52 protein-coding genes (1 of these 52 running past the window's edge) are annotated in these 57671 nt (G+C 63.3%); 29 read left to right on the top strand and 23 right to left on the bottom strand.

Annotated elements, in window-relative coordinates; genetic code table 11:
* The 5 genes in view from Q0O40_RS01300 to Q0O40_RS01280 are tightly spaced (at most 38 nt apart) and all read left to right on the top strand, a layout consistent with a single transcriptional unit that may run on beyond the window.
* A protein-coding gene (locus Q0O40_RS01300) for a Rieske 2Fe-2S domain-containing protein (RefSeq protein WP_295525200.1) crosses the window boundary here: on the top strand, window positions 1-1026 show its 3' portion. Its footprint begins 324 nt before the window's first position; the window shows 1026 of its 1350 coding nt (coding positions 325-1350); its start codon lies off the left edge, out of view; its stop codon occupies window positions 1024-1026.
* The gene (locus Q0O40_RS01295; RefSeq protein WP_295525198.1) at window positions 1010-2065 is read left to right on the top strand and encodes a 2Fe-2S iron-sulfur cluster binding domain-containing protein; all 1056 of its coding nucleotides are present in this window, start codon (window positions 1010-1012) and stop codon (window positions 2063-2065) included. The genes Q0O40_RS01300 and Q0O40_RS01295 overlap by 17 nt, the downstream gene beginning before the upstream one ends.
* Window positions 2066-2087: 22 nt before the next feature.
* Entirely contained in the window at window positions 2088-2954 is an 867-nt protein-coding gene (locus tag Q0O40_RS01290; RefSeq protein ID WP_295525196.1) for a VOC family protein, read from the top strand.
* A 4-nt stretch (window positions 2955-2958) separates the two neighbouring features.
* Complete coding sequence (locus tag Q0O40_RS01285) at window positions 2959-4140, top strand: amidase (protein ID WP_295525194.1); 1182 nt, start codon at window positions 2959-2961, stop codon at window positions 4138-4140.
* 38 nt (window positions 4141-4178) lie between these two features.
* Window positions 4179-5468, top strand: a complete 1290-nt coding sequence (locus Q0O40_RS01280; protein ID WP_295525192.1) for an acetylornithine deacetylase — start codon at window positions 4179-4181, stop codon at window positions 5466-5468.
* 14 nt (window positions 5469-5482) lie between these two features.
* Here Q0O40_RS01280 and Q0O40_RS01275 read toward each other — a convergent pair whose 3' ends face one another.
* The 3 genes from Q0O40_RS01275 to Q0O40_RS01265 all read right to left on the bottom strand — a co-directional run bounded on the left by Q0O40_RS01275 (window position 5483) and on the right by Q0O40_RS01265 (window position 9427).
* On the bottom strand, window positions 5483-6016 hold the full coding sequence (locus Q0O40_RS01275; protein WP_295525190.1) for a winged helix DNA-binding protein: 534 nt from the start codon (window positions 6014-6016) through the stop codon (window positions 5483-5485).
* 114 nt (window positions 6017-6130) lie between these two features.
* On the bottom strand, window positions 6131-6892 hold the full coding sequence (locus Q0O40_RS01270; protein WP_295525188.1) for an aspartate/glutamate racemase family protein: 762 nt from the start codon (window positions 6890-6892) through the stop codon (window positions 6131-6133).
* Between the two features lie 75 nt (window positions 6893-6967).
* Window positions 6968-9427 (bottom strand): TonB-dependent receptor, encoded by a 2460-nt coding sequence (locus Q0O40_RS01265; protein WP_295525185.1) that lies wholly within the window; start codon window positions 9425-9427, stop codon window positions 6968-6970.
* Window positions 9428-9726: 299 nt separating this feature from the next.
* Here Q0O40_RS01265 and Q0O40_RS01260 point away from each other — a divergent pair, with 299 nt between their 5' ends.
* Window positions 9727-10551 carry an alpha/beta hydrolase gene (locus Q0O40_RS01260; RefSeq protein WP_295525183.1) on the top strand — a complete coding sequence of 275 codons (825 nt, stop codon included), beginning with the start codon at window positions 9727-9729 and terminating at the stop codon, window positions 10549-10551.
* Window positions 10552-10557: 6 nt separating this feature from the next.
* Here the strand turns inward: Q0O40_RS01260 and Q0O40_RS01255 are convergent, their stop codons facing one another.
* The 3 genes from Q0O40_RS01255 to Q0O40_RS01245 are packed head-to-tail and all read right to left on the bottom strand — an operon-like array spanning window position 10558 to window position 13701.
* Window positions 10558-12099, bottom strand: coding sequence for an AMP-binding protein (locus Q0O40_RS01255; protein WP_295525181.1), 1542 nt, complete (start codon window positions 12097-12099; stop codon window positions 10558-10560).
* Entirely contained in the window at window positions 12096-12713 is a 618-nt protein-coding gene (locus Q0O40_RS01250; RefSeq protein WP_295525178.1) for a flavin reductase family protein, read from the bottom strand. Before Q0O40_RS01250 ends, Q0O40_RS01255 begins: the two co-directional genes overlap by 4 nt.
* A gap of 4 nt (window positions 12714-12717) precedes the next feature.
* Window positions 12718-13701, bottom strand: a complete 984-nt coding sequence (locus Q0O40_RS01245) for a carbon-nitrogen hydrolase family protein (RefSeq protein ID WP_295525175.1) — start codon at window positions 13699-13701, stop codon at window positions 12718-12720.
* 272 nt (window positions 13702-13973) lie between these two features.
* Between Q0O40_RS01245 and dxs the strand changes: the two genes are divergently transcribed.
* The 3 genes from dxs to Q0O40_RS01230 are packed head-to-tail and all read left to right on the top strand — an operon-like array spanning window position 13974 to window position 19044.
* A complete protein-coding gene (gene dxs, locus Q0O40_RS01240; protein WP_295525172.1) occupies window positions 13974-15944 on the top strand; it encodes a 1-deoxy-D-xylulose-5-phosphate synthase in 1971 nt (656 codons plus the stop codon).
* An 11-nt stretch (window positions 15945-15955) separates the two neighbouring features.
* A complete protein-coding gene (locus Q0O40_RS01235; RefSeq protein ID WP_295525170.1) occupies window positions 15956-16402 on the top strand; it encodes a DUF2141 domain-containing protein in 447 nt (148 codons plus the stop codon).
* A complete protein-coding gene (locus Q0O40_RS01230; protein WP_295525168.1) occupies window positions 16399-19044 on the top strand; it encodes an MMPL family transporter in 2646 nt (881 codons plus the stop codon). The genes Q0O40_RS01235 and Q0O40_RS01230 overlap by 4 nt, the downstream gene beginning before the upstream one ends.
* On the opposite strand, the gene Q0O40_RS01225 is transcribed toward Q0O40_RS01230, so the two are convergent.
* The gene (locus Q0O40_RS01225) at window positions 19011-19952 is read right to left on the bottom strand and encodes a VacJ family lipoprotein (protein ID WP_295525165.1); all 942 of its coding nucleotides are present in this window, start codon (window positions 19950-19952) and stop codon (window positions 19011-19013) included. The two genes, Q0O40_RS01230 and Q0O40_RS01225, sit on opposite strands and share 34 nt — an antisense overlap.
* 24 nt (window positions 19953-19976) lie before the next feature.
* Complete coding sequence (locus tag Q0O40_RS01220) at window positions 19977-20612, bottom strand: ABC transporter substrate-binding protein (protein ID WP_295525163.1); 636 nt, start codon at window positions 20610-20612, stop codon at window positions 19977-19979.
* A 321-nt stretch (window positions 20613-20933) separates the two neighbouring features.
* Here Q0O40_RS01220 and ispH point away from each other — a divergent pair, with 321 nt between their 5' ends.
* Genes ispH through arsH form a run of 5 tightly spaced genes read left to right on the top strand, consistent with a single transcriptional unit; the run spans window position 20934 to window position 25009 of the window.
* Window positions 20934-21890 (top strand): 4-hydroxy-3-methylbut-2-enyl diphosphate reductase, encoded by a 957-nt coding sequence (ispH, locus tag Q0O40_RS01215; RefSeq protein ID WP_295525160.1) that lies wholly within the window; start codon window positions 20934-20936, stop codon window positions 21888-21890.
* Window positions 21891-21900: 10 nt separating this feature from the next.
* Entirely contained in the window at window positions 21901-23046 is a 1146-nt protein-coding gene (gene hpnH / locus Q0O40_RS01210; RefSeq protein WP_295525158.1) for an adenosyl-hopene transferase HpnH, read from the top strand.
* Window positions 23047-23106: 60 nt separating this feature from the next.
* The gene (locus Q0O40_RS01205; protein WP_295525156.1) at window positions 23107-23613 is read left to right on the top strand and encodes an arsenate reductase ArsC; all 507 of its coding nucleotides are present in this window, start codon (window positions 23107-23109) and stop codon (window positions 23611-23613) included.
* The gene (locus Q0O40_RS01200) at window positions 23610-24269 is read left to right on the top strand and encodes an aquaporin (protein WP_295525154.1); all 660 of its coding nucleotides are present in this window, start codon (window positions 23610-23612) and stop codon (window positions 24267-24269) included. The genes Q0O40_RS01205 and Q0O40_RS01200 overlap by 4 nt, the downstream gene beginning before the upstream one ends.
* Window positions 24266-25009: an arsenical resistance protein ArsH gene (arsH, locus tag Q0O40_RS01195; protein WP_295525152.1), complete on the top strand. Its 744-nt coding sequence runs from the start codon at window positions 24266-24268 to the stop codon at window positions 25007-25009. Before Q0O40_RS01200 ends, arsH begins: the two co-directional genes overlap by 4 nt.
* On the opposite strand, the gene Q0O40_RS01190 is transcribed toward arsH, so the two are convergent.
* The 7 genes from Q0O40_RS01190 to hpnA are packed head-to-tail and all read right to left on the bottom strand — an operon-like array spanning window position 24996 to window position 32712.
* A complete protein-coding gene (locus tag Q0O40_RS01190) occupies window positions 24996-25649 on the bottom strand; it encodes a phosphorylase (RefSeq protein ID WP_295525149.1) in 654 nt (217 codons plus the stop codon). The two genes, arsH and Q0O40_RS01190, sit on opposite strands and share 14 nt — an antisense overlap.
* On the bottom strand, window positions 25637-27577 hold the full coding sequence (gene shc / locus Q0O40_RS01185; protein WP_295525145.1) for a squalene--hopene cyclase: 1941 nt from the start codon (window positions 27575-27577) through the stop codon (window positions 25637-25639). The genes Q0O40_RS01190 and shc overlap by 13 nt, the downstream gene beginning before the upstream one ends.
* A 21-nt stretch (window positions 27578-27598) precedes the next feature.
* Window positions 27599-28846, bottom strand: coding sequence for a hydroxysqualene dehydroxylase HpnE (hpnE, locus tag Q0O40_RS01180; protein ID WP_295525142.1), 1248 nt, complete (start codon window positions 28844-28846; stop codon window positions 27599-27601).
* Between the two features lie 26 nt (window positions 28847-28872).
* A complete protein-coding gene (gene hpnD / locus Q0O40_RS01175; protein ID WP_295525140.1) occupies window positions 28873-29712 on the bottom strand; it encodes a presqualene diphosphate synthase HpnD in 840 nt (279 codons plus the stop codon).
* A complete protein-coding gene (gene hpnC, locus Q0O40_RS01170; protein ID WP_295525137.1) occupies window positions 29709-30581 on the bottom strand; it encodes a squalene synthase HpnC in 873 nt (290 codons plus the stop codon). Before hpnC ends, hpnD begins: the two co-directional genes overlap by 4 nt.
* The gene (locus Q0O40_RS01165; RefSeq protein ID WP_295525134.1) at window positions 30578-31714 is read right to left on the bottom strand and encodes a glycosyltransferase; all 1137 of its coding nucleotides are present in this window, start codon (window positions 31712-31714) and stop codon (window positions 30578-30580) included. Before Q0O40_RS01165 ends, hpnC begins: the two co-directional genes overlap by 4 nt.
* Window positions 31711-32712 (bottom strand): hopanoid-associated sugar epimerase, encoded by a 1002-nt coding sequence (gene hpnA, locus Q0O40_RS01160; protein WP_295525132.1) that lies wholly within the window; start codon window positions 32710-32712, stop codon window positions 31711-31713. Before hpnA ends, Q0O40_RS01165 begins: the two co-directional genes overlap by 4 nt.
* A gap of 42 nt (window positions 32713-32754) precedes the next feature.
* Between hpnA and hpnI the strand changes: the two genes are divergently transcribed.
* From hpnI to Q0O40_RS01145, 3 genes are all read left to right on the top strand, one after another.
* Complete coding sequence (gene hpnI / locus Q0O40_RS01155) at window positions 32755-34008, top strand: bacteriohopanetetrol glucosamine biosynthesis glycosyltransferase HpnI (protein WP_295525130.1); 1254 nt, start codon at window positions 32755-32757, stop codon at window positions 34006-34008.
* A 25-nt stretch (window positions 34009-34033) separates the two neighbouring features.
* Window positions 34034-35455: a hopanoid biosynthesis associated radical SAM protein HpnJ gene (hpnJ, locus tag Q0O40_RS01150; RefSeq protein WP_295525127.1), complete on the top strand. Its 1422-nt coding sequence runs from the start codon at window positions 34034-34036 to the stop codon at window positions 35453-35455.
* A 79-nt stretch (window positions 35456-35534) separates the two neighbouring features.
* Window positions 35535-36521 (top strand): lysylphosphatidylglycerol synthase domain-containing protein, encoded by a 987-nt coding sequence (locus tag Q0O40_RS01145; protein WP_295525124.1) that lies wholly within the window; start codon window positions 35535-35537, stop codon window positions 36519-36521.
* A 28-nt stretch (window positions 36522-36549) separates the two neighbouring features.
* Here the strand turns inward: Q0O40_RS01145 and Q0O40_RS01140 are convergent, their stop codons facing one another.
* Entirely contained in the window at window positions 36550-37086 is a 537-nt protein-coding gene (locus tag Q0O40_RS01140) for a TlpA disulfide reductase family protein (RefSeq protein ID WP_295525121.1), read from the bottom strand.
* A 170-nt stretch (window positions 37087-37256) separates the two neighbouring features.
* Between Q0O40_RS01140 and Q0O40_RS01135 the strand changes: the two genes are divergently transcribed.
* From Q0O40_RS01135 to Q0O40_RS01105, 7 genes are all read left to right on the top strand, one after another.
* Window positions 37257-38576: an MFS transporter gene (locus tag Q0O40_RS01135; RefSeq protein WP_295525119.1), complete on the top strand. Its 1320-nt coding sequence runs from the start codon at window positions 37257-37259 to the stop codon at window positions 38574-38576.
* 114 nt (window positions 38577-38690) lie between these two features.
* Complete coding sequence (gene cysD, locus Q0O40_RS01130; RefSeq protein ID WP_295525117.1) at window positions 38691-39605, top strand: sulfate adenylyltransferase subunit CysD; 915 nt, start codon at window positions 38691-38693, stop codon at window positions 39603-39605.
* Entirely contained in the window at window positions 39605-41446 is a 1842-nt protein-coding gene (gene cysC, locus Q0O40_RS01125) for an adenylyl-sulfate kinase (protein ID WP_295525115.1), read from the top strand. Before cysD ends, cysC begins: the two co-directional genes overlap by 1 nt.
* Window positions 41428-42180, top strand: coding sequence for a 3'(2'),5'-bisphosphate nucleotidase CysQ (locus tag Q0O40_RS01120; protein ID WP_295525113.1), 753 nt, complete (start codon window positions 41428-41430; stop codon window positions 42178-42180). Before cysC ends, Q0O40_RS01120 begins: the two co-directional genes overlap by 19 nt.
* 34 nt (window positions 42181-42214) lie before the next feature.
* Window positions 42215-42700: a flavin reductase family protein gene (locus tag Q0O40_RS01115; RefSeq protein WP_295525111.1), complete on the top strand. Its 486-nt coding sequence runs from the start codon at window positions 42215-42217 to the stop codon at window positions 42698-42700.
* 97 nt (window positions 42701-42797) lie between these two features.
* Window positions 42798-43415: a bifunctional 4-hydroxy-2-oxoglutarate aldolase/2-dehydro-3-deoxy-phosphogluconate aldolase gene (eda, locus tag Q0O40_RS01110; RefSeq protein WP_295525108.1), complete on the top strand. Its 618-nt coding sequence runs from the start codon at window positions 42798-42800 to the stop codon at window positions 43413-43415.
* A 23-nt stretch (window positions 43416-43438) separates the two neighbouring features.
* A complete protein-coding gene (locus tag Q0O40_RS01105) occupies window positions 43439-46222 on the top strand; it encodes a phosphoenolpyruvate carboxylase (protein ID WP_295525105.1) in 2784 nt (927 codons plus the stop codon).
* 37 nt (window positions 46223-46259) lie between these two features.
* Here Q0O40_RS01105 and Q0O40_RS01100 read toward each other — a convergent pair whose 3' ends face one another.
* The 5 genes from Q0O40_RS01100 to pdeM all read right to left on the bottom strand — a co-directional run bounded on the left by Q0O40_RS01100 (window position 46260) and on the right by pdeM (window position 51507).
* Window positions 46260-47369 (bottom strand): TrkA family potassium uptake protein, encoded by a 1110-nt coding sequence (locus Q0O40_RS01100; RefSeq protein WP_295525103.1) that lies wholly within the window; start codon window positions 47367-47369, stop codon window positions 46260-46262.
* Window positions 47370-47424: 55 nt separating this feature from the next.
* Window positions 47425-48840, bottom strand: coding sequence for a DASS family sodium-coupled anion symporter (locus tag Q0O40_RS01095; protein ID WP_295525100.1), 1416 nt, complete (start codon window positions 48838-48840; stop codon window positions 47425-47427).
* 136 nt (window positions 48841-48976) lie between these two features.
* Window positions 48977-49816 (bottom strand): TorF family putative porin, encoded by an 840-nt coding sequence (locus Q0O40_RS01090; RefSeq protein ID WP_295525097.1) that lies wholly within the window; start codon window positions 49814-49816, stop codon window positions 48977-48979.
* 279 nt (window positions 49817-50095) lie between these two features.
* Window positions 50096-50614: a translation initiation factor IF-3 gene (infC, locus tag Q0O40_RS01085; RefSeq protein WP_295525237.1), complete on the bottom strand. Its 519-nt coding sequence runs from the start codon at window positions 50612-50614 to the stop codon at window positions 50096-50098.
* A 170-nt stretch (window positions 50615-50784) separates the two neighbouring features.
* Entirely contained in the window at window positions 50785-51507 is a 723-nt protein-coding gene (pdeM, locus tag Q0O40_RS01080) for a ligase-associated DNA damage response endonuclease PdeM (protein WP_295525095.1), read from the bottom strand.
* A gap of 45 nt (window positions 51508-51552) precedes the next feature.
* Here pdeM and hemF point away from each other — a divergent pair, with 45 nt between their 5' ends.
* From hemF to Q0O40_RS01060, 4 genes are all read left to right on the top strand, one after another.
* Window positions 51553-52416 (top strand): oxygen-dependent coproporphyrinogen oxidase, encoded by an 864-nt coding sequence (hemF, locus tag Q0O40_RS01075; protein ID WP_295525093.1) that lies wholly within the window; start codon window positions 51553-51555, stop codon window positions 52414-52416.
* Window positions 52417-52434: 18 nt separating this feature from the next.
* The gene (locus Q0O40_RS01070; protein ID WP_295525091.1) at window positions 52435-53061 is read left to right on the top strand and encodes a GNAT family N-acetyltransferase; all 627 of its coding nucleotides are present in this window, start codon (window positions 52435-52437) and stop codon (window positions 53059-53061) included.
* Window positions 53062-53126: 65 nt separating this feature from the next.
* Complete coding sequence (locus tag Q0O40_RS01065; protein WP_295525089.1) at window positions 53127-53705, top strand: LysE family translocator; 579 nt, start codon at window positions 53127-53129, stop codon at window positions 53703-53705.
* 79 nt (window positions 53706-53784) lie between these two features.
* Entirely contained in the window at window positions 53785-54993 is a 1209-nt protein-coding gene (locus Q0O40_RS01060) for a glutamate carboxypeptidase (RefSeq protein WP_295525086.1), read from the top strand.
* 133 nt (window positions 54994-55126) lie between these two features.
* Here the strand turns inward: Q0O40_RS01060 and Q0O40_RS01055 are convergent, their stop codons facing one another.
* Together Q0O40_RS01055 and Q0O40_RS01050 are read right to left on the bottom strand one after the other, a co-directional pair.
* Window positions 55127-56032, bottom strand: coding sequence for a glycosyltransferase family 87 protein (locus tag Q0O40_RS01055; RefSeq protein ID WP_295525235.1), 906 nt, complete (start codon window positions 56030-56032; stop codon window positions 55127-55129).
* A gap of 18 nt (window positions 56033-56050) precedes the next feature.
* Window positions 56051-56335, bottom strand: a complete 285-nt coding sequence (locus Q0O40_RS01050) for a hypothetical protein (protein WP_295525083.1) — start codon at window positions 56333-56335, stop codon at window positions 56051-56053.
* Between the two features lie 113 nt (window positions 56336-56448).
* Here Q0O40_RS01050 and Q0O40_RS01045 point away from each other — a divergent pair.
* Window positions 56449-57671: HD domain-containing protein (locus tag Q0O40_RS01045; protein ID WP_295525233.1), on the top strand; the 1223-nt coding region annotated here is incomplete at its 3' end.

Genomic DNA, 57671 nt, shown 5'->3' with positions numbered 1-57671 from the left:
CATGGCTTTACGTTTGATCTGGCTGATGGCCTGCTCTCGACCATCGTCGCCAATCCCGATGATCCGCTCGTCGGCACCGCGGGCATCACCTCTTATCCTGTCGAAGAAGCCGGCGGCATGATCTTCGTGTTCGTTCGCGAAGACGATTATCCGCTCGAGGATGTTCCGCCGTTGTCGCAGGATCTGCCGATCCGCTTTCCGGAAAACAGCGAGCGCTTCCCGCATCCGCTTTGGCCCGCGGCGCCGAGCCTGCTCGATGAAGGCGCGGTGGCACTAGGGCTGCATCGCACTGGCCAGAGCAACTGGCGCATCGCCTGCGAAAATGGGTTCGATAACGCGCACATTCTGGTGCACATGGAGAACACCATCGTCCACGCACTGAACTGGGTGCTGCCGCTGGGTATCCTGCCCGATCATGAAGAGCCGATCACGCTCACCGAAGACGAAGACGGCCCCAAGGGCCTGATCCAGTGGCTGTTCACCGATCGGTGGAAGCCGGTGATGGAGAACCCGCAATTGGGTCTCAAGATCGATGCGCTCAATGGTCGCTTCTATCGCACGTCGGTCGTCCTGCCTGGCTGCTTGATGGTCGAAAACTGGCCCGAAGAACATATCGTCCAGTATGAATGGTATGTGCCGATCACCGACGACCTCTACGAGTATTGGGAAGTGATGGTCCGGGTCTGCAAGACCGACGAGGAAAAGAAGGCGTTCAAGCACCGCTTCGACCGGGTGTTCATGCCTCTGTGCCTGCGCGGGTTCAACGATTGCGATCTCTACGCGCGCGAAGCGATGGAGGAGTTTTACGCCGACGGCACTGGCTGGGACAACGAACAACTGGCCGCCACCGATGTTTCGGCCATCACCTGGCGCAAGGTCGCCTCGCGCTGGAACCGCGGCATTGCCAAGCCGGGCAAGGGTGTAACGGGTGCCACCAAGACATCGAGCATCCGCCTGCGGCGGCTCGCCGAGGGCAAGGCTCCCGGTTATTTTGTCGAAAAGATCGAAGATGTTAACAGCTACTGAGAGCGATCAGACAGCGGTGGACCTCGGCGCTTCTCATGTCACTTTCACGTTCAGTGACGGCGCCGAGCATACCTTGAGCATTCCGACCGGCAGCAGCATTCTTGCGGCCGGTCTGGAAGCCGGACTGCCGCTGCTCCATCAATGCCGTTCGGGCACTTGCTCAAGCTGTCTGGCGACATTGGTGGAGGGCGAGGCAGGCACTTTGCCCGGCAGCAACTCCTCGTTGTTCGCCTCGGAAATGGCAGCGGGCAAGCGGTTGCTGTGCGTCACTCAAGCGCGCGGCGATTGCCGCTTCACGCTGGGTTATGACAGTACTGGCGGCCAGCAGGTGAGCGCGGCGCAGACTTTCGTGAATGCGGTCGAGCGCGTCGCCGCCGACGTGATCCGACTGGAGCTAGAGCTGGCAGAAGGCAGCTGGATCGACTTTCGCCCAGGTCAGTTCATTCAGATCAAGGTTCCAGGAACCGATCAGACACGCAGCTATTCGATTGCCTCCACGCCCGCGCAATTGCCCAAGATCGAACTGCTCGTTCGCCTGCTGCCAGGCGGGGTGATGTCGGAATGGTTGCTCAATCGCGCAGCCCCCGATGCGGTCGTGGAGATTGCCGGGCCGCACGGCGCGTTCTTCCTGCGCGAGGGCGAAAAGGTCCCGCATATCATGATCGCCGGCGGCACGGGCCTTGCTCCCATGATGGCGATGATCGACCAGATCCGCGCTCGGCCGGGGCGCAAACCGCCCATCCTTTTGAGCTTTGGCTGCACCAGCGAAGAGGGGCTGTTCCACCGTGATGCGCTGGAATTGCGCCAGCATTGGCTTCCCGGCCTCTCGGTCCAATTGTCGGTTGATCGCGGTCCGGCCTCAGACCCGGTGCGCGTCGGCAATCCGGTCGAGGCAGTGGGGCAGGGCGGCGCGATCGATCCTGCGTCGGTGGCTTATCTGTGCGGTCCACCAGGCATGGTCGAGGCCGCGCGCAGCCATCTCGAAGCACTGGGCCTGGCTCCTGACAACATTCATTCGGAACGGTTCGTAGCCAGCTGAAATTTAGCGGAAAGTAGATGAAATGGGCGTCGACAGTCTGGGATATGTCGCTTTCAATGTCAGCAAGCTCGATGAATGGCGCGCGCTGCTCGAAAAGGTGTTTGGCATGGAGCCGCGTCCCCGGGGCGATGGCGCGATCGATTACCGGATCGACAGCTATCATCACCGCTTGACGCTGGTTCCTTCAGACTCCGACAGTGTAACGGTGATCGGTTGGGAGGTAGCGACCGTGGCCAAGCTAGAGGCGACGGTCGACGCTTTGCGCAAGCGTCAGGTCGTGGTCACTGCCGAAACCGCCGCGCTGTGCGATGAGCGCAAGGTCAAGCAGCTTTACAGCTTCACCTGCCCGATGATCGGAAACCGGCAGGAGCTCTATTTCGGTCCGCTGGTATCGAACACCCCGTTCACTCCCAGCCGGGGGATCAGCGGCTACAAGACCGGCGCGCTGGGCCTTGGCCATGTTGTCTATTGGGTCGATGATTTGTCCGCCTCGGTCAAATTCTATGAGGAGGTCATGGGCTTTGCCGTGTCGGACTACATCGCGTGGGATGATAACGACGCGGTGTTCCTGCATTGCAATCCGCGCCATCATACGCTGGCGCTGATGAAGGCCGATCCGGGGCCTGCGGGCGAGTTGATGCACTTGCTGGTCGAGGCTCAGTCGCTGGACGACGTCGGTTATGGCTATGATCTGGTGCGCGACATGGGGATCCCGGTGATGATCGAGCCGGGCAAGCATTCGAACGACCATATGCAAAGCTTCTATCTCCAGACCCCGTCCGGCTTCTGGATGGAGTATGGCTTCGGCGGACGGGAGATCGGGCCGGATTGGGAAATCCGCAATTATGATGCGCCCATGCTTTGGGGCCACCGGTTCGTGGGCGCTTGAGGGGATGGCACTGAGCGATTGCCTGGCCCGCATCGACGAGCGCGACGCGGCGGTAAGGGGCTGGGTGCATATCGACCGTTCTGCGCAAGGCGGCGCGGGGCCACTCGCGGGTCTGGTGCTCGGCGTTAAAGATGTGATCGACGTAGCGGGCATGCCCACAACGCATGGTTCGCCCATCTATGCCGACCATCGGGCGCTGGCCGATGCGACCAGCGTGGCCCGGCTGCGCGCTGCGGGAGCGGTCGTGCTGGGCAAGACCGTCACCGCCGAGTTTGCCACTTATCATCCCGGCCCTACCGCCAATCCGCGCAATCTGGCGCATACCCCCGGCGGTTCCTCCAGCGGATCGGCAGCCGTGGTCGCCGATGGACAAGCGGACTTTGCGCTCGGCACCCAGACAGCAGGCTCAGTCATTCGTCCCGCCAGCTTCTGCGGTACGCTCGGTTTCAAGCCCACGTTCGGCCGCTATCCGCTTGGCGGTGTGCTGGAAACCGCGCCCAGCCTCGATACGCTTGGCCTGTTTGCGCGCAATCTCGCCGTGCTGGGCGCCGCAGATGCGGTCTTGGCGCAAGACAGCGCAAGCCCAATTGCCGTGTCTACGCTCACCATTGGCCTGTGCCGCAGTCCGCTTTGGTCGCTGGCCTCCGCGCCGATGATGGACGCCTTCTTAGCATTTGCCGCCGGGCTGCAAGCCGCCGACCATTGCGTGATCGACATTGAGCTGCCCGCGCCATTTGCCTGGCTGTCGGCGGCGCAGGCGCTCATCCACCGCCGCGAAGCCGCGCTTATGCTGGGTTATATCCGCCGAGATCATCCGGCGCAGGTCAGCGCGGCCTTCGCCGCCATGATCGATCAGGGCGAGGCCGAAAAGGAGGCCGATTATCAGGCCGCTCTTGCGCTCCAGCGCAAATGCACGGCGCTCTGCCCCGAAGTTTTCGCACAGGCCGACTTGCTGCTGGTTCCCGGTGCGCCCGGCACGGCCCCGGCCGGGCTGAGCGCGACCGGCGATCCCGCGTTCCAGCGCATCTGGACCGCGATCGGCGTGCCCTGCCTTGGATTCCCCGCGGCATGGGGCGCGGATGGCCTGCCACTCGGCCTCCAGATCATCGCCGCGCCCGGCACCGACCGCCAGCTGTTCGCCAATGCGCCCGCTATTCTCGCCCACGCCGCCTTCCGGGAGATCTGATTATGCAACCCACCGCCGCTGCGCCCTCTACTCCGGAAATGGAGGCCGCTTACGCCAAGGCCCGCGCCAAGCTCGATCCGGCGCGTCTCAAGCAGTTGCTGTTCGACATCACCGACATTCATTCCCCGACCGGTGCTACCCGCGCCGCGTCAGAATTCGTCGCGCAGCACATGGCGCGCATTGGGCTTAAACCGATGCTTGATCCGATGTCGCCGATCTCGGCCAATGTGCTGGGCGAGAAGCGCGGGAGCGGCGGCGGCGCCACGCTGCTGCTCTATGCTCCGATCGACACGCATCTGGAGGGCGACAAGAGCGATTTTCCCTGGGCCGGGCCCGAGCAGTTCGCCGATCTGCGTCCATCTGCCAAAATGGTCGGTGATTGGATCTATGGTCTGGGCTCGTCAAACCCCAAGGCGATGGTCGCCAGCCTGCTCGAAGTGGCGACGGCGCTGATCGAGACCGATGCTGCACTGCTCGGCAATCTCAATGTCGGGTTCGCCGATGGCGGCATGCCCGTCACCATTCCCGAGCGCGACAATGCGGGCATGAGCCACGGCGTGTTCCATCTGCTCAATCGCGGCATGGCGCCCGATTTCGCGATCATCATGAAGCCATGGAACTGGGTCTATCATGAGGAGCCCGGCATGGGCTGGTTCAAAGTGCAGGTCAAAGGCACGCTGGGCTATGCCGGTGTCCCGCGCGGCACTCCGGGTTTCCGCAGTTCGGTGGTCCCCGCTGCCACCGTGATCCTCGAGATCGAACAGTGGCTGATCGCGTATGCCGAGAAAAACCGTTCGGGCGACATTTATCCCCATGGCTGGATTGCCGGGGTGCAGGGTGGCTGGCCCGGTCGGCCCGCGTTCCCCAGCGCAGTCACCGAAATCTTTCTCGATGTTCGGATCAGCCCGCGCACCACGCCGGGTGAAGTCAAGGCTCAGTTCGAGGCGTTCATGCATGATCTCGCGCGCCGCTTCCCTGATATCGATTGCGATTGGGAGATGTATGGCTCGACGCCCGGCGGCAGCACCGATCCGGCCAACTGGATCATTCAGTCTTGCCGGCGCGGGTGGGAGCAGATTGAGGGCAAGGCCTATTCTACCCCCGATCCGCTCGGCGGGCAAACCGACGGCGCAGCGCTGCGCCGCCTTGGCGTGCCCACCGCGCGCATCGGCTGGCCCTGGCCTGCCGCAGGATCGCCCGAACCGATTGCCGAGGGGCTGGGCGGCATGGGCGCGACGTATGTGCCCGATCTCATGCCCTGCCTCGAAAAAATCCTCTATGCCTGCATCGACACGCTGATGCGCCCGCGCGCCGAGCTGGGGCTATAGTGCAAGGCGCTGGCTCAATCCGGCTCGCTCACATGGTTGAGCGAGACCGATGACCGCGCCGATTCCTCGTAAATTCCGGTGATGATCGCCAGCAATTCGGTCGCGTCCTCAACCCGCCCGTCGAAATCGGCAATGCTGCGGAATTTCTTGATCAGGATTTCGCTTCGCATCCGCGAATATTCGTTGGTCAGATCTTCGCCCAGCTTGGTAATTGAATACGTGTGATTCTTGCTGCCCGGTTCCTTGATCTTGTGGATCAGACCGATGCTTTCGAGCTTGCGCAGGCTGTACTGGATGTTGGGCAGATCGTCGCGGTTGAGCAGCCGCGCGATCGTCGCGCCGCTCTTGGGGCGGTTCTGCATCCGGATGACATGCAGGATCACATGCTCTGCATGTTTCAGCTCGGAAAGGCCGACCATTTCGTCGGCGGCTGCGACCCACCGCGCGAACGCTTCGATCACGCGCATCAGCGCAAACTCGAGTTCGGTCACCTTGAACTCGGTTTCATCGTTGGCGAGGTGCCAGTTGCGATAGTATTTCGATTTCATGGTCGAGCGTCTGTTCCCGCTGCTGCTGTCACGCTCCCCTATCGGTTATAGCGTCCGATCCGGCAAGGTGTGGCAAAGGCAGTTGCGGCTACGCGCTGTGCGCTCGTGCCTCGTTCAGGGATACAGCGTCGGAACCGGGCTCAACAGATCATCCTGCGCAGTTTCAGGGGCGAAATAGGTCTTCTTCGAATGCGCCAGACCCAGATCGATCAACGTCTCGCACAACTTGAAGGCGACAAGGCCGGGATTGATCACCGGCACCTCCAACCGCGATGCCAGCCAAGTCGCCGATTGGTGCATGGTGGTCGAACCAAGGATGATCACATCGGCGCCGTCCTCGTCGATCGCGCGGCGGGCTTGCTCCTCCAGCTTGGCAAAGACGATGTCCTCTTTGCCCGCCAGCAGCTCTGCCGTATCGGGGCGGGTGTCGATATCGCGGATCGAGGCGAGGCAGCTGCCAAGGCCGGTCTCGAGCGCAAGCTTTTCGTAAAGCGGATGCCAGCGCTGCCACATCGTCAGCACCGAGAATTTCTTGCCGAGGTCGGCGGCGAGAAAGAACGATGCGCGACCTGGTCCTACGACCGGTATGGACAAGCGGGAGCGCAGCGCAGCCAGCCCGCTGTCGCTCATCGAATTGACGCAGACCGCCGCATAACCCTGGTCCTCGGCGCGCGCGCCTGCCTCCAGCACCCAAGCATCGGCCAGCGTCTGTTCATAGGGCGAATCAATCAGCCTTGCGCCATTGCGGCAACCGATGAAATCGATGCCGATATCCGGTCGCACCAATTCGAGCGGAATCTGCGCCGCAAAGCTGGGCAGGGCAACGTCGGGCACCGGCACGGGCACGATCATCAAAATACGTTTGCTGGCGGCCACGTCGGAAAAGCCCTTGAGTTAGAGAAGCTTTCCGCCGCCGCCTGGTGAAAGGCAGCGGCGGGCTTGATGGCAAGTCTAGAAGCTGATGCGGGTCCGGATCGCGAAAGTGCGTGCAAGCTTGTACGACACCTCGTTGCATCCGCATAGACCAGCCAGATCGAACCCTTGTAGGCCGATACGGCGATTGGTGGCGTTATCGACCATCAGCCCTACTTCATATTTCTTGCTGGGCGATGTCCAGCCCAGGCCAAGGTCGATGTTGGTATAAGCGCCAAACTTGTCCGCATCGAAATTGCGCAGATTGTAAAAGAACGAAGCCGAGTACGAGATGTTGGCGTTGGCTGCCATCTCGCCGCCGAACATATCCCAGGCATAGCGGATGATCCCGGAAGCTTGCGTCTCGGGCGCATAAGTGGGTTTCAGATCCTTGCGGATCGGGCCGCCCACGCGCAGCGGCACATTCTTCACCTTGGCGTCGAACTTGGAGAAGGTCAGCGCCAGATCCATGCCGGGTATCGGGTTGGTGATCAGCGAGATTTCACCGCCGATCGTGCGCGCATCGGAATTGATGACGAGCCCTGAAACACCAGTGAACAGGAACGACTGATAGTTCTTGTAGTCGTAATAATAGACCGCGCCGTTCAGCCGCACCTTGTTGTCAAGCAGCGAGAGCTTGAAGCCGCCTTCATAGGACCACAGGGTTTCCGGCGCATAGCGGATCGCCGAGTCGGGTGTCGCAAGGCCGCCGTTGAGCTGCGCGTTGTAGCTGCCGGCCTTTACGCCGCGGTTGACGCCCGCATACAGCAGCGTGCCCTCAGACGGGCGATACTCGAACTGAAGCTTGCCCGCCCACAGCGTCTGGCCATTCTTGTCGAGGTAGCGCGACGGCACGCCGCCGGGATAGATCGGCCCGATGGGAAAGAGCGGCTGACCTGGCTGGATGACCCGGGGATCGGGCGAGAAAAACAGCTCCTGGATAAAATTGTAGTCTTTCTCTTCGCGGATGACGCGCGCGCCCAGAATGACGCGGAACTTGTCGGTCAGGTCATAATCGAATTGTCCGAAGGCCGAGTAGCTGTTGGTCTTGAGCCGCGCGGTCGAGGCAATGTCGATCGGGTTGCCCGGTACAAGGCCGTTGATCGGGGCCTTGAGGCCGTTCCTCGATAGATTGTCGATGTGCAGATAATAAAGCCCTGCCGCCCAGTTCAGCCGGTCGGCCTTGCCGTTGAGGCGCAGCTCCTGCGTAAAGCTCTTGGCATCGACGCTGCCATAATTGGCCAGCTGATTGGCCGGGCCAGCGTCCACGTCGATGAACAGCAGCTTCTTGAAGTTCTTGTAATCGGTGATCGACGAGAGCGTGACGTTGTCGCTGAGGTCGATCTTGCCCCGCAAGTTCAGCCCCCAGGTATCGACATAGCCCTGATCCTTGAACGCGAAATCGCTGGAGAAGAGGTTGCCGTTGCCATCAGGGTCGGTGTAGCCGAAAAAGTCTGCACCGGGCGCACGACCGTAAATTTCGCCGGGACCGCCGAACACGCCGTCGTTATTAAGGTCCGAACCAGCATCGCCATTGATCACATTAGGTGCGCCGTTCACGCCGATCGAGGCGCGCGTCTCGTTGGGCCCGGCATTGAGAACGTTGATAAGTTCGCCGTTGGCGTCGAACTGGGCGATGGTCGACTTCTGCTGATAAGGGCCGGTGGCGACGCGGCTGCGCGAGCCATTGGCCGAAAAGATGAACTGCGTGGCCTCGGTTGGTTCGAGCAACACGGTGAAGCGGCCAGCCAGCGTATCATCGTCGCCGAGATTGGCACCGGCGCCGGGGCCGGGCGAGCCGCCCACCGCGCCAAGCGGATAGAGGTTGCGCAAGTAAGGCTGCTGCTTGTTCCAGCGGCCTGCGGCGCGCACGCCGACTTTCTCGTTCAGCGGCCCGCCGACCGCGCCCTGCAACGTGAACACGCTCGGGCTGGCGGGGCCTTCCATGATGCCATAGCGGGCGTCGATATAGCCTTCCCACTTGGTCAGCGAGGGCAATGTGCTGATGTAGTGGACCAGACCGCCGGTGGCATTGCGGCCAAACAGGGTGCCTTGCGGTCCTTTCAAAACCTCGACGCGCTCGATGTCGAACACCGCGAACGACTGTCCTTGTGCAATCGCGATGTAGCCTTCATCCAGATAGGCCGCATTAGGTGCTTCAACGATGTCATTGAAATCGTTCTGCGTTACGCCGCGAATGGTGAACTGGGTGTTTTGCCCGGCAAGGCTGCCCGAGATGAATACACCGGGCGAGTAGCTGGCGATGTCGGAACTTTTCTGGATGCCCAGCGCGCGCAATTGCTCGCCGGAATAGGCGTTGATCGTGATGCCCACGTCCTGCACATTCTCGCTGCGCTTCTGCGCGGTCACGACGATTTCTTGGGAAAGGACCGACTGGTCGTCGTTGGCGGCGGCATCCTGAGCGGCAGCGGGCAAGGCGCAGCCGATTGCCAGCGATGTTGCACAAGCCGTAAGCAATGACTTCTTGATCGTTTGCATGTGACTCCCCTTTTGTCTGATCCCTGAACAAGCTACCTTTGCACCAGCCTTTTGAGCAGGCTGATGCCACTGTGTTCCTCCGCCCCGATTTTTCGGTGACGTCACCTTCACCCTTGCAGGCTACTTTTATTTTCAATGCATTGTCAATCGAAGTTCAATGTAAAACTCGCCGCGCAGCGCGGTGCGGGCAAGGTAGTTGAAGCTTAAACTAAAACCCACTTCTGTCTAGAATTCATTTCAGGCTTGCGCTATCAAAGTTCGATTGAAATTCCATCGAAACCCTATGGCGGAGCCTGTGCATGAGCGAAGTTAGTGAAATCGGCACTTTCGCAGACACCTGCGGCTACCGCACAAACTATCATGATCACGGCACCGGCCCGGCCATGCTGGTGCTGCATGGTTCTGGTGCCGGGGTCTGCGCGTGGGCCAATTGGCGCGGTTTCATTCCGGAGATGAAGGACCGCTTTCGGGTGATCGCGCCCGATCTTGTCGGCTTTGGCTATACCGAGACACCTGAAAACTATGATTTCCGCTTCATGGACTCATGGACCGACCAGATCATCGCGCTGCTCGATGGGCTGGGGATCGCAAAAACCCACATCGTGGGCAACAGCTTCGGCGGGTCGCTGGCGTTGTGGCTCGCGTGGAAACACCCCGAACGCTGCGACCGGTTGGTGCTGATGGGCCCGGGCGGCTGGCCGACACGCGTCAACGAAAACCTTGAAATCCTCTGGGACTTCCAGCCGACGGCCGAGCACATGCGAAAGGCACTGAGCGTCATGGCTTGGAACCAAGCGCTGGTGACCGACGAACTGATCGCGATGCGTCTCAAGGCCTGTTCGCGGCCCGGTGCGCTCGATCACTTTCATCGCCTGTTCCCCGCGCCGCGCCAGCGCTGGCTCGATGCGCAGACCTTGCCGATCCACGCCTTGCAGGGGATCACCCATCCCACCTTGCTGGTGCACGGCCGAGACGACCGCGTGGTCGATCCCCTCGTCTCATGGAACCTGCACCAACATCTGCCCAATTCGCAGCTTCACACCATCGCCAAATGCGGCCACTGGACGATGATCGAGCACGGGCCGTTGTTCCGCCGGCTGGTGGCGGATCACTGCTTGGCTTAACGACGCTCAGGCTTTCGAAAAGCTGGCGGCAAAGCGCTGGCGTAGCTCAGATTTCAGCACTTTGCCCATGGCATTGCGCGGAAATTCAGCCAGCACGTGCACCGCTTTGGGCTGCTTGAAGCGTGCAAGACGTTCCTGCGCGACCTGTGTGACCGTGGCCGGATCGAAGTCCGGGCTGTCTGCAATAACCACCGCGACCACAGCTTCGCCGAAATCGGGATGGGGGACCCCCATGATCGCCACATCGGCCACGCCCGCGATCTCGGCAAAGAGGATTTCCAGTTCCGCCGGATAAATGTTGAACCCGCCCGAAATGATCAGATCTTTCGATCGTCCCGTGATTGTCAGCCGGCCGCCGGCATCCTGCACGCCGGTATCGCCGGTGGCGAAGTACCCGTCTGCACGGAAAGCTTCGGCGGTTGCCTCTGGCCGCCGCCAGTATCCGGCGCAGAGGTTCGGCCCCTTCATTTCGATGTCGCCGATCTCGCCAGCAGGCAGGATACCAAGCGCTTCCCCGCCGATGACCCGCAGGGACACGCCAGGCAGGGGATAGCCAACGGTGCCGGGAATCCGGCCTTCGGGAGCATAAGGATTCGAGGTGATCATTACCGTTTCGGTCATGCCATAGCGCTCAAGGATGCGGTGCCCGGTGCGCTGCTCGAACGACGCGAACACCGAAGGGAGCAGCGGCGCCGATCCAGAGACGAACAGGCGGATTGAAGCGACCGTAGCAGTCGTGAATCCGTCATGCGCAAGCAAACGCGAATAGAATGTCGGGACACCCATGAACACGGTCGACGCAGGCAACAGGGCGATCACCGCAGCGGGATCGAACTTGGGCAGCATGGTCACGGTCGCGGCGCTGTACAGCCCCAGATGCAGCGCCACGAACAGGCCATGCGCGTGAAACAGCGGAAGCGCATGCAAGATGCTGTCAGCATCCGAGAATTGCCACGTTTCATAAAGCGCGGCCACATTCGAGGAGAGGTTTTGATGCATCAGCATCGCGCCTTTGGGGCGTCCCGTCGTGCCCGAGGTAAACAGGATTGCGGCCAGATCCGTGGCGGCCATTTCTTCGACCGAGAAATCGGGAGCGAGCGTTGCCGCGAGCGAAGACAGCGCGCCGCCGCCATCGGGTTCGAGCGTCATGCGGGCAATGCTGCCATCGTCTGCTGGCAAGGCCGTGGCCGCCGCGTGGATGATCAATACAGGCTCTGCGTCTTCGACCAGCGCCTGAACCTCCGCAGCCGTGTAGGCGGCGTTGAGCGGCACAAACATGGCGCCGCTGGCCAGAATGGCGAGGTAGGTGAAGACAAATGCCGGCGAGTTTTCGGTCTTGACCATCACCCGGTCGCCGCGCTTCACCCCAAGCTGCCTGAGCGCCGCGCGGTAACGGCCGACCATCGCCGGCAGTTCGCCAAAGGTACAGACAGGATTGCCCTGCCAGATCAGCGCGGGTTTTTTTTCGAACCCGCGTTGTCGCTCGAAGAAGATCGTGACCAGATTTTCCGACATTCTTGTTCCCACTCTGATGTCTTTGCTTGTCATGCCTCGCGGGGCCATGCCGGACGCGCCATCTGAAAAAGCTCGGCCGAGCGGCTGTACCAGCCGGCACCGTGCATCCGGCCGACCAACTCCATCGCCAGCGTATCGACATGCAGCCGCTCGGTGCTGATGAAGCGGTCGGCAATATGGAAGCGGAGCACTTCGCCGACCGCAATCGTCGTTCTGCCGGCCTCGATTTTTTCAGACAGGCGGCATTCCATCGCGACTGGTGCGCTGGCAATGCGCGGCGGGGCAATTGCGAGAGAGGGGGTCGTTTGCAGGTTTGCAAATTCGATTTCGTCGATGCCCGGAGGTGCGTCGATGCTGGTCGTGTTCATCGCCTCGGCATCGCCATAGCCCACGAGATTGACCACAAATTCCCCGGTTTCGAGGATATTGGCGGCGGTGTCCTTGTGCGTACCATCGCCGCGCCGCATCAGGCCGATCGCCAACAGTGGCGGATCGGCGCTCATCATGTTGAAAAAACTGAATGGGGCGGCGTTGCGCTGGCCTGCGGCGGATTGGCTGGTGATCCAGGCGATGGGGCGCGGCGTGACGCTGGCGGTCATCAGCTTGTAGCGGTCGGCACCCGAGGTCTGGCTGAAATCGAAATCCAAGAGCCTAACCTTCGCTGGTGCGCGAAACCGCGCGCTGGGGCGCAGTGTTTACGCGAAGCTGGAACACATCGGGCCGCGCATAGTGCCCGGTCGCGTCGAAATCATACTTGCCGCGTGCGATCGCCGCCGGATCGATGGGCGCATAAATGATGGTTTCGCCGCTGTAGTCAGGCCCTGCCAGCACCTCGCCCAAAGGGCCGACGATCATGCTGCCGCCGCGCATCAACACGGTTTCGGGCGCATCGCCCAGCGCGCATTCATGGTCGGCCGGATAAGCGCCGCGCGTGATATGCTGGCAGGCCGATAGCACGAAGCAGCGCCCCTCCATCGCGATGTGGCGCATGGTCGCGGGCCAGCTTTCGCGATCATCGGCGGTCGGCGCGCAATAGAGCGTGACCCCTTGATCATACATCGCCATGCGCAGCATCGGCATATAGTTCTCCCAGCAGATCACCGCGCCGATCCGGCCCAGCGGGGTCTCGATCACCGGCAAGGTCGAACCATCGCCAAAGCCCCAGATCAGGCGCTCGGCCGCGGTCGGCATCAGCTTCCGGTGTTTGGCGACAAGCCCTTTTGCGCCGTCAAAGAACAAAGCCGTGCAATAAAGCGTACCGCCGTCGCGCTCGATCACGCCCATCACGACAAACGCGCCGGTCTGCGCGGTGGCAGCGGCGATGACCGCGACTTCCGGCCCATCAAGATCGATAGCAGCAGCGAAATAGGCAGCGAAAGCATCACGCCCCTCGGGGCGGCGCATGCCCACCGGCGCGCCAAAGCTTGCGCCTTTGGGATAGCCGCCAAGAAACGCCTCGGGAAAGACGATCAGCCGCGCGCCGGCGCTTGCGGCTTCGTGGATCAGCAGGGCTGCTTTTGCCGCTGCGCCCGGCGTGTCGCTTGGCAAAGAGGCGGCCTGCACCACTGCGGCCTGGAAAGGCAGGGCAAGATCGGGTTCGGGCGCTGCAGGCATGGCATTCCTCATCTCAGGCATCTACTAAGGCGCGCTTTCAAGGCCGGTCGTTGACACCAGTCGCTAAATCAAACCCGATATGAGCGTTAGCCGCCGGTGTCCGCATAATCGAGATGTCCCGATATCACAGATCTCGCAAGGTGAGATTTATCTGCGAGTTTGCCGCATTGCCGATCGCGCCAGATCGCGGGGCCGGATTGTGGCGATGATCCGGGCCGACCGAAACGCGCTTTTCCAGCCGAGCGCAACAGACTGGATTGCGAGCGGCGCGCGAAGTGGCTAACAAGGACTTTATGTCCAATCGACCTGACACTCCGCTGCTTGATACGGTAGCGACTCCGCTTGAGCTTCGCGAACTCGCACCTGAGAATCTGCGCCAGCTTGCCGATGAACTTCGCGCCGAAATGATCTCGGCCGTCGGCACTACCGGCGGGCATCTGGGATCGGGCCTGGGTGTGGTCGAATTGACCGTGGCGATCCATTACGTGTTCGATACGCCGCGTGACCGGCTGATCTGGGATGTGGGTCATCAAGCCTACCCGCACAAGATCCTGACCGGCAGGCGCGACCGCATCCGCACGCTGCGCCAGCCCGGCGGCCTCTCGGGCTTCACCAAGCGCAGCGAAAGCGAATACGATCCGTTCGGCGCGGCGCATTCGTCCACCTCGATTTCAGCGGCGATCGGTTTTGCGGTGGCCAACAAGTTGGCGGATCAGCCCGGCAAGGCGATTGCGGTGATCGGCGACGGCGCGATGTCGGCGGGCATGGCCTACGAGGCGATGAACAATGCCGAGCAGGCGGGCAATCGCCTCGTGGTGATTCTCAACGACAACGATATGTCGATTGCGCCGCCGGTGGGCGGTCTTTCCGCCTATCTGGCGCGGATCGTATCGAGCCGCGAGTTCATGGGCGTCCGCGACGTGCTCAAGCGCTTTGCCAAGATACTGCCGCGCCCGCTCGCCAAAAGCCTCAAGAAGACAGACGAATTTGCACGCGGCATGGCCATGGGCGGCACTATGTTTGAAGAACTGGGCTTCTACTATGTCGGGCCGATCGATGGGCATGATCTGGAACACCTCGTTCCGGTGCTCGAAAATGTGCGCGATATGGCCGAAGGTCCGTGTCTGATCCATGTCGTCACGACAAAGGGCAAGGGCTATGGCCCCGCCGAAGCCAGCGCCGACAAGTACCATGGCGTGCAGAAATTCGATGTGATTACCGGCGCGCAGGTCAAAGCCCCGCCGGGGCCGCCCGCCTATCAGAACGTGTTCGGCGCGCAGCTTTTGAAAGAAGCCGAGAGCGACCCCACGATCTGCGCTATTACCGCCGCCATGCCATCGGGCACCGGTCTCGATGCCTTCGCCAAGGCTTATCCTGATCGGTTTTTCGACGTCGGCATTGCCGAGCAGCACGGGGTGACGTTTGCCGCAGGGCTCGCCGCGCAGGGCATGCGGCCGTTTGCAGCGATTTATTCCACTTTCCTCCAGCGCGCGTACGATCAGGTCGTGCATGATGTGGCGATCCAGAATCTGCCGGTGCGCTTTGCGATCGACCGCGCCGGGCTGGTCGGCGCAGACGGCTGCACCCATGCCGGCTCGTTCGATATCACCTACCTTGCGACCTTGCCGAACATGGTGGTGATGGCCGCAGCCGACGAAGCGGAACTGGTGCACATGGTGCATACTGCTGTCCGCCACGACAGCGGCCCGATTGCGCTGCGTTATCCGCGCGGCAACGGCACCGGGGTGGCTTTGCCTGCAGATGCGCAACTGCTTGAGATCGGCAAGGGCCGGATCGTGCGCACCGGCAAGAAAGTCGCGATCCTGTCGCTCGGCACCCGGCTTGAGGAAGCAATGAAGGCCGCCGACGCGCTGGACGCCAAGGGACTGTCCACCACTGTTGCCGACTTGCGTTTTGCCAAGCCGCTTGATGTCGAGCTGATCCGCCATCTTCTGTTGACCCATGAAGTGGCCGTGACGGTGGAAGAAGGCAGCATTGGCGGGCTTGGCGCGCATGTGCTGACGATGGCGAGCGATGAAGGGCTGACCGATGCGGGCCTCAAGATTCGCACCTTGCGGCTTCCTGATGTGTTTCAGGATCACGACAAGCCTGAGGCCCAGTACAAACAGGCCGGGCTTGATGCCGATGCGATCATCGACTGCGTCCTCAAGGCGCTGCGGATAAACAGCGCGGGCGTCGATGGCGCAGGGATGGCGGGCGTTGGAATGGTCGGCTTAGGAAAACAGGGCGAAGTAAGAGCGTGAAGGCGATCGCCGTGCGGGGATTGTCCGCGGCAGCGATGCTCAGCGCGCCGCTCCTGCTCTGCGCCAACGCTCCCGGCGAAGCCGGATCACTCGACGTTGCGGTGAGCAACGTGCGCAGCAACAATGGCCGGGTCAGCGTGTCGATTTGCCCGGAGAGCACGTATCTCAAGACGTGTCCGTATAACTTCAGCGCGCCCGCGCGCACCGGCACGACGATTGTGACGGTGCCGGGGCTGCCATTTGGCACTTATGCGGCGCAGGTGTTTCATGACGAGAACGACAACAAGAAGGTCGACCGCGCGCTTTTTGGCGTCCCCAAAGAGGGGGTTGGCTTTTCTAACGACGCGCCGATCAATTTCGCAGCACCGAAGTTCGCCGCCGCGAAGTTTCGCTTTGCCGCACCTGCGCAGAAGATTGCGCTGAAATTGCGCTATTTCCTCGGCAAGCAGGGCGGATGATGGCGCCGCGCGCGGGATCGGCCCGCGCCCCGGTGGCGTTTTGCGTGGCTGCCAGCGTCGCGCGGCCGCGTGCGGTCATCGCTGCTGCGCTGCTGCTGCTAGGCGCCGCGATATTCTACGTCATGGGTCATTTTGCAATGACCACCAATGCCGGGGCGCTGATTGCGCCTTCGGTGCCGTGGAAGCAGCAGGAAGTCGCGCTGGGCGCGGCGTTTCCGCAGTTTACCGATTCGATGCTGGTGATCGTGGATGGCGCAACGCCGGAGTTGGCGGAGCGGGGCGCTGCGGCGCTGGCCGAGAGGATGACGGCGGACACGGCGCATTTCCGCGCGGTGATGCGGCCCGACGGCGGCGATTTCTTTGCGCGCAATGGCATGCTCTATGGCTCGACGGCCGAAGTTCAGCAGGCCATGGCGGCGCTGATCGAGGCGCAGCCGCTATTGGGGCCGCTTGCGTCCGATCCCAGCTTGCGCGGGATAGCAGGGGCGCTGTCCACGGCGCTGACCGGGGTGGAGCAGGGAGCCGCCAGCCTTGACAAGATCGACCGCCCTATGCGCGATCTGGCGGCAGCGCTCGATCAATCGGTCAAGGGCAAGGCGGCGTTCTTCTCGTGGTCAAGGCTATTCGGGGCGCAGGGCGGCGGCCTTGCTGCGCCGACACGGCGACTGATCATCGCCCAAACGCAGCTTGATTATGGCGCGCTGATGCCGGGCGAAAAGGCGCTGACGGCCATGCGCGCGGAAGCCGTGCGGCTGGCGCTCGATTCGGCGCACGGCATCAGCGTGCGCGCCACCGGCGAAGTCCCGCTGGCAGATGAGGAGTTCGCCACGCTGCAGGACAATATCGGGCTGGTCGGCCTGGTGATGCTAGGTGCGATGCTGATCACGCTTTGGTTTGCGACCCGGTCTGTGAGAATCGTTGTCGCCATCATCATGACGATTGCAGCGGGGCTGGCGATGACCCTGGCGGTGGGGCTGGCCGCGGTCGGTGCGCTCAATCTGATCTCGATTGCCTTTGTGCCACTGTTCGTGGGGCTCGGCGTGGATTTCGGCATCCAGTTGAGCGTGCGGTTCAATGCCGAACGCCATGCCGGTCACGGCGCGCGCGAGGCGCTGATCCGCGCAGGCGAAGCGCTGGGCGGTTCGCTGGCGCTCGCGGCGGGGGCGGTTTTCCTCGGGTTCGGGGCGTTCCTGCCGACCGACTATACCGGTATCGCCGAGCTCGGGATCATCGCTGGCCTTGGCATGTTGGTCTCGTTCCTCATCAGCATCACCGTTCTGCCCGCAGCGCTTGTGTTGCTCGATCCGGGCGCGCCCGGGGCCGAAGTGGGCTTTGCCAAAGGTGCTGCGGCCGATGCCTATCTGGCGCGGCATCGCGGCGCGGTGCTCTGGGCGTTTGCGCTGTCGATGGCGGGAAGCATCGCGCTGCTGCCGTTGGTGGCGTTCGATTTCAATCCGCTGCACTTGCGCGATCCGCAGGCACCGGCGATGCGCACACTGACCGACTTGACGCGCGATCCGCTGCGCACGCCCAATGTGATCAGTGTGTTAACACCCAGCGCGGCGGCGGCGCAGGCGCTGGCGGCGCGGCTTGCGGCTTTGCCCGAAGTGGCGCAGGCGGTCTCGATCGACAGCCTTGTGCCCGCCGATCAGGACACCAAGTTGGCCGCAATCCAGGATGCCAACCTGCTGCTCGATCTCACGCTTAACCCGCTGAGCACCCTCCCGCCGCCCAGCGATGCCGAAACGATTGCCGCATTACATGCATTAGCGCCGCAACTGCGCCGGGTTAGAGGCGCGAGCGAGGGGGAAGCGGCCGATCACGCGCGGGCTTTGGCCAGCGCGCTGGATGCGGTCGCCGCAGCTTCACCTGCGGTGCGCAGCCGGGCCGAAGCGGTCCTTGTCGAACCGCTCAAGGAGATGCTCGATCAAACGCGCGCGGCCTTGACCGCAGAGCCGATTGCGCGCGAGACGATCCCGCCCGAGGTGGCGCGCAATTGGGTGGCCGCCGATGGCCGCGCGCAGGTGAAGGTTTTTCCCAAGGGCGATCTTTCGGACAACGCCACCATTGTCCGCTTTACCAAAGCAGTGCGCGCTGCCGCGCCGGGCGCAACGGGCCTGCCGGTTTCGACGCAGGAGGCCGCCGGCACGGTCGCCTGGTCTTTTGTTCAGGCGGGTGTGATTGCCTTGGTGCTGGTCAGCCTGCTGCTGCTGGCGGTGCTGCGCGATGTTCGCGAGGTGGCGTTTACGCTGGCGCCTGTCGTGCTTTCCGGATTTCTGACGCTGGGGAGCTGCGTACTGATCGGGCAACCCATCAACTTTGCCAACATCATTGCCTTCCCGCTCCTGTTTGGCGTGGGGGTGGCATTCCATATCTATTTCGTGATGGCCTGGCGCGGCGGCGAGACCGGCCTCTTGCAATCGAGCCTCGCCCGCGCGGTGCTGTTCAGCGCGATTGCGACAGGGACGGCGTTTGGCAGCCTGTGGCTTTCGGCCCATCCCGGCACCGCAAGCATGGGCAAGTTGCTGATGATTTCGCTGGCTTGGACGCTGGTTTGCGCACTGATCTTCGAACCGGCGCTGCTCGGGCCGCCTCGGCGCAAGAATGATCAGGTGCCGGCGGGGGAAGCCGGCTCGATCTGAACCTCGTTGGCCGCAGGAGGAGGTGCAGGCGCTTCCTCTGTCGGCGCGGGCGACGGATCGGCAACCGGAGCATCCGCGCCGGTCGGAGCTGCTGTGTCCGCCGATGCCGGGTCTTCCAGCGGATCTTCGAAGGTGGTTGGGGTCGCAGTCTTGCCTTTGATCTCGGCAATCTCGGCAATCCGCGATTGCAGATAGACCGAGCGGAGCGTCGCATAAGGATCGGCCGCGCCGCTCAGCAGAGTGCGCAAGTCCTCATCAGATTCGATGCGTTGATCAAGGCCTGCCAGCGCGCCCGTCGCCAATTGCCAGTCGAAGCGGTTGAACGGCTTGCCCACCGCGAGCGGCAGCACCAACCGGTCGGCTTGTGCGCTGCTGAAATCGCGCAGTGTCGTCGGTCCGATGATCGGCAGGAAAATGTAGGGTCCCGGGCCAACGCCGTAGTGCGCCAGCGTATTGCCGAGGCCATTGTCGCGGTGGGGCAGCTTGGCGGTCTTGGCGACATCGGCAAGCCCGCCGAGACCGACAGCGGAATTGAGCGTGAAGCGCGCCAGCGTGCGCACCGCGCGCCCGGGCTTGAGCTGGAGCACGTCGTTCAGGAACACCACCGGCTCGCTCAGATTGCGCAGGAAATTGCGGATGCCGCTGCGGATCGGCTTCGGGATGATCTTGCCCACCGCCAGCGCGACCGGCCGAAACACCGCCCGATCGAACGACTGGAACAGGCGGAACATGCCGCGATTGAACTTCTCCCACGGATCGCCTTTGGTGCGGGGTCTGGGCGGGGCCGTGGTGGCGGGCACAGCCGCCGCTGTCGCACCGGGCAGCGCCGCTGCCGCCGCTTGCGGCGCTGCAAGCTCCACCGTCTGCCCTATTGCCGGGGGCGTGGCGGTGAGCGTCAGAGCGATCAATGCAGGCGGTGCAAGTCGCATGCGTTATTTGGCAGACGTCGCGGCGAGCTGGGTGAGATGGATGGTGAGTGCCTTGACCCCGCCGGTTGCGAGAATACGCGCGAAATCAGAGCGCTGCGTCGCGATCTGGCTGATCGAGTTCTGGTAGTAGATATCGATGATCCGCCATTGCCCGCCAGACTGTCGCAGCCGGTAATCCAGCGCGACCGGTGTCCCGCGCGGGCGGATGAGTTTGGTATGCACAAGCCGGTCTGGCCCGCGTGCCTCTACTTTGGGATCGATTTCGAAGCTTTCGCCCGAATACCCTTTGAAGCTGGCGGCATAGCGCGCGGCGGTCATCTTGCGGAAAGCGGCCGCGACGGCGGATTGATCGGTCGCGGGCGTTTTGGTCCAGACCGAGCCAACCACAAGCCGGGTCATCAGCGGCAAATCGAACGTCGCATCGACGACCGGGCTGATCCGGTTCAATCGCGCCGCATATCCCGCCGTGCTGCCCGCCTTCATGATCGCCAGCAGCCCATCGTTCAACTGGCGAACCGGCGCGGTTACCGCTTGCGTCGAAGGGTCGCCGCTTTGCGCGAGCGCGGGCATGGCCGATTCCGCTGCCGATGCGGCCAGCAGACTTCCAAGAACGAGGCGGCGCGAAACAAATTGGACCATGCGAAATTTCCTGCACCCGATGCTGCCTGCTATACCGGCGGCAAACGACCCGGTCCAGCCAGAGCATACGGTCCTAATGCCGTGTTGCTGGCCAGAGCGCAGGGCCATGCCAGTTGCAAGGTTAACCTTGCCAGAAGCGCGCCATGGGCGCTGCAGATTTTGCAGCGGGCAAACATCAATTGCGCCAGCGGGAGCCTATCCGAAGCCCGGGGGCTTTTGTTCCCGGCAAACATGGCTATAGCGCAATAAGAGACCGTTTATCCGAAAAGACGTTTGGGCCGGGATCGAATTCGGCTAAAACGGTGGCGATTGGAGGCAGCTTTGCGCGCAATTTTGGCCCAACCAAGAGGATTCTGTGCCGGTGTGGTTCGCGCGATCGAGATTGTCGAGCGCGCCCTCAAGCTGCACGGTGCTCCGGTTTATGTCCGGCATGAGATCGTGCATAACCGTCATGTCGTGGAAAAGTTGCGCAGCAAGGGCGCGATTTTCGTGGACGAGCTGAGCGATATCCCGCCCGGCGCAATGACTATCTTCAGCGCCCACGGGGTCGCCCGGGCGGTTGAAGAAGAAGCCGCCGCGCGCGGTCTTCCGGTGATCGACGCGACTTGCCCGCTCGTCACCAAAGTGCACAATCAGGGGCGGCGCTATGTCACGGCGGGCCGCACCATCGTTTTGATCGGCCACGCGGGCCACGCCGAAGTCGAAGGCACGATTGGCCAGATCGATGCGCCGGTTTATCTGGTGTCCACTCCGGCCGATGTCGAATCACTGCCGATCGATCGCAGCGCGCCAATCGCCTATGTCACGCAGACCACACTGAGCGTCGACGATACGCGCACGGTTATCGCGGCGCTGCATGCGGCCTTCGAAGATGTGGCCGGCCCCGACATCGCCGACATCTGTTACGCCACGCAGAACCGCCAGAGCGCGGTGCGCGACCTGTGCCGGGTTTCCGATATCCTGATCGTCGTCGGCGCGGAAAACAGCTCGAACTCCAGCCGTCTTCGCGAAATCGGGGTCGAGCTTGGCCTGCCCAGCTATCTGGTGGCCGATGGTGACGGGCTCGATCCAGCCTGGTTCGAAGGGGTCAACGCCGTGGGGCTGACCGCCGGTGCTTCGGCACCCGACGAGCTGATCGATCATGTGATTGCCGCGATGCGCCGTCTTGGCCCGGTCGAAGTGTCGGCGCTTGACGGCGTGGAAGAAAAGATCGAATTCGCGCTTCCGCGTGAGCTTCGGGATGGTGCCATGGCGCGCAGCGCCGCGGCCAATTGCTAGGATACCAGAAATGAGCCTGCCGCTTTCTCCGCTGCTGCGCATTGGCAGCTACACCGTTCGCCAGCATATCAAGGGCGGAAAATATCCGCTGGTGCTGATGCTGGAGCCGCTGCTGCGCTGCAATCTGGCGTGCCCTGGATGCGGTAAGATCGATTATCCCGATGCGATCCTGAACCAGCGGCTGAGCTATGACCAGTGCATGGCCGCGATTGACGAATGCGGCGCGCCGGCCGTGTCGATCGCGGGCGGCGAGCCTTTGCTTCACCGCGATATGCCCCGGATCGTGCAGGGCTATATCGCCAAGAAGAAATTCGTGATCCTGTGCACCAATGCACTGCTGCTCAAAAAGAAGATCAACGACTATGCGCCGTCGGCCTTTTTCACGTGGTCGATCCATCTCGATGGCGACAAGGGCATGCACGATCATGCGGTAGATCAGGACGGCACTTACGAAGTGGCGATCGAGGCGATCGAGCTGGCCAAGGCCAAGGGCTTTCGCGTTCAGGTCAATTGCACCGTGTTCGATGGCGCGAGCTCTGAGCGGCTGGCCGCGTTCTTTGACGAGATGAAGGCGCGCGATGTCGAGATCACGATCTCGCCCGGCTATGCTTATGAACGTGCGCCCGATCAGGAGCATTTCCTGACGCGCGAGAGGACCAAGAATTTCTTCCGCGATGTGTTTCGCCGGGGCGATGGCGGTCGCAAGTGGACCTTTACCAATTCGCCGCTGTTCCTCGATTTCCTCGCGGGTAATCAGACTTATGAATGCACGCCCTGGTCGATGCCGCTGCGCACCGTGTTCGGTTGGCAAAAGCCCTGCTATCTGGTGGGCGAGGGCTATGTGCAGAGCTTTGCCGAATTGATGGAAGGCACCGACTGGGATCAGTACGGCGTTGGCAAGTACGAGAAATGCTCGAACTGCATGGTGCACTGCGGGTTCGAAGGCACCGCTGCCAGCGATGCGATCCGCAATCCGCTCAAGATGTTCACGGTGAGCCGCAAGGGGGTGCGCACCGAAGGGCCGATGGCTAAAGACATCGACCTGTCGAACGCACGGCCCGCGGAGGATGTGCATTCCAGCCATGTCGAGCGCGAACTGGCGCTGATCAAGGCGGCCAATCCGGATGCAGACAAGCGGGTGCATAAGGTCGCCTGAGGGGGCGGGCGGGGCGCTTGGCCGCGCGGTCTGCAGACATAAGCATCGGGGATATGCATCATGACGGTTGCGGCATTCAATATTCTGGTGCTGTGCACTGGCAATTCTGCGCGCTCGATTTTGGGCGAGGCGATTTTCAACCATCTGGCGCAGTGGCGGGTTCAGGCGTTCAGCGCGGGCAGCAAGCCCAAAGGCGTGCCTCATCCCGGCGCGCTGCGGCTGCTGGCGCGGCGGAGCATCGACACGGCCGGCTTTCGCTCCAAGAGCTGGAACGAGTTTACCGGGCCGGGCGCGCCGCATATCGATCTGGCGATCACTGTGTGCGGCAATGCTGCAGGCGAGGCCTGCCCGGTTTTTCCCGGAACTCCGCTGCGCGCGCATTGGGGCCTCGTTGATCCGGCGGATGTTGCAGGCGGCGAAGCATCCGAGGACGCAGCATTCGAGGATACGTGGCGCTGGCTCGAGATGCGCGCCAAGGCGCTGCTGGCGTTGCCGTTTGAAACGATGGATCGCGAGGCGCTAACCGCAACATTGGCGGCGATCGGCCAGATGGAAGGCGCGGCGTGAAGCATAAGCTGGCCGCTGAGGCGATCGGCTCGGCTTTCCTGTTTGCCACCGTGATCGGCTCGGGTATCATGGCCGAGAAGCTGGCGGGCGGGAATGTTGCGGTTGCGCTGGCTGGCAATACAGCGGCGACAGCGGCGATCCTTTATGTTCTGATCACCATGCTGGGGCCGATTTCAGGCGCGCATTTCAATCCTGCGGTGACCATGGTCATCTATCTGCGCGGCGGAAAACCCGCATCGTTGGCGCTGGCTTATGTCCCGGTGCAGCTGGTGGGCGGTATTCTTGGCGTGTGCGCGGCGCATGCCATGTTTGACTTGCCGGTCCTGCAGATTTCGCAGCATGTCCGCGCGGGCGGAGGTCAGTGGCTGGCTGAGGGCATCGCGACGTTCGGCTTGGTGCTCACAATTCTGGGCACTGTGAAGTTTGCGCCGCATAGCGTTGCGGCAAGCGTGGCACTCTATATCGCGGCCGCCTATTGGTTCACCGCTTCGACCAGCTTTGCCAACCCCGCGATCACCATCGCGCGCGCGCTGACCGACACGTTCAGCGGGATTGCACCCGCCAGTGTGCCGGCGTTCATCGCCGCGCAGATTGCCGGGGCGCTGGCGGCACATTGGCTCGGGGCGTGGCTGTTCGATGGCGGTGACGCGGGATGAGCCGCTTGCGCGAACTTTCAGATCCCGAACATCTGCCCGCGTTGAAGCCGGAATTTGCGCATCGCCGTCCGGCGCTTGGGCTTGGCGCGATGGACCCGCCGCCGCGCATCCTGCTGCTCTATGGCTCGTTGCGGGAACGTTCCTATTCGCGCCTTGTGGTCGAGGAGTCGGCACGCCTGCTGCGCTATTTCGGCTGCGAGACGCGCATTTTCGATCCGTCAGACCTGCCGCTGCCCGATCAGATCGCGGGCGATGATCATCCCGCTGTCGCAGAATTGCGCGCGCATTCGCTGTGGTCCGAAGGGCAGGTCTGGTGCAGCCCCGAGCGCCATGGCCAGATCACCGGGATCATGAAGACCCAGATCGATCACTTGCCGCTGGAGTTCAGAGGCCAGCGCCCGACGCAGGGCCGCACCCTGGCAGTGATGCAGGTCAGCGCGGGTTCGCAATCCTTCAACTCGGTTAATTCGCTGCGCATTCTGGGCCGGTGGATGCGGATGTTCACCGTCCCCAACCAGTCCAGCGTCGCCAAGGCCTATCAGGAATTCGATGCGGACGGACGCATGCTGCCATCCAGCTATTATGACCGGATTGTCGATGTCGTCGAGGAGCTGGTGCGCTTCACGGTGTTGCTGCGGCCCTACGGCGATCGGTTGATCGACCGTTATTCCGAGCGGGTGGAACGGGGCCATCTGGTGACAAGCCCGGCGGATCAAACTGATTTGGTCAGCACGGCCTGATGTAGGCCGCTCCCTGTTTGAGTGCCGTCATCGCCCGCAGAAAACCGCTAATGGTGCCTGCAAGGTTCGGCAGTTGCTGCGGCTTGCGCAGCACCGAGCCGAGCATCGACCAGCCATCAACCCCGCCGTCTGGGCGCATGGCATGGGCGATGGCGGGGGGCAGGATATGGCGTGCTTCGTCCGAAACACAGCGAACAATGGCAAACGGCAAGTCGAGCTCGACGGCGATTTGCGCGGCAATGTGGCTTTCCATATCGGCAGCGAGCAGTCCGCGCTGTCCGAGCTCTCGTTTTTCCGAGGCGTCTGCGATCAGCCGCCCATCGGCATAGCATGCGCCGCGGCGTGCGCCGGGGATCTGCGCCGCCAAAGTCTGCGCCCACGCCGGATCGCACGTGGCTTGAGCAGCGCCTGCCACCCGCTCCCCGATGACCCAGTCGCCCAGCTTCAAGGCATCATCCAGCGCGCCTGCAAAGCCGAAGCTCATCACCCCGCGCGCGCCCGGCGCGGCTGCAATCAACTTTGCTGTGAGAGCGGCGGCATCGCCCCCGCCGGGAATAACCAGAAAACCCGACTGCGTCAGCGTCGCCGCCTCGCGCTTGGTGCCGGTAGCGACGAGGATGGCCCCGCTCACATGCCCCATGCCACTTCGCGCGCATTGGACCGCATAAGGTTGCGATAGCGCGCCAAGGCCCACATCGGGAAGAATTTGGGATATCCATGATAACGCAGATAAAACACGCGCGGGAAACCACCGCCGGTGTAATGCTCCTGCTCCCACAGCCCGTCATCGGTTTGCGTGTCTTGCAAATAGGCGATGCCGCGTGCGACCGCCGGATGGCCGGTTACGCCCACCGCCATTAGTCCGAGCAGCGCCCATGCGGTTTGCGAAGCGGTGGAAGGCGCAGGCGTATAGCCCTTGTAATCGAGCGCATAGCTTTCGCAATCCTCGCCCCAGCCGCCATCGGCGTTCTGGATCGCGATGAGCCAGGCGGCGGCTTTGCGCACCATGGGCCCGGCGGGATCGATTTTGGCGGCATTGAGCGCGCAAAGCACCGACCATGTGCCGTAGATGTAATTGACCCCCCAGCGCCCGAACCAGCTGCCGTCGGGCTCCTGCTCGGCCTCCAGATAGGCGAGCGCGGCCTTCATCCGAGGACTGGTGAGCGGCTCGCCGATCTGCGCGAGCATCGAGACGCAGCGCGCGGAAACATCGGCGGTGGGCGGATCGAGCAGAGCGCCGTGATCGGCAAAGGGGATGTTGTTGAGGTAATCGTGCGTGTTGTCTGCATCGAACGCGCCCCAGCCGCCGTTCCTCGATTGCAGGCCGACGGTCCATTCGGCGCCGCGTGCGATGGCCTGCTCGTAATCGGCCGAGTTCTTCGCCCGGTCCATCGCCATGACCACCACGGCGGTATCATCGAGATCGGGATAATGCGCGTTGTTGTATTGAAACGCCCAGCCGCCGGGGCGGACATCGGGGCGCTGCTCGGCCCAATCGCCTTTGACATCGAGCACCTGGCGCGGCTTCAGCCATGCCAGCGCGGCTTCGGCGCGGCGCTCTGCTTCCTCGCCGCCGACCTCGAGCATGGCATGCGCAGTCAGGGCAGTGTCCCACACCGGCGAGACGCAGGGCTGGCAATAAATCTCGCCGTCCTCGCGCAGCGCGACCAGCTTTTCGACCGACTGGCGCGCGATGGCGCGGTGGGGATGGTCTTCTGGATAGCCGAGGCAATCGAACATCATCACGCTGTTCGCCATGGCAGGATAGATCGCGCCCAGCCCGTCCTCGCCGTTCAGTCGCTCGGTGACGAAATCGACGCAGGCGGCGGTAGCGCGCTTTCGCAAGGCCGCTGGCCACAGTGGATCGACGGCCTTGAGCACGCCGTCGAGCGCGGCAAAACCGTGCTTCCACAAGAACTTGGTCTTCGCCTGCACCACTGGCTTGGCGCGGCCCGGCGCATAAAGTTCATCGACCTTCACGCCGAGCGGATTGCGCGCCACCGGGCGTTGGTTGGTGAGCACCAGCAGCGGGACGATCACGGTGCGCGCCCAATAGGCCATTTTCGAAAGATGTACCGGGAACCAGCGCGGCAGCAGGATCAGCTCGGTCGGCATGGTGGGCACGGCAGACCATGGCCCTGCGCCAAACAGCGCCAGCTGGATGCGGGTGAACACATTGCTCGCCGCCGCACCGCCCGCCGCCAGGATCGCGGCGCGGGCGCGCGCCATGTGCGGCAAGTCGATGGTATCGCCGATAATTTTGAGCGCGTAATACGCTTTGATGGTGGCGCTGATATCGAACGCGCCGCCATGAAACAGCGGCCATCCGCCATGGCTGCCTTGAATGCGGCGCAGATAGCGGCCGATCGCGGCCTCGCGCGGAAGGTCGCGCGGTTCGCCCAGATAGTGCTTGAGCAGAACATATTCCGCAGGGATTGTCGCGTCGGCTTCGAGTTCGAACACCCAGTGACCGTCTTCGCGCTGGACTTGGCCGAGCGCGGCGACGGCGCGGTCGACCGCTTCATCGAGGCAGGTCAAAGGGTCGTCAGCGAGCGAAGAAGAGTGCATTAGCGAGGCCATAAGGAGCTATTAGCGCCGCAAGTGCGCGCTGGCCAGACGGGCGGCGGTTTCGCCTGACTGGATGGCGCCTTCGATCGTGGCTGGCAGGCGGGTCTGCGTCCAATCGCCCGCAAGGAAAAGATTGCGCCAGCGGGTTTTTGCCGCTGGCCGCTTTGCGTCCTGCGCGGGGGTGGCGGCAAACGTGGCGCGCTTTTCCTTGACCACCTGCCACGCGGGGAGGGGCGCGGTGATCCCCAGCGTGGCCTGCACATCGGACCAGAGCCGCGCCGCCAGTTCCTCGCGCCCCTGATCAATCAGGTCATCCGCGCCGCTGACCGTGACCGACACGCGGCCCGGATGGCACAGCACCCATTGCGCGGTCGAATGGATGAGCGCGGTCACGGGCGGCGCGCCGCGGGGTGGTTCGATGGCAAAATGCGCGTTGAGAATGGCGCAGAAGGCATCGGGCACCGGGATCGCCGGAACCAATGCGCTCACCACATTGGGCGGCACGGCAAAGATCACTTGCGCTTCACTCACATCCACTTCGCCCGCGCCGAAATCAAGGCCCGCGGTCTGTTCACCGGCGAGGCGCACGCTGCGCAGGCGCGCGCCGAAGTTGACCGTTACACCGCGCTCGGCCAGCCAGGCCAGCGCGGGATCGACAAAGGCGGCATCGAGCGTCGGCTCTGCCACCATCGGGCGGCAGGCCGCGCCGCCCCGCGCAAATGAGGCCATCAGAAAGCGCCCTGCCAGCCACGCCGAGCCCCCCGCCGGGGGGCAATTGAGCACGGCGAGGAGCATGGGTTCGACCACCCGCTCCCAGAACAGGCCCGAGGTGGGGGCGATATCGCCGATCACGGTCTGGCGGCGCGCCACCGCCAACCGCGCCAGCGCCAGATGATCGGCAATCGTAGTGCCGGGTGCGCGCCGGGCTGCATCGAACACCCAGCCGGGAAAGCGCCCATCGTTAACCTTCAGCGTCCAGCGGGTATCATCGCCCAGATCGTGGAAATCGAAATCAGCATGCGCAGGGCCGCTCAGTTTGTCGCTCGTGCCGATCCGCGCGAGGTAACGATTGACCGCTTCGTTGCCCGAGAAGACGATGTGGTTGCCGTTGTCGATTTCCTGCCCGAGCTGGGCATCGTAATATGATCGGCAGCGGCCGCCGGCGCGCGGCGCTGCTTCATGGATGGTGACGGCAAAACCTGCCTCGGCCAGCACCATGGCTGCTGACAACCCTGCGAGGCCCGCACCGACGACATGCGCTGCGCGCATTCAGCCTTGCCCTGTCGTCATTGGATTTAACCCAGCAGGCCGACGCGCACGACGGTCCAGATCAGTTCGGCCTTGCCGACTTTGATCCGATGGCGCGGCTTGTTCCAGCCCGCCGCTTCCATACGCCGCAAAATCTTTGAATAGACAGCGGCCATCAGGCGCGGCGCGATCAGGTGGCCTTTGGGGCGCGCGGCGAGAATCTTGCTGGCGGCGGCAAAATGGACATGGGCGAGCGCGGCGACATCGCGGCAGGCCTTATCGACATGATCATCCATGGCGATGTGCGCGGGTGTATCGATATTCACCCCGGCCGCGAGCAAATGCTCGCGCGGCAGATAGGCCCGGCCAATCTCGGCATCTTCATCGATATCGCGCAAAATATTGGTGAGCTGAAGCGCGCGGCCAAGATGATGCGCCAGTTCGATCCCCGGCGCGTGCTTCATGCCGAAAATCTTGACTGAAAGCCGCCCCACGGCAGAAGCAACCCGGTCGCAATAAAGGTCCAGCGTTGCCGCGTCGGGCGCGCAGATGTCCGCCTCGATATCCATCGCCATGCCATCGATCACCGCATGAAAATCGGCGGCATCGAGGCCGAATTGCTCCACCGCCGGGGCAACCAGCGCGGCGGCACCGGGCGCACGCCCGGCGTAGAGATTGTTAATATCATCGCGCCATGCCTGAAGCGCGGCGCGGCGCAAAGCTCGCTCGCCTTCGTGGTCGTCGGCAATGTCGTCCACCGCGCGGCAAAAGCCGTAAACGGCATACATCGCTTCGCGCCGCGCAGGCGGGAGCACGCGCATACCGGCATAGAACGAGCTACCCGAAACCTGGGATTGCAGGGCCGCGGGCGTCTGGTCGGCATTCATCGGGCGCGGCTCCTCAATCGATTCCACCATTGCCCAGCGCCTGCGCGCAGCGCAAGCCCTGCTGCCTCGAACTTGGTGTGATGCACCCGCTCGGCCAGCGGATCGCGGGCAACAAGGCGCGCGGCGAGGTCTGCCGCGAGGCCATGAATGATCGCCACCTCCATGGCGAGACGCGCATCGCGGATCATACCGGAAAACTCTTTGGATTCGGCCAGCAGTCCCTGCACGCGCAGGGCCAGATCATGGATGACGGCGCGCAGCCCCGGCGTTGCGGCGGCATGGTCCAAGTCTTGCTCCGAACTGCCGTGCGCGGCCAGCATGTCCGCCGGAAGATAGACGCGGCGGATCGCGCGATAATCCTTCGCGCAATCCTGCAGATGATTGATGATCTGCAGCGCGGCGCAAAGCGCATCGTTGGCGGGCCAGGTTGTCCGCGCCTCGCCGTGAACATCGAGCACATAGCGGCCGACGGGCATCGCCGAGTAACGGCAATAATCCATCAGCGCGTCCCACGTCGGCGTGGGATCGCCGCGCGCATCGCGCTTGAACGCACTCAGCAGATCCCGCGCATGCGCCGGATCGAGCCCGCGCTGCGCCATCGTTTGCGCCAACTGGGTAGCTTCGGGATTGGCCTGTGAGGTGCCATCTATTCCGGCGCGCATTTGCGCCAGCAGCGCCAGCTTTGTTGCAGGCGGCGAGGTTGGATCGTCGGCAATGTCATCGGCCAGCCGCGCGAAGCGATAGAAATCCATGACCGGTGCGCGATGCTCAGGCTTAAGCACGAACGAGGCGACCGGGAAATTCTCGTCGCGGTGCCCTTTGCCCGAGGCGAGCGCGCGTGCATCGGTTTCGGCCAAGGGGGTGGTCATGCGCCGATCGCCGCCTGAACGCGCCCCTTCCAGAGGCCGCCGCGCCCGCGCCAATGCTGCCATGCCGATGCCCAGGTGCATCCGGCATAGAACGCCGCGATCAGCGGCAGCGCCGCGCCCCACAGCGGCGAACGCTGGTAGAACCGCAGCATCGGTTGAAACGCCAGCGCCATCAGCAGCCACGCGGCCAGCGCCAACCAGCGCGCGGTGCCGCTGCCAAACAGCGCGAGCAGCGGCGGCGCGGCATAGACCAGCGCGAGGCCCGCGAGCGTGCCTGCGAGCAGCAGCGGCGAATAGGCGAGCTGCGCATAGGCCGAGCGCGAGATCATTGCCGCCACGGTTTGCCAGTGATCATAAGGGCGAATGCTGCGCACGCGGCTTGTCAGCCCGAGCCAGATCGGCCCGTGGCGCTTGATCATCGCGCCAAAGGCACAATCATCGATCAGCGCGCCCCGGATGGCGCCGATGCCCCCGGCCTGCGCCAGTGTGTCGCGGTCCACCAGCATGCAGCCGCCCGCCGCCGCGCCGGGGCCGCGCGGGCGATTGACCTGTGCGAAGGGGTAAAGCAGCTGAAAAAAGAACACAAAGGCCGGGATCAAGGCGCGCTCGGCAAAGCTGATGCAGCGCAGCTTGGCCATCAGCGAGACCAGCTTGAGGCCGCCCGCTTCGGCGCGCATGACGAGCATGCGCACGCTATCGGCATCGTGCGCGATATCGGCATCGGTGAGCAGGAGATAGCGCGGGATGGTTCCTGCTGCGGCGATCCCTTGCGATACGGCCCAGAGCTTTCCGGTCCAGCCCGGTGCCAGCGGCGCGGCGCTCAGGATCGTGAGCCGCTCGCTTGCTCCGGCGGCGCGGCGGGCGGCCTCTGCGGTGCCGTCGGTGCTGGAATCGTCAACCAGAATGATCTTGAACGCGCCGGGATAATCCTGGGCGATCAGGCTGGCGATGGTGGCGGCAATCACATCGGCTTCATCGCGCGCAGGAACAACCGCAGTGACCGGCGGCCATGCCGCTGGCTGCGGCAAGATACCGTGCGTATCCCGCTCGCGCGTGAGCCAGAAGCCATCGCGCGCGATGAGCAGGCCAAGCCAGATGAGCAGCGATGCGCCCGCGACCCAAGCCCAGATCATGCCGCGCGCCGCCGCTCGGCAAACCACGCCGCTGCATCGGCCAGTCCCTCAGCAAAGGGACGCGCGCGATAACCCAGTTCGGCCTCTGCCTTGGCCGAGGTGTAGAACATGTTGTACTTCGCCATGCGCAGCGAATCGACGGTGAGGAACGGCGCATAGCCCAGCATCCGCGCCATCATTTCGTTGATATGCGCAAAGGGAAACAATGGGCCGCGCGGGATGCGCACGGTAGGCGGTTTGCGCCCGCATAGCCGCGCGATTTCGGCAAGCATTTCGCCCAGCGCGACATCCTGCCCGCCGAGAATATAGCGCTCGCCGATCCGGCCATGATCGTGCGCGGCGAGATGCCCGGCGGCGACATCATCGACATGGACCAGATTGAGCCCGCATTCAACATAGGCCGGCATCCGGCCCGCCATCGCCTCCACAATGATCCGCCCGGTCGGCGTGGGCTTGACGTCGCGCGGGCCGATCGGAGTGGAGGGATTGACGATCACGGCGGGGAGGCCCTGTTCGCTCACCATCGCCTCGACCAGCCGCTCGGCCGCCACTTTCGATTGCTTGTATGCGCCGACGGTGGATTCCATCGACCCAGCGCGCGTTTCATCGGCGGGACCGGCGGGATCGGGCAGCAGCGTGGCCACGCTGCTGGTATAGACGATCCGTTCGGCACCGCCCGCAAGCGCCGCCGCCATGATCGTGCGCGTGGTTTCGACATTATCGCGGATCAATTGCGCGGGATCGGCCACCCACAGCCGGTAATCCGCCGCGACATGGAATACGCTCCGCGCGCCGGCCACGGCGGCGGTGATCGAGGCCGGATCGCGCAGATCGCCGATCACGACTTCGGCATCGAGCCCGATGAGGTTGCTGCGGTCGCTCGCGGCCCGCGCCAGCACCCGCACGCGTTCGCCCCGCGCGACCAGCGCGCGGGCGACAGCGGCCCCGACAAAGCCGGTCGCGCCAGTCACAAACACGAAATCCCCCCGCGTACCCAACGCAATCCCCTTTTTGCGGTGCCCCCCGCTTTTTCAGCGCAAATGATGGACTTGGCCAAATCCGCGTGGGATGGAAGCCGCGAAGACCCAGTCTATCTTGGCTTGACCGATTACGGGCAGGGGCACCCAAGCGCAACACGGAGTTTTTCACAGATCGTGACTGTCGCGGACTTGGCGGGCTGGGTCATCAACGGACTGGCGCTGGCCGGGATCGGCTATACCATTGCGGCCACCTTTTTGGTCGGGCGCTATGCCCCGTCGCCGGTGGGTCCGGGCCAGGCTGTTTTGCCGATGACTGTGCTCAAGCCGCTGCACGGGACCGAGCCGCAGTTGCTCGCCAACCTCGATACTTTGCTGCGTCAGGACTATGGCGCGCCGCTGCAGATCATCTTTGGCCTGCGCGATGGCGATGATCCGGCGATTGCGGTGGTTGAAGCGCTGATGGCGCGTTATCCTGCTGCAAATATCGCGCTGGTGATCGATCCCGCGCGCCGGGGCAGCAACAACAAGGTCTCCAATCTGATCAACATGGCCTCGCGGATCGCGCATCCGCTGGTGGTGATCAGCGATAGCGACGTGGCGCTGCCGCCCGGCTCGCTGAACCGGCTGGCGGCGGCCACGAACGATCCTGAGATCGGCCTTGCCAGCTGCTTTCATATCGGGCGCGGCGATGCCGGATGGTGGTCGGTGCTGGGGGCGATGGACATTGCCTATCGCTTCATGCCCAGCGTTGCCGTGGCCTGCGCCACCGGGCTGGGGCAGCCTGCGCTTGGGCCCACGATGGCTCTGCGGCGCGAGGTGCTGGAGGCGATTGGCGGCTTTGCCCGGTTTTGCGATGTGCTGGCCGATGATTACGAGATGGGCCGCGCGGTGCGCGCGCTGGGCCTGCACACGGTCGTCCCGCCGCTCGCGATCATCCATTGCTGCGCCGAGGAGACGCTGGGCACGCTGATTCGCCATGAGCTGCGCTGGACGCGGACGATCTATGGCATCGACCGGGCGGGGTTCATTGGCAGCGGGGTGACGCATTGCCTGCCGCTGGCGCTGATCGGCGCGGCGATGACCGGCGGGGGCTGGTTTGCGCTGTCGGCGGTCGGTGCAGCGCTGGCGGCGCGGTTCACGCTGGCGGTGCGGGTCGACCGCGCGGCGGGCCAATCCAGCGGCCCCAAATGGCTGCTGCCCGCGCGCGACATTGTGTCATTCTATGTTTACCTGACGACATTTTTTGGTAATCGGGTGGAATGGCGAGGCGCGCGATTCAAGGTCGCGCGCGATGGCCGGATTGCCGCGGATTAAGGCACCAGATTAAGGATTTAAGAGCATGCGTTCCTTGTTTCTCCAGGGTCCGTCTTTCGATGGCTACGATGGCGGTGCAGGTGCGCGCTATCAGATGAAGCGCGAGGTCAAATCGTTCTGGTATCCCACCTGGCTGGCACAGCCCGCTGCGCTCATCGAAGGCTCCAAGCTGATCGACGCGCCCGCCCACGACCTGAGCTTTGACGATATCAGCCATGAGGCGCACCAGCGCGATCTGGTCGTGCTGCACACTTCCACGCCTTCGTTCAATCAGGACGTGCGCACCGCCGAATTGCTGAAAGCGCTGAACCCCTCGCTCAAGATCGGGATGATCGGCGCCAAAGTTGCGGTCGATGCCGAGGGCAGCCTCAAGGCTTCTTCTGCGATCGATTTCGTGGCGCGCAACGAGTTCGATTTCACGATCAAGGACATCGCCGACGGGCACAACTGGGCCGGGATCGATGGCATCAGCTATCGCAACAGCGAGGGTGTGATCGTCCACAATCAGGACCGCGCCATCGTCACCGATATGGATCTGCTGCCGTTCGTGACCCCGGTGTACAAGCGCGATCTGGATATCCAGAAGTACTACGGCGGCTATCTGCTGCACCCCTACATCAGCTTTTACACCGGGCGCGGATGCAAATCGCGCTGCACTTTCTGCCTCTGGCCGCAGACCGTGGGCGGGCACAATTACCGCGTCCGCTCGATCGGCCATGTGATCGAGGAAGTGAAATACGTGATGCAGGCGTTCCCGCAATCGAAGGAGATTTTCTTCGACGACGATACGCTTACCGACAATCTGCCGCGTACCGAAGCGCTGGCGGTCGAGCTGGGCAAGCTGGGCGTGGTCTGGTCTTGCAACGCCAAGGCCAATGTCCCGTATAAGACGTTGAAAGTGATGAAGGACAACGGGTTGCGCGTGCTCCTCGTGGGCTTTGAAAGCGGCAACCAGCAGATCCTGCACAACATCAAAAAGGGTCTGCGCGTCGAAGTTGCGCGCCAGTTCGCCAAGGATTGCAAGACGCTGGGGATCAAGGTCCACGGCACGTTCATTCTGGGCCTGCCCGGCGAAACGCGCGAAACGATCATGGAAACCCTGGCCTTTGCCAAGGAGGTCAATCCGCACACCATCCAGGTGTCTCTCGCCGCGCCCTATCCCGGCACCTTCCTGCACAATCAGGCGACCGTGAACGGCTGGTTTGCCGCCGAGCGTGACTTGCTGAATGACGATGGCAACCAGATTGCGCAGCTATCTTACGAGCATCTGCCCGCCTCGGAAATCTTCGATGCGGTCGAGATGTTCTACAAGAAGTTCTATTTCCGTCCGAGCAAGATCGCCGGGATCGTCGGCGAAATGATGACGGATAGCGACATGCTGAAGCGCCGCTTGCGCGAAGGCGTGGAATTCTTCCGCTTCCTGCGAGACCGCAAGCTTGCCGCCTGAGATCTGCCGCGCGGCATGACGCGCAGGCCAACGAATGTTCGCGCGGCATGACCCGCACGCGTATGATCGCGTGCGGGTCATGAGCCGTAAGCAGTGGGCCGTGGTCGGCGCGATTGCAGCGACCGTGATCGGGCTGGCGATCACATTGGCATTGATCGCATCGGTCGGGTTCGATGCGGTTTTTGGCATTCTGGGCCGGATCGGGCTGGTGCGCTTTGCGGTCTATGCCAGCTGGACCTTGGTCATCCTCACCTTTCTGGGGCTTGGCTGGCAATTGCTGACGCCGGGCGAATCGCGGTTCACTTATGTGTGGGCGCGCACCATGCGCGAGGCGGCGACCGATGTGCTGCCGTTCTCGCAATTTGGCGGGATTGTCGTGGCGCTGCGGGTGTTGATCGCGCGCGGTGTTGCGCAGCCGGTCGCCTATGCTTCGATCATCGCCGATCAGACCGCCGAACTGGTGGCGCAGCTGGTCTATACTTTGTTTGGGCTGGTCGCGCTGGCATTGGTGCTGGGCAAAGTGCCCAACCAGGAATCGGGGGGGATGCCGCTGTTCGGGCTGGCGCTGACCGGATTTGGAGCGAGTGTGGCGGTAATCCTCGTATTTGCCTTTGCGCAGGCACCGATGCTGGCCTTTGCCGGGCGCATCGGTGGAACGTTGCTGCCCGGATCGGCGGCGGCGCTGGAGGATGTGCGGACGCGGCTGGCGGCGATCTATCAGCAGCGGCTGCGGCTGATCGGCTGTTTCCTGCTGCATCTGCTGGCGTGGGTGGCCAGCGGAGCAGGGGCGGTCATCGCCTTGCGCGCGATTGGCCAGCCGGTGCCGCTCGAAAACGTGATTATCATCGAAAGCTTGATTTTCACGCTGCGCACCGCTGCATTCCTGATCCCCGGTGGCATCGGCGTTCAGGAAGGGGCTTATGTGCTGATCGGGCCACTGTTTGGCCTGCCCGCCGAAGCCGCGCTGGCGCTGTCGCTGGCCAAGCGCGCCCGCGATCTGGCGGTGGGCATCCCGGCCATGCTGATCTGGCAAGTGGGCGAGGCGCGCGCGGTGATTAAGGGATAGGGTGGCCTAGCTATGATCGCGGCAGCGATCAAAGCGTGCTCAGCTCCGGCATCGCCGCATCGGCAGGTGGCCTCTCTCTCAAGAGCGGAACCAATTCGCGATTCAGATCATCGAGTTCAAAAGCATTGGCCTGCGCATAGCGGAGGCGACCCGACCGATCGATGATGAAGTTGGTTGGAATGGCTCCGTTAATGGGCGCATATTTGCCCTTGAGCGACCGGATCGGTGTAATATGCATGGCCGCGAAGAGCTTCTTCAGCTGGCTGATCGGGACCGATCCTTCGGTGGTGATGGTGAAGACGCGCAAGCCATATTTGCGTTGCAGCTCATAATATGCATCCAGGATAGGAAGCTCTCGCTTGCAGGGGCCGCACCACGTTGCCCAGAAATTGATCAGCACGACTTGCCCGCGCAGCTGCTCCAGTGTGACTTTTGTGCCATCGATCATGGTCATTTGCAGCGGCGGCGCAGGCTCGCCAATCACCGGCTTGGCCGCGCCCATCGTGGCGGCAGCGGCGATCAGCAGTACCGAGAATCTTGCCCCGCGCATGAATGCCTTGTGCATCGCCGACTCCCCCAAGTTCACCGAACGTAGCGCTAATCCAGTGCAAGGGAAGCCTGAATTAGCGCCAATACAACCGAACCAGAGAGGCTGGCCAACGCGCGACAAGACGCTATGCTGGTGCTTTGCGGGCGCGATGGCGCCGGGCACATTGCCGGATGGATCGAAGCCACATGGATCATGACGCAGGCCTTCATCGGCCGATTTCGCGCCGCTCGATGGTCATCGCGGCGGCGTCGACAGCGGTGGAGTGGTACGATTTCACGCTGTATCTGTATGTCGCCACGGTCTTATCGCGGGTGATGTTTGGCGGCGGCACGGGGTCGGTTGCGGCAGTGCTGGCCGGGTTTGCAATCGCCTATCTGCTGCGCCCGCTCGGCGCGGTGGTGCTGGGCCATTATGGCGACCGGCATGGGCGGCGCAAGGCGATGCTGCTCTCGATGGCGGTGATGAGCACGGCAATGCTGATAACCGCGCTGTTGCCCACTTATGCCGTAATCGGATCTGCGGCGGGGTGGCTGCTGCTGTTGCTGCGCTGCGCGATGGCCTTTGCAGTGGGCGGCGAGTATACCGGCGTGGTGGCTTATCTGCTCGAAGGCGCACCGCCCAAGCGGCGCGGGCTGATCACCAGTTGCGCGGCCGCTGCAAGCGAAGTGGGCGCGCTGATGGCCGTGGGTGTGGCAGCGCTGACCGTGGCGCTGGTGCCGCCGCCCGCGCTCGATACATGGGGCTGGCGCATTCCGTTCATTGTGGGCGCTTTGCTGGCCGGGGCAGTACTGGCCGCGCGCGCGAACATGGAGGAATCGCCCGAATACGAGCGCCAGCGCGCGAGCGGCACGGTGCCCAAGCGGCCGCTGCATCATGCGCTGACCCAGCAGCGCCTCGGCATCGCGCGCGGCTTTTCGATCTCCGCGCTTGGTTCGATCACCTATTACGTCGGCATCGGCTATGTGCCCACGTTTCTGACCTCGGTGGGTGCTATGAGCGAGGGGATGTCGCTGTGGCTCTCGACCCTGGCTGCGCTGGCGGTAATCGCGATAACGCCGCTGGTGGGCATGCTGACGGATCGCATCGGGCGGCGGCCGGTGCTGATCGCGGTGGCGGTGGCGGGTGCGATTTTGCCAATCACGCTGTTTTCCATGATGGCGGGCGGCGGCTTCTGGGCGGCGCTTGGCGGCGCGCTGCTCTTGGCGTTTCTGGGCGGCGCGGTGAGTGCGGTGGGCGCGGTGGCCACGGCCGAGCTGCTGTCGGGCGAGGCGCGGCTGACCGGCCTTGCCTTTGGCGTGACCAGCGCGACCGCGCTGTTTGGCGGGATTACGCCGTGGGCGGCGCAAGCGCTGATCGGTGCGACCGGCTGGCCGCTGGCCCCCGGCGCGATGATCGCGGTGGTGGCGGCGGCGATCCTGCCGGTGCTGTGGTACATTCCTGAAACCGCGCCGGGTGTCACGCAGGGCAGCGCAATCGAACCGGCGCAGGTTGCCAAGCCGGGCTAAACAGCAGGACACCGGGCAAACGCCCGCGTAGTGCCCGCGCAGTGATAGTCTGGCTTGGGGCGAGCATGATTTTGATGGTTCGCCTGCTGCGGGCTTGTGGCAGACGCACGGCCTATGACAGCAAAGCTGACTCATTTGCAGCGGCTTGAGGCCGAAGCGATCCATATCATGCGCGAAGTGGTGGCCGAGGCGACCAAGCCGGTGATGATGCACTCTGTGGGCAAGGACAGCGCGGTGATGCTGCATCTTGCGCGCAAGGCGTTTTATCCCTCGCCGCCGCCGTTTCCGCTGCTCCATGTCGATATGACGTGGAAGTTCAAGGACATGTATGCGCTGCGCGATTCTGTGACTGCGCTCACCGGCATGGAGCTGATCGTGCATCAGAACGCCGAGGCGCGCGAGCGCGGGATCAATCCGTTCGACCACGGCGCGCTGCACACCGACATGTGGAAGACCGAAGGGCTGAAACAGGCGCTTGACCTGCATGGCTTCGATGCCGCCTTCGGCGGCGCGCGCCGCGATGAGGAGAAAAGCCGCGCCAAGGAGCGCATCTTTTCGTTCCGCACGGCCAGCCACGGCTGGGACCCCAAGAACCAGCGGCCTGAGCTGTGGAACCTTTACAACGCGCGCAAGAACCGGAACGAGGGCATCCGGGTGTTCCCGATCTCGAATTGGACCGAGCTCGATATCTGGCAATACATCCATCTCAACGATGTGCCGATCGTGCCGCTCTATTTTGCGGCAATCCGCCCGACGTATGAATGGGAAGGGCAGCTGTTCATGGCCGACGTTTTTGAGCGGCTTGAGAAGGTGTTGGGCTATCGTCCTGAAATCAGCGAGCGTTCGGTCCGTTTCCGCACGCTGGGCTGCTTTCCGCTGACCGGCGCTGTTACAAGCACCGCCGCGACGCTGCCCGAGGTTATCCAGGAAACGCTGCTGACCACGACAAGCGAGCGGCAAGGGCGGATGATCGACAAGGACGCCGGCGGCGCCGGGATGGAAGTCAAAAAGCAGCAGGGGTACTTCTGATGGCTACAGTTTCAGAACCCGGCGCTGCGATTTACCAGACCGAGGCGCTGATCGCCTCGGACATCGAGGCCTATCTTGATCAGCATCAGCACAAAACGATGCTGCGCTTCATCACCTGCGGCAGCGTGGACGATGGCAAATCGACGCTGATCGGGCGGTTGCTCTATGATTCGAAGATGATCTTCGAGGATCAGCTGACGGCGCTGGAAGCGGATTCGAAGAAGGTGGGCACCCAAGGGGCCGAGATCGACTTTGCGCTGTTGGTCGATGGGCTGGCGGCAGAGCGCGAGCAGGGCATCACCATCGACGTCGCCTACCGCTTTTTCAATACCGAGAAGCGCAAGTTCATCGTCGCGGATTGCCCGGGGCGCGAGCAATATACGCGCAACATGGTGACTGGCGCGAGCACGGCCGATCTGGCGGTGAACAAGATGGACCTGATCGGTTATGATCAGGCGCGCTATGACGAAATCGTTGCGGACTATGCAGCGTTTGCAGGCAGCATCGGCATTGCGGCGTTCACAGCCCTGCCGATATCGGGTTTCAAGGGCGACAACATCACCGCACCTTCGGCCAATACGGCGGGGTATGCAGGGCCCAGCCTGATCGCGCATCTCGAAACGGTGGATGTGAATACGGCGGTCGATGCGCAAAAGCCGTTGAGGCTGCCGGTGCAATGGGTGAACTGGCCCAATCTGGATTTCCGCGGCTTTTCCGGCCTGATTGCAACCGGCACCGTGGAGTCCGGCGATGCTGTGCGCGTGCTGCCCAGCGGCAAGACCAGCACTGTCAGCAGGATTGTGACGCTGGACGGCGATCTCGCAGAAGCGGTTGCAGGGCAATCGGTAACGCTTTGCTTCGCCGATGAGATTGATTGTTCGCGCGGCGATGTGATCGCGGCGGCCGATGCGCCGCCCGAGGTGGCCGATCAGTTTGAGGCGACGGTTGTCTGGATGGCGGATGAGGCGCTCATCCCGGGGCGGGTCTATTGGCTGAAATGCGGGACACAGACGGTTTCGGCGACGGTCCGCGAGCCCAAATATACCATCAATGTCAACACGCTGGAGCACATGGCTTGCAAGACGCTGGAGCTGAATGCGATTGGCGTGGCGGAGCTCTCCACCGACCGGGCAATCGCTTTTGAAGCCTATGCGCAAAGCCGCACGCTAGGCGGGTTCATCCTGATCGACAAGATCACCAATGCCACGGTGGCGACGGGGATGCTGCACTTCAGCCTGCGCCGCGCGCAGAATGTGCATTGGCAGGCGACCGACGTGACGCGCGAGGCGCATGCCCGTTTGAAGCGGCAGAAGCCCGCCGTGGTGTGGTTCACCGGGCTTTCGGGTTCGGGCAAATCGACCATCGCCAACATCGTCGAACGCAAGCTGCATGCCGAGGGCAAGCACACCTTTCTGCTCGACGGCGACAATGTGCGCCATGGGCTGAACAAGGATCTGGGCTTTACCGAGGCCGATCGCATCGAAAATATCCGGCGCGTGGGCGAAGTGGCCAAGCTGATGACCGATGCGGGCCTGATCGTGCTGACCGCGTTCATCAGCCCGTTTCGCGCCGAGCGCGACATGGTGCGCACCATGATGGGCGAGGGCGATTTCATCGAGGTTTATGTCGACACCCCCTTGGAAGAGGCCGAGCGGCGCGATGTGGAGGGGCTTTACAAAAAAGCCCGCAGCGGGACTTTGCGCAATTTCACCGGGATCGACAGCCCTTATGAAGCGCCCGAGGCTTCCGAAATCCGGGTCAATACCTTGAACGAAACGCCCGAGGATGCGGCAGACCGGATCCTGGCGCGGATCATCGGCGAATGGTCACCAACCATATGATGAACGACATCGAATTAGCCCGCTTTCTGGCCGAGGGGGCGGGGCGGATATTGATGGACCTGCGCAGTGGCGGCGTGCTCGAAGGCAAGGCGCTTGGCGCGGAGGGCGATGCGCGCGCCAATGCCTGGCTGATGGCGCAAATAGCCTCATATCGCGGCGCTGATGGTGTCTTGTCAGAAGAAACCAAGGACACCCCCGCGCGGCTGGACAAGGAGCGGGTGTGGATCATCGATCCGCTCGATGGCACGCGTGAATATGGCGAAGGGCGCAACGACTGGGCGGTGCATATCGGCCTGGCAGTGAGCGGCAAGGCGTCGCTGGGCGCGGTTGCGCTGCCCGCGCTGGGCATTCTGCTCGATAGCATAGCGCCGCCCGCTTTGCCGCCGATGGCCGATGTGCCGCGCTTGATGGTCAGCCGGACGCGGCCCGCGCGCGAGGCGGTGGCGGTGGCCGAGATGATCGGCGGCGAGCTCATCGCCATGGGATCGGCGGGGGCCAAGGCGATGGCGGTGGTGCGCGGCGAGGCAGAGATCTATCTGCATTCGGGCGGGCAATTCGAGTGGGACAATTGCGCGCCGGTGGCGGTGGCGGCGGGCGCGGGGCTGCATGTCTCGCGGATGGATGGTTCGCCGCTGGTCTATAACAATGCCGATACCTACTTGCCCGATCTGCTGATCTGTCGCCGGGAATGGGCGGCGCGGGTTCTTGCGGCAATACCCCTGATCGACGCTTGACCCGGAGGCACGAAGCTTTCACGGGGGCGGGGCCATGATTAATCCCCGAACCTTCCGCGATGTGCTGGGCACTTATCCCACGGGCGTATGCGTCATCACATCGGTTGAGGCTGATGGGCGGCGGCATGGGCTGGTGGTAGGCTCGTTTACCTCGATTTCGCTCGATCCGCCGCTGGTCGGCTTCTTTCCTGACAAACGCTCGTCCACCTGGCCGCGGATCGAGGCAGCGGGGCGGTTTTGCGTGAATGTGCTGGGCGCAGAGCAGCTCGAACTGTGCCGCCGCTTTGCCGCGCGCAGCGACGACAAATTCGCCGAGCTTGCGCACGATCACAGCCCATCGGGCATGCCCGTGTTTGAAGATGCGATTGCATGGATCGATTGCCGGATCGAACAGGTGACCGAAATTGGCGATCACTGGCTGGTGGTGGGCGCCGTGGAAGCGCTCGGCAAGCGCGACGAAGGCACGCCATTGCTGTTCTTTCGCGGGCAATACCATGATCTTGCCGAACTGAGCGACTGAACCACCCCAAGAATAGCTATGCGCTTGCGGTGTTAGCGGCTGCACAATCCGGGCTTGCACGTTAGGCTGTGTCCTCCATAACTCTGGGGCAGCAGCCATGACGCCAATAGAATCCATCATGCGCACCGCGCCGGTTATTCCGGTGCTGGTGATCGAAGATGCGGCGCACGCCGTGCCGATTGCGCACGCGCTGGTGGCGGGGGGATTGCGGGTGCTGGAGGTGACTTTGCGCACCGCCGCCGCGCTCGATGTGATCCGCGCGATGAAGGGCGTGGAGGGCGCGATTGTTGGCGCCGGAACAGTGACCAACCCGGACGAGCTCCAAGCCGCGATCGATGCGGGCGCGGAGTTCATCGTTTCGCCCGGGCTGACCGACCGGCTGGGCGCGGCTGCGGTCGCCGCAGGCATCCCCTATCTGCCGGGCATTGCCAATGCGGGCGATATCATGCGCGGGCTTGATCTGGGGCTGACGCAGTTCAAGTTTTTCCCGGCGGCGACATCGGGCGGGCTGGCCGCCTTGAAGGCGTTGGCCGGGCCGTTTCACGCTTGCAAGTTCTGCCCAACCGGCGGCGTGACGCTGGCCAGCGCGCCCGAATGGCTGGCGTTTGATCCGGTGCTTTGCGTCGGTGGCAGCTGGGTGGTGCCAAAGGGTATCCCCGATGAGGCCGCGATCGAGCAAGCCGCGCGCGCGGCCGCCGCGCTTCAAGGCGGTTGAATCCCCCCAGTAGGAGTGCGGCGATGATCTCAGTGAGCGGTTTGCGGGAGAGGTTGCAGCAGCTTCATGCACGCACTGCCGAGACGCCGCTGTTCAATCCGGTGTTTCAGCTGAGCCACGATCTATCGCGCGATCTGGAAAGCGGCGCGCTCGATCTGGCGGCGATGGAAGCGCTGGTGAGCGAGCTGGAATACGAAGCGCTGCAAGCGCGCGCGGCGAGGCTGCGGCGGCTGACCGCGCCGACCGATCCGGCGGGAAATCTGGCGCGGATCGGCGCGCTCCTGAATGAAGAGGACAGCTTTGGCGAGTTTCGCCGCCGCTGGGAAAAGCCTTTGCTCCATGCGGTTTTTACTGCGCACCCGACATTTCTGCTCAGCCCGCTTGAGGCCGATTCGGTCGCCGAAGCGGCGCTGGCGGACGATCCGATGGCGGCAACGGGGTGCATGGTGCCAAAGGCGGCCGCGCCGATCACGCTGGCATTTGAGCATGACGAGGCCCTCGCCGCGATCGAGCGGGCGGGCACGGCGCGCGACCGCATCAATGCCGCGCTGCTGGCCCATGCGCGAACGCGCTGGCCGGGGCGCTGGCTCGATTTCCGGCCTCTCCCGTTCCGCTTTGCGACATGGGTCGGCTATGACATGGACGGGCGCACCGACATTTCTTGGACCACCTCGATTGCGTTCCGGCTTCAGGAGAAGGCGCGGCGGCTTGCGAACTATGCCGCCGCCCTCCGCGCGATTGATCCCGGCCATGGCCTGCTGAACGCGATTGACGGCGCGCTGGCGCATGCCGCCGCGATGGCCGCCTTGTTTGCGCAGCCGCTGACCGAGCCCGACGCACTGGCGGCAGCGGCGAATCATCTGACTGCCGATGATCCGAACAAGCTGCTCTCGCTTGCGCCGATGATTGCAGCGCTTGAGGATGAGGCGCGCACGGCGGAGGGCGAGGCGGCGATTGCGCTGGCGACGCTGGCCGCCGCGATGCGCGCCGATGGGCTGGGCATGGGTTGGGTCCATTTCCGGGTGAACTCGTCGCAATTGCTGAATGCGCTGCGCCGCCGGATCGATCCCGAGGGCACGCTCGATCTGGCGAGCAAGGGCGCGATCTCGCGGCTGCGCGAACTGCTCGCCGATGTGCAGCCGCTGCGGGTGAACTTCGCCGCGCTGGCGATCGAGACATCGACCGCGATGCGCCAGTTTCTGGTGATGGCGCAGATCCTCCACCATATCGATGCAGATGCACCGATCCGCATGCTGATCGCCGAATGCGAGCAGCCGCAGACCGTGCTGGCGGCGCTCTATTTCGCGCGGCTACTGGGGATCGACGACAAGGTCGATGTCTCGCCGCTGTTCGAGACCGAAGCCGCGCTGGAGCATGGCGGTCGCTTTTTGGAAGCGTTGCTGGCCGAGGATTCGTATCGCGCATATGCGCGGGCGCGCGGGCGGGTTTCGGTGCAGACCGGCTTTTCCGATGCCGGGCGGTTCATGGGGCAATTGCCCGCCGCGCTGGCTATCGAGCGGCTGCAGGGGCGGCTGGCCGATGCGATGAAGAACAATGGGCTTAACGATGTTGCCGCGCTGATTTTCAATACCCACGGCGAAAGCATGGGTCGCGGCGCGCATCCTTCGGGCTTTATGGACCGGCTGACTTGGCCGCTCAGCCGCTGGGCGCGCGGGCGCTTTGCCCGGGCAGAGATCGCCATCGAGCCCGAGGCGAGCTTTCAGGGCGGCGACGGCTACCTGTTTTTCCGCAACGATGCGTTGGCGCTGGCCACGCTGACGCGGATCGTCGAGGCGGAAATGGCGCTCCACGCGGAGACCGCCAAAGATCCGTTCTACGACCGCACCGATCTTAGCCTTGATTTCTATCGCTCGATCCGGCGGGTGCAGCGCGAGCATCTGGAAAGCATGACGTATGCCCGCGCGGTGACGGCGTTCGGCCTTGGCATGCTCAAAGGAACCGGCAGCCGGGTTTCGCGCCGCCAATCGGATGTGGGCGCAGACCGCACCATGAGCCTGCGCCAGATCCGCGCGATCCCGCACAACGCGGTGCTCCAGCAGATCGGCTATCCGGTGAATGTGATCGCAGGCGCGGGCACGGCGGCGGGCGAGGAAATCGAAGCGGTGGCCGAATTGCTCGGCCGTTCGGAGCGGGGCAGCCAGCTGGTGCGGCTGCTGCGCGCGGCCAATGGCATCGCCTCGATCAAGACGGTGGCGAGCTTTGGCGAGCTGTTCAATTCGGCATACTGGGCCAGCCGGCCTTATCGGGGCACCGAGACTGCGCTCGAGAACGCCTGCCTTGCGCTCGCCGAGTACCTTGCCAAGGACGACCGCGCGGGGGTGTTTCGACGGCTTGCTTCGCGGCTGCGGGTGGACTGGATGAAGCTGCACCGGCTGCTCGGGATGGTGCCGGGAGCGGCAGAGGCGCGCGATGCGACGCTGGATGATCAGCGGCGCAGCATCGGGCTGTTGCAGGCAGTGCGGATGGCGCTGCTGATGCATATGTTCCTGCGCGCAGTGCAGGTGCCGCCGTTCTCGCGCTCGAACGATGTCAGCCGCGACGATGTGCTCGAAATGGTGCTGTCGCTGCGCGTGGACGATGCGCTGGCGCAATTGCGCCGCGCCTATCCGGTGGTCGAGCCCGAAATCGAGGATTTCGCCGTGACCGAACCGACCGATTATCCTGACCAGCGCACCGACGGCTACGGCGCGATCCGGACGCGCTTCATCGACCCGATCGAGCGGGCGCAGGCGCTGAACTTGCGCGTGGCGGCGGCGATTGCGAACTACTTTGGGGCGCATGGGTAAGGCGGCGCGCCCCCGGCCTTCGCCGGGGTGCGGGTGGTTATCCCAGATACGCCCGCCCGTGCTTTACCGGGCGGGCGGGGGCGTTGAAGATTGCGCCGGCGGCAAGGCGGCTGCCGCGCACCACGAGCATCACGGCGTCGCCGGGTTCTATGCCGACATCTTCGCCGGGGTGCGGGATCGATTGGCCGTTCGCGCGGTCGATCTGGACGATGAAGAAGGCGCTGTTGCCGCGTCGTTCGGCTTCGCCGACGCTGCCACCGGTCAGCGCGCCGCCGGGGGCCGCGGTGACGACTTCGACATCGAGGCCGAGATCGTGCAAGAAACGCCGCGCGTCCGAGATATGTTCGGCATCGTGCATGATCTTGTCAGTGGCGGGAAAGAGGATGAGTTCGGTGATCCGCTCCGCGCCGATATGCGTCGGCATCACCACTTTGTCGGCGCCTGCCTGAAACAGCTTGCGCTCGGTGGTCGGGGCTTCGCCGCGCGCGATGATCTGCAGTTGCGGATTGAGGCTGCGCGCCGAAAGCGTGATGAACACATTGGCGGCATCATCGGGCAAGACCGAGGCAAGCACGCGGGCGCGCAGGATGCCTGCTTGTTTTAGGGTTTCCTCGTGCGTGGCCTCTCCTACCAGGGCAAGATAGCCGTGCGCCTTGGCATCGTCGGCTTTGAGCGGATTGCGTTCCACAATAAGGAAGGGATGGCGCGCTTCGGTGAGCGCCCGGGCGAGCTGGATGCCGATGCGGCCATAACCGCAGATGATCGCATGGTCCTTGAGCTTGTCGATATCGGTTTGCATCTTGCCCATCCCCAAGAGCTGGCGGAACTGAAACAGCGTGAATACTTGCACCAGCGCGCCGGTCAGCACGATCATTCCGGTGCAGCCGAGCACGATGGTGGCGGTTGTCAGCAGCCGCAGAAAAGTGCTGTCGATCGGGCGGACCTCGCCATAGCCGACCGAGAAGATCGTGAGCACTACCATGTAGGCGGCATCGCCTAGCGGCCATCCGGCGCTCATATAGCCCAGCGTGGACATGCAGAACAGCGAGGCGACAAAGATCAGAGTGCCCGAAAGCACGCGCAGAGGCGAGCCAAGTACGTTGCTTGCGCCCTTGCTGAAGGCGGAAACGTTGGCCTCTGGTTCCATCAGCGCCCCCTTGATCGTGATGGTGGCGCAGGCGCGCCGCTGTGTCCAGCGCGGTTCAGATCAGCGCGCGCATCAGCCAGGCCATGCCCCAGACCACAGCAACGATCAGCACCGCGCCTGCCAGATCGAACATCAATCCGGCGCGCAGCACGCGCGGCATGGCGATATGCCCGGTGCTCCATGCCAAGGCATTCGGCCCGGTCCCCGCTGGAAGCATGAAACCCCAGCTCGCGGCGAGCGCGGCAGGCAGCGCCAGCAGGATGGGATCGGCATTGAGCGCGCCGCACAGCGCCGCGACGACAGGCATGATCCCGCTGGCAGCCGCGATGTTGCTGGCAAATTCAGTGACGACGATGACGAACGCGACCAGCACCAGCGCGACAATCGGCAGCGGCACGGCGGCAAGGGGGAGCATCGCCGTGCCCAGCCAATCGCTGAGCCCGGAGGCGTCCATGCCCATGGCGAGGCTGAGCCCGCCGCCGAACATGAGCACCACATCCCACGGTGCGCGGTTCGCCTCTTTCCAGGTGAGCATCGCGCGCCCGGTGCCATCGGGCAGCACGAATAGCACAAGCCCGGCAATGGCGGCGATTGTGCCATCGGTCAGTCCGCCTTTGGGAAAGAGCGTCTGCGTGAGCGGCAGCGTTACCCAGGCGGCAACGGCCAGCGCGAAGACTGGGACCAAGCGTCGCTCAGGCACGGTCCAGCTGACCGAATGTTCGATGGCGCCGCGGGCTGCTTCGGGATCGAAGGTATCATCGCGCAAAGCGTGGACACTGGCAATGATCCACGCGGCGAGCGGCAACCCGATGAGGACCACCGGCAGGCCGAACAGCGACCATTCGATGAAGCTGATCTTCACCCCCAGCGTGCGATCAAGCAGGGCGACGGCGATGGCATTGGTGGGTGTGCCGACGATCGTGCCATAGCCGCCTAGCGTGGCGGCAAAGGCGACGCCCATCGGCAATGCGCCCGCCATGCCATTCGTCTCGCCCGGTTTAACCCCGCCCGAGGCAAGGATGGCCAGCGCCATCGGCATCATGATGAGCGCGGTCGAGGTGTTCGAAATGAACATCGAGATCGTGGCGGTGGCAGCCATCACTGCAAACAGCAGCCGCGCCGGGCTCGAGCCCGCGCGCGCCAGCATCGCCAGCGCTAGGCGGCGGTGCAGCCCGGTGCGCTCGATCGCCAGCGCCAGAAATGCGCCGCCGATGAACAGGAACATGATGGGAGAATAATAGGCCGAGGCGGTCTTGTTGGCATCGGTGACACCGATGAGCGGCAGCACGATGAACGGCAACATCGCGGTGGCCGATAGCGGCAGTGCCTCGGTCATCCACCAGACGGCAATCCACCAGACAAGGCCCGCCGTTTGCCAAGCAGTCAGCGGCATGCCCGCAGGCGCGGCGAGCAGGAGCGTGGCGATAAAGCCGAGTGGCCCGACGGCAAGGGCGATTGAACGCGAATTCATGTGATGTTTGTCGCCCCCGCATTTTGTCGCCCGGGCCTAGCAGAGCGGGCGGGGGCGGGGGAAGGGGGCGTTCTCAACCGCTCGCGTGGCAGTGGCGGCCCCGGTTTATGCCGAAGCCGCCACTGTTTGCGGCTGGTTAGAATGCGGCCGTGATCGAAACGAGCACTTTGGAGTCGGAGATCGACGAGCCGTTCTTGGTCGACGAGAAATTCGGCAGCAGATAAGCCGAACCGGCTCTGGTAATGTCGGTGTCGACATAGGCCACGCCCACCGTCAGCGGTCCATAAACGGCAACATCGGCGCCGACCAGCCAATCGAAGTACTTGCCAGTCGGTGCGACGCTGGTGCCATTTGGCCCGAGCCCGGGGTTGCCCCTCGAGTAACCGAGGTGCGCTTTGAGCGTGATCGGGGTGTTCGGCACGCCGCCCGAGACATCGCCCCAGACATAGAGGTTGTCATAGGCAGCATTAGGGCGATCCGGGATGCCCGTGCCATTGGATGCGCCGGTGTTGTACCACTGGCCAAGAGCCTGTTGCTTGGGTGCATAAGCAACGCCTGCCAGGAGCTTGACCGGCCCGACCATGCCGCTGACCTTCACGTAAGGCTCACCGAAGTCGGTAAAGTCCGAGCCGGCCGGATACATGTACCAGGTGACGCCGACGTCGACCGTGGCGCTTCCGAACGTTCTGGCATAACCTGCGATCAAATCGAGTTCCATGTTGGCGCCGCCGAACTGGCCCCAACCGGCAAGGTTCGAAGCCCACATGCCCACATAAGCGCCGCTTTTGTGCGCGACGGTGATACCGCCTTGAATTGCCGGACCTTTGTCTGATTGAGAGACGCCGCGGAACCGATAATCGGAGATCAGCGTGACGCTGCCGGTTACGGTGACATCTTTGGGGGGAGCAGCTTCATCTGCAAAAGCAGGGGTGGCGGCGGCCAGTGCCAAAGCGAGGCCAAGAAAAGAAGTACGCATGAATATCCTCCAACAATAAAGAGCGATATTCCGTCCTGCTTCCGAGCCGTCTGCCTTTCCTGTGCCCGCACTTTCAATCGCGCTTGGCACGGAGACTGATCAACCCCGGACAAAAGCTCAATTGCGCAGGCGGCAAAGGAGGTCAACCCTTTGAAGCGCCGCTGCCAAGAAAAGTGCTCGCAGGTGCACAATTGCCACATCATCCGCAGCCCGCGGATCGAACAAACAAGGGCGCGCTGGTGAGGCGCGCCCTTGTTATGAAGAGATCAATTCGGAGTGTTACTTAGGTGCGAGCACCATGAGCATCTGGCGGCCTTCCATGCGGGGAAAGGCTTCGATCTTGGCGATCTCTGCGACATCTTCCTGCACTTTGCGCAAAAGGTTCATGCCCAGCTGCTGGTGCGCAAGCTCGCGCCCGCGGAACCGGAGCGTGAGTTTGACCTTGTCGCCCTCTTCAAGGAATTTGGTCACGCTGCGCATCTTGGTGTCATAGTCGTGATCGTCGATGTTGGGGCGCATCTTGATCTCTTTGATCTCCTGCGTCTTTTGGCTTTTGCGGGCGAGGTTGGCCTTTTTCTGCGCCTCGTACCGGAATTTGCCGACATCAAGAAATTTGCAGACCGGCGGATCGGCGTTCGGCGACACTTCAACAAGGTCGAGACCGACTTCGGCCGCCTGTTCGATCGCTTCTCGGGTGTACATCACACCGATATTTTCGCCATTCTCATCGATAACGCGCACTTTTGGCGAGACAATGAGCGTGTTGTAGCGGGGTCCGCTCTTGATGGGGGGCGCCATACTGCGCCGGGGTGGGGTAGCTATTGTGCTCTCTCCTGGAATTGTTGACATGATCGACGAAACGAACGCGCACGCGCGGCGCGGACTCAAGCGCTCTTACCATAAAGCACTTGTAGATAAAGCGCGAAGGTTAACAGATGGGACCATGCCCCGAGATGATCAAGGCAAGATCATGCGCACGCCAGCTTTGCGGCGGTTTGCATGCCATGCGGAGCACGCCACAGCGCAAATCGCGCCAGCCGCCCTGACGCAGGGACTAGCGCGTCGATCGCTTGCGCCGGTTGCATCGCGTCGGTGATCGCCGGGTCTGCAGCGTCCATTCCGCCGGTAAACGCGCCGAACGCGGGCAGAATGAGCTTGCTCTCGCTCGTTACCGCGCAGGGCCGCGCGATATGGCGGCCGCGCGCGTTGATCCGCAGCCGTGGATGGAAATGGCCCGAGAGCTCTGGCCGCACTTCGCCGGGGTTGGCTTCGTGGCGCAGGATCACTCCGGCGACATCAAGTTCGCGTAGGTAATTGCCCGGCGCTTTGCCATTCTTGCAATCGTGATTGCCCGTAATCCACACCCAATCGACCAGCCTGGCGAGAACGCGGAGCATGCTCGCCGCTTCAGGTTCAAGCCGGTCTGGCCCGCCGCTGTCATGAAAATTATCGCCGAGACAGAACACCCGGCGCGCGCCCGAAGCCTTGAGCGCCCGCGCCACGCGGCTGAGCGTTTCGCGGCTGTCATAAGGGGGTAGCATCTGGCCGTAGCTGGCAAAGTAGCTGGCCTTTTCAAGATGGAGATCGGCGACCAGCAGCGCGCGCTCCTCCGCCCAATACAGCGCGCGCGCAGGGCCTAGCGCAAACTCGCGGTTGGCGAAGCCGAATGGGGCGAACGAAACGGGAACCATTTCTTGCTCTTGCCGGATCGGCTCCGGCTTGGCAAGAGCATGCGCATGACGGACATCAACGAACGCTCGGCGCGCGCACGCGCATGGTTTGAAAGCTTGCGGGACCGCATTTGCGCCGAGTTCGAGGCGATCGAACGCGAGGCCGGGAGCGACGCTGCGTTCGCCTTCACCCGCTGGAACCGGGTGCAGGACGGCGATGCCGAGGCTGATGGGGGCGGCGGCGTTCAAGGATTGATGAAGGGCAAAGTGTTCGAGAAAGTCGGGGTCAATGTCTCGACCGTTCACGGCAGCTTCGATCCTGCCTTTGCCGCATCGATCAACGGCGCAGATGCCGAGAACCCCGGATTTTCCGCGACAGGCATCAGTCTGGTGGCGCATATGGCCAACCCGCATGTGCCCGCTGTCCACATGAACACCCGGTTTCTGGTCACCAGCAAGGCCTGGTTTGGCGGAGGCGGCGACCTTAATCCGCCGCTGCCCTATGCCGAAGATACCGCCGATTTCCATGCCGCCTACCAGGCCGCATGCGATCGCCATGGCGCAGATTACTATGAGCGCTTTAAAAAATGGGCGGACGAGTATTTCTACATTCCCCACCGCAAGGTTCATCGCGGCGTTGGCGGGATTTTCTACGATCACCTCGAATGCCCGGACAGCGCTGCGTTCGAGGCGAATTTTGCATTTACGCGCGATGTTGGTGAAGCGTTCTTGAATGTTTACCCGCGTCTGGTGCGGCGGCGCATGGACATGGCCTGGACCCCCGAAGACAAGCTGCAGCAGCTCGAATGGCGCGGCCGCTATGCCGAGTTCAATCTGGTGTATGACCGGGGCACGCTGTTCGGCCTCAAGACCGGGGGCAATATCGATGCGATCCTGATGAGCCTTCCGCCAGAGGCAGTGTGGACCTGAGCTCCGGTTGGCGCTGTGATGATCCCCGACCATGTAACACCGCTCGCCGCCGGGTCTCATGCGATTGCGCCGGGCGATCTGCCCTGTGTGGTGACCGCGTTGGAAATGCTGGAGGCACCGCAAGGGCTTACGCGGCTGGTGCCCGAGCAGGATGTGCCGGTGCAATTGGTGCGTTGGAAAGACACCGCGCCCGAGAAATACCGCATGCTCTATCGCCGGGTTGGCGCGCCGTGGATCTGGTGGTCGCGGCTGGTGCTGGGCGATGCGGAACTGGCGGAGATCATCCATGATCCCCGGGTGCAGCTTTATGCCGTGGTCGATCGCGCGGGTGTAGAAGTGGGCATGTTGGAGCTGGATTTCCGCGTGGACCGCGAGAGTGAGATCGCGTTTTTTGGGCTGATCCCCGGCGCGACTGGCAAAGGTCTGGGCAAGTGGCTGATGCGGCGGACCCTGCAACTGGCGTGGGTTACGGGGATCGAGCGGGTGTGGGTGCATACTTGCACGCTCGACGACGCCCGGGCGCTGCCGTTCTATATGGGGCAGGGATTTGTGCCCTATGAGCGGTATGTCGAGGTCTTTCCCGATCCCAGGTTTGCCGGACTGCTGCCGACAGGCAGCGCGCCGCATGCGCCGGTGTTGGGATAACGCCTTAGCGGCAGTCGCACGGAGGGCAGCGCGCTCTGGATTACCTTGGTTTTGCACTCGCTGTTTTGCTGATCGAGCTAACACCCGGTCCCAACATGGCGTGGCTTGCCGGCCTTGCCGCGACCGAAGGACGACGGTCTGGTCTGGCGGCGGTAGGAGGTGTCGCTCTGGGGCTGCTGTGCAATGGCGTGCTCGCCGCACTGGGGCTCGCGGCACTCTTGCAGACCGCGCCGCAGCTATGGAATGGCCTGCGGGTCGCGGGTGCGGCGATGATGGTTTGGCTCGCGATTGAGGCGTGGCGGGGTGCCGAGGAGAATGCGCAAGGTCCGCGCCGCAGTGATACCGCCCGCCACTCCTTTTTGACCGGCGCGATGATCAATTTGCTCAACCCCAAGGCTTACATTTTCTTTCTGGTCGTCGCGCCGGAATTCATGCGCGGGGCAACCTTGGGCATCAGTGCGGCGTTGGCTTTCTCGCTAATCAGTGCGACGATCGCGACGACGATACACCTTGCTATCGTTCTGGCAGGGAGCAAAGCTAATCGGTGGGTCAGCGATCCGGCGCGCACCAAGCTTGTTCGCAGGGTCTTTGCGATTGTAATGCTGGGAGTTGCGATCTCATTCATTCTGGCGGATATCCGCTAGAGGTGGTCTACGGATTGGTGAACCCCAGTCAGCGCTTACTGGCTGGCGACAGATACTTTACATAATTCCGGGAAACATCATGCGCCGCATTGCCCTGATAGTTGCAGTTTTGCTGGCAAACCCCGCGCGCGCTGCACCTGACAAGGCATTGCTTGATGCTGCCGGGGCGCAAGTATCCCAATTGACGGCGACGCTTGAACAACTGGTCAATATCGAGACTGGTTCGGGCGATGCGGAAGGCTTGGCTGCAGCGGCGAACTATCTCGGCGCCCGATTCGCGGCACTTGGTGCAAATGTCGAGCGGATCAAGCCTTTGCCCGGCACAGTCGGCGATATTCTCGTGGCGCGGATGGCGGGCACCGGGCGCGGAAACCTGCTGCTGATCGGGCATATGGATACGGTCTATCAGCGCGGCGCGCTGGCCCGTGCACCGTTCCGGCTGGAGGGCGCGCGGGCTTATGGTCCGGGAATTGCGGATGACAAAGGGGGCCTTGCCGTGATTCTTCACGCGCTTGCCTTGCTCGGGCCGAGAGATTTCAAGACGCTGACCATTGCCATCAACCCGGATGAGGAAACCGGATCGAAGGGCTCCGGCGCGATCATCACCGAACTGGCGCGCGGCAAAGATGCGGTGCTCTCGTTCGAGCCGACAGGCATTGCTGAAACCTTTCTGCGCGGCACATCGGGTACGAACACCGTCATTGTCACGATCACCGGCAAGTCCGCGCATGCCGGCGTTTCGCCCGAACAGGGCATCAATGCGCTGGTCGAAGCCGCCGAGGTGATCCGTAAGACCAAAGATCTTGATCTGGGCCCAGGCAAACAGCGTTTCAACTGGACAGTGATCAACCAGCAGCGCCCGGCGCGCAATATCATCCCCGACAGTGTGGTGCTCAGCGGCGATCTACGCACGGCGAGCGTCACCGATATCGATGCGTTTCGCAGCGAGATAGCCAAGAGGCTGGCGCTGCCGACTTTGGCGGGAGCGCAGGTTTCCGTGGAGGTGAGGGTGAACCGGCCGCCATTCACCGCAACCTCGGCAGGCAATCTGCTGATCGACCGCGCGCGCGCGATTTATGCCGATCTTGGGGCGGCGATCGAGGTGAAAGATCGTTGGGGCGGCGGCACCGATGCGGGCTATGCCGCGTTAGCAGGCGTGCCGGTGATCGAGGCTCTCGGTCTGCCGGGCTATGGCTATCACACCGGCGATGCGGAGTATGTCTCGCTAGATGCCGTGCCGCGCCGACTATACCTGACGGCGGAATTGATCCGCCAAATAGGGCGTTAAGCTGGATATCGAGCCTGACTTGCCAAGACGAGATCGGAATCGGATGGCCTTTTGGGCGGCTGCAACGGACGCAGGCGCACCGTCTCATCGGCTAGGGTAGGTTGGCAATCAAACGCGGTCGTGCCGGCGGTCACTAATCAAGTTCGCTGGCCAAGGATAGCTTGCCGCTCGCATTTGGTAGCCGCATCCACACGAGCGCAACCAACCCGGCGGCGGCCAAAGGCATGAGGTTGATACCCAGCGGCAGCGCCAGCGCGCGGGTGGCAAGGGGGGATAGCCATAAGACGATGATCGCGGGCTTTTCCCATGCGCGCCAACTCCCGGCGAGCGCTTGCCCAGCAATCCACATCACGGGCTGGATCAAAAATGGCAGATCATAGCTGAACAGATAGGGCGAGCCGAGCGCGGTGGCGGCGAGCATGATCGCACCGGTGGCCTGTGCATCGCGGGTGCGCCGCCATGCCAGCATGGTCAATACGGCGCACAGCAGCGTCAGCACAGCTTGCCCCGCCAGCGCGCCGCCGGGCCCGGCAAACAGGCGCAAGGCCGCATAGGGCGTGCACATGCGCAGCCAGAATTCGGCGGCGCTGCCCTGCGCCATCAATTCGCGGCTGACGGCGAAGGCTTGCGGCCATGCCGCCCAGGTTTGCCACCCGAAAGCGGCCAGCGACGCGAGGCACAGCAGCGCAGCGCTGAGCGCTCCGCCCGCCAGCGCGCGCCATTGCCGCCCGGCCAGCAGCCACAGCGGCACCATGAGCGCCAGATGCGGCTTGATGACGAGCGCGCCGAACAAAGCGCCTGCCAGCCACGGCCTGCGCCCTAGAAGCAGCACGCCGCCCACCAGCAGCGCCCCGGTGATAAACCCGGTTTGGGCGTGGCTGGCGGCCAGATAGGCACCGGGGAACGCCAGCACTGCCAGCACCAGCCCGCGCGGCGCGGCATGGCGCGAAACCGCAAACCAGATGCCCCAGCCGATTGCGGCAAAGGCCAGCCACGCGGCGGGATAGGACATCAATCCGAGCGGCGCAGCGACGAACAGGAATGGCGGCGGGCTGACCTAGGCCACGAGTTGACCGGTGCCGCTCTGGCCTTGCGCAGCCTGCTCGGCGGCCAGGTTATAGACCTGCGCAGGTACACCCTGCACGATCAGCCGCCCTGCGCCCCAGAACGCCAGAAAATCGCTGCCGACTTTGCCAGTCGCCTCGCCATAGACTTTGGCGATCATCGGCAAATAGGCGAGCAGGATCATCGCGGCATAGACGCGCGCGCGTTCTGCCCCCGGCCAATCGCCCCGGCGCACCGCCTCGAACAGCACTTTCAGCCCGCGCGCACCATTGTTCATCGCCCGATCCGTGTCCTTCCGGCCTCGCAATAACCACACTTCCATGAAAGAATTGCTGATTGCCCGGGATTCTCCTTGCCGAGACCGCTGCGCTCCGCCCATCTATGGTGCTGATGCTGCGCCAGTACGAACTTGTCGAGCGGGTGCTCGCTTATGATCCGGATGCGGACGAGGCGATGCTGAACCGGGCTTATGTCTACACTGTGCAGAAGCACGGCTCCCAAAAACGCGCCAGTGGCGATCCTTACTTTTCGCATCCGGTCGAGGTCGCCGGGCTGATGACCGAACTGAAGCTCGATCAGGAAACGATCATTACCGCGCTGCTCCACGATACGGTGGAGGACACGCTGGCCACGGTGGAGGAGGTCGAGCGTCTGTTCGGCCCCGAAGTGGCGCGGCTGGTCGACGGGGTGACGAAGCTCTCGAAGATCGAGACTATGAGCGACAATGAGCGCGCGGCGGAGAACCTGCGCAAGTTCCTGCTGGCGATGAGCGAAGACTTGCGCGTGCTCCTAGTCAAGCTGGCCGACCGGCTGCACAACATGCGCACGCTGCATTACATTAAAAGCGGAGAGAAACGGCTGCGCATCGCGCGCGAGACGATGGAGATCTACGCTCCGCTGGCCGAGCGGGTGGGCATGTATGAGTACATGCGCGAGATGCAGCTCCTCGCCTTCGAGCAGCTGGAGCCCGACGGCTATGCCACGATCACCGGGCGGCTGGCGGCAATCCGCAGCGAGGCGGGCGCGCAAGTCGGCTCAATCGCCCTGGCGATCAAGCAGGCGCTGGCCGAGGCGGGATTGAAGGTCGAGGTTTCGGGGCGCGAGAAGCATCCCTATTCGATCTGGCGCAAGATGGCGGAGCGCCATGTCAGCTTTGAACAGATTACCGACATCATGGCGTTTCGCGTGCGGACCGAGACCGAAGATGACTGCTACAAGGCGCTCGGCGTGTTCCACCGCACCTGGCAGATGATCCCGGGCCGGTTCAAGGACTACATCTCCACGCCTAAGATGAACGGCTACAAAAGCCTGCACACCGCGCTGATCTATGACAACGCGATGCGCGTGGAAGTGCAGATCAAGACCGGGGAGATGCACCAGACCAACGAATTCGGGCTGGCCGCGCATTGGGCCTACAAAAACAAGCAGAAGCCCGATGGCCAAGTCGGCTGGCTGCGCGATCTGGTGGAAATTCTCGAAGGCAGCCACGATCCCGATGAGCTGCTCGAACATACCAAGATGGCGATCTATCAGGATCGGATTTTCGCCTTCACCCCCAAGGGTGCGCTGTTTCAGTTGCCCAAGGGCAGCACCCCGATCGACTTTGCCTTTGC

The sequence above is a fragment of the Novosphingobium sp. Chol11 genome, from assembly GCF_945870625.1.
In the GTDB taxonomy this organism is placed as follows: Bacteria; Pseudomonadota; Alphaproteobacteria; order Sphingomonadales; family Sphingomonadaceae; genus Novosphingobium.
Note: the sequence above shows the minus strand (reverse complement) of the source record. Positions and strands in the feature narration are given on the sequence as shown.

Bases quoted from the DNA above. Each gene is read 5' to 3' on its own strand.
- Q0O40_RS01295 (WP_295525198.1), top strand. From the start codon at position 1,010: ATGTTAACAGCTACTGAGAGCGATCAGACAGCGGTGGACCTCGGCGCT.
- Q0O40_RS01290 (WP_295525196.1), top strand. From the start codon at position 2,088: ATGGGCGTCGACAGTCTGGGATATGTCGCTTTCAATGTCAGCAAGCTC.
- Q0O40_RS01285 (WP_295525194.1), top strand. From the start codon at position 2,959: ATGGCACTGAGCGATTGCCTGGCCCGCATCGACGAGCGCGACGCGGCG.
- Q0O40_RS01280 (WP_295525192.1), top strand. From the start codon at position 4,179: ATGGAGGCCGCTTACGCCAAGGCCCGCGCCAAGCTCGATCCGGCGCGT.
- Q0O40_RS01275 (WP_295525190.1), bottom strand. From the start codon at position 6,016: ATGAAATCGAAATACTATCGCAACTGGCACCTCGCCAACGATGAAACC.
- Q0O40_RS01265 (WP_295525185.1), bottom strand. From the start codon at position 9,427: ATGCAAACGATCAAGAAGTCATTGCTTACGGCTTGTGCAACATCGCTG.
- Q0O40_RS01260 (WP_295525183.1), top strand. From the start codon at position 9,727: ATGAGCGAAGTTAGTGAAATCGGCACTTTCGCAGACACCTGCGGCTAC.
- Q0O40_RS01255 (WP_295525181.1), bottom strand. From the start codon at position 12,099: ATGACAAGCAAAGACATCAGAGTGGGAACAAGAATGTCGGAAAATCTG.
- Q0O40_RS01245 (WP_295525175.1), bottom strand. From the start codon at position 13,701: ATGCCTGAGATGAGGAATGCCATGCCTGCAGCGCCCGAACCCGATCTT.
- dxs (WP_295525172.1), top strand. From the start codon at position 13,974: ATGTCCAATCGACCTGACACTCCGCTGCTTGATACGGTAGCGACTCCG.
- Q0O40_RS01230 (WP_295525168.1), top strand. From the start codon at position 16,399: ATGATGGCGCCGCGCGCGGGATCGGCCCGCGCCCCGGTGGCGTTTTGC.
- Q0O40_RS01220 (WP_295525163.1), bottom strand. From the start codon at position 20,612: ATGGTCCAATTTGTTTCGCGCCGCCTCGTTCTTGGAAGTCTGCTGGCC.
- hpnH (WP_295525158.1), top strand. From the start codon at position 21,901: ATGAGCCTGCCGCTTTCTCCGCTGCTGCGCATTGGCAGCTACACCGTT.
- Q0O40_RS01205 (WP_295525156.1), top strand. From the start codon at position 23,107: ATGACGGTTGCGGCATTCAATATTCTGGTGCTGTGCACTGGCAATTCT.
- arsH (WP_295525152.1), top strand. From the start codon at position 24,266: ATGAGCCGCTTGCGCGAACTTTCAGATCCCGAACATCTGCCCGCGTTG.
- Q0O40_RS01190 (WP_295525149.1), bottom strand. From the start codon at position 25,649: ATGGGGCATGTGAGCGGGGCCATCCTCGTCGCTACCGGCACCAAGCGC.
- shc (WP_295525145.1), bottom strand. From the start codon at position 27,577: ATGCACTCTTCTTCGCTCGCTGACGACCCTTTGACCTGCCTCGATGAA.
- hpnE (WP_295525142.1), bottom strand. From the start codon at position 28,846: ATGCGCGCAGCGCATGTCGTCGGTGCGGGCCTCGCAGGGTTGTCAGCA.
- hpnD (WP_295525140.1), bottom strand. From the start codon at position 29,712: ATGAATGCCGACCAGACGCCCGCGGCCCTGCAATCCCAGGTTTCGGGT.
- hpnC (WP_295525137.1), bottom strand. From the start codon at position 30,581: ATGACCACCCCCTTGGCCGAAACCGATGCACGCGCGCTCGCCTCGGGC.
- Q0O40_RS01165 (WP_295525134.1), bottom strand. From the start codon at position 31,714: ATGATCTGGGCTTGGGTCGCGGGCGCATCGCTGCTCATCTGGCTTGGC.
- hpnI (WP_295525130.1), top strand. From the start codon at position 32,755: ATGATGGACTTGGCCAAATCCGCGTGGGATGGAAGCCGCGAAGACCCA.
- hpnJ (WP_295525127.1), top strand. From the start codon at position 34,034: ATGCGTTCCTTGTTTCTCCAGGGTCCGTCTTTCGATGGCTACGATGGC.
- Q0O40_RS01145 (WP_295525124.1), top strand. From the start codon at position 35,535: ATGAGCCGTAAGCAGTGGGCCGTGGTCGGCGCGATTGCAGCGACCGTG.
- Q0O40_RS01140 (WP_295525121.1), bottom strand. From the start codon at position 37,086: ATGCACAAGGCATTCATGCGCGGGGCAAGATTCTCGGTACTGCTGATC.
- Q0O40_RS01135 (WP_295525119.1), top strand. From the start codon at position 37,257: ATGGATCATGACGCAGGCCTTCATCGGCCGATTTCGCGCCGCTCGATG.
- cysD (WP_295525117.1), top strand. From the start codon at position 38,691: ATGACAGCAAAGCTGACTCATTTGCAGCGGCTTGAGGCCGAAGCGATC.
- cysC (WP_295525115.1), top strand. From the start codon at position 39,605: ATGGCTACAGTTTCAGAACCCGGCGCTGCGATTTACCAGACCGAGGCG.
- Q0O40_RS01120 (WP_295525113.1), top strand. From the start codon at position 41,428: ATGGTCACCAACCATATGATGAACGACATCGAATTAGCCCGCTTTCTG.
- Q0O40_RS01115 (WP_295525111.1), top strand. From the start codon at position 42,215: ATGATTAATCCCCGAACCTTCCGCGATGTGCTGGGCACTTATCCCACG.
- eda (WP_295525108.1), top strand. From the start codon at position 42,798: ATGACGCCAATAGAATCCATCATGCGCACCGCGCCGGTTATTCCGGTG.
- Q0O40_RS01105 (WP_295525105.1), top strand. From the start codon at position 43,439: ATGATCTCAGTGAGCGGTTTGCGGGAGAGGTTGCAGCAGCTTCATGCA.
- Q0O40_RS01100 (WP_295525103.1), bottom strand. From the start codon at position 47,369: ATGGAACCAGAGGCCAACGTTTCCGCCTTCAGCAAGGGCGCAAGCAAC.
- Q0O40_RS01095 (WP_295525100.1), bottom strand. From the start codon at position 48,840: ATGAATTCGCGTTCAATCGCCCTTGCCGTCGGGCCACTCGGCTTTATC.
- Q0O40_RS01090 (WP_295525097.1), bottom strand. From the start codon at position 49,816: ATGCGTACTTCTTTTCTTGGCCTCGCTTTGGCACTGGCCGCCGCCACC.
- infC (WP_295525237.1), bottom strand. From the start codon at position 50,614: ATGGCGCCCCCCATCAAGAGCGGACCCCGCTACAACACGCTCATTGTC.
- pdeM (WP_295525095.1), bottom strand. From the start codon at position 51,507: ATGGTTCCCGTTTCGTTCGCCCCATTCGGCTTCGCCAACCGCGAGTTT.
- hemF (WP_295525093.1), top strand. From the start codon at position 51,553: ATGACGGACATCAACGAACGCTCGGCGCGCGCACGCGCATGGTTTGAA.
- Q0O40_RS01070 (WP_295525091.1), top strand. From the start codon at position 52,435: ATGATCCCCGACCATGTAACACCGCTCGCCGCCGGGTCTCATGCGATT.
- Q0O40_RS01060 (WP_295525086.1), top strand. From the start codon at position 53,785: ATGCGCCGCATTGCCCTGATAGTTGCAGTTTTGCTGGCAAACCCCGCG.
- Q0O40_RS01050 (WP_295525083.1), bottom strand. From the start codon at position 56,335: ATGAACAATGGTGCGCGCGGGCTGAAAGTGCTGTTCGAGGCGGTGCGC.